A 52,302-nucleotide genomic window follows, 5' to 3' on the forward strand; every position below is an offset into this window, starting at 1 on the left:
CCCGTCGCGTACGACGTGCCGTCCGCCGACGACCGTGTGCCGTACGTCGGCCGCGGTCGCGGCGAATACGGCCGTCTCGGCGCCGAGCCGGGGCAGCGGTCCCGCCGTTCTGACCGAGTCCAGCGCGATCGTCGTGAGGTCGGCGAGCGCGCCGCTCTCGATGCTGCCCGCCTCCGTCCAGCCGAGGGCGGCGTGGCCGTCGGCGGTGGCGGCCCGCAGCAGGGCGGCGGCGGTCCAGTGGCCGCGGGTGCGGGTGCGCAGGCGCTCGTTCAGTTCCATCGCGCGGGCCTCTTCGAGCAGGTCGACGACGGCATGGCTGTCGGAGCCGAGCGACAGCGGGGACCCGGCCCGCTGGAGGGCGGCGGCGGGTCCGATGCCGTCGGCGAGGTCGCGTTCGGTGGTGGGGCACATGCAGGTGCCGGTGCCGCTGCCGCCGATCAGCGCGATGTCCTCGTCGGTGAGGTGCGTGTTGTGGACGCCGGTGGTGCGGGCGCCGAGCACGCCGTGGTCGGCGAGGAGCTGGCTCGGGGTGCGGCCGTGGGCCGCCCGGCAGGCGTCGTTCTCGGCGGTCTGCTCGGACAGGTGCACGTGCAGCGGGGCCCGCCGCTCCTCGGCCCACCGGGCCACGGTCGCCAGCTGACCGGCGGGCACGGCCCGTACGGAGTGGATCGCCGCGCCGATCCTCGCGTGATCTTGTTCCTTGAGAAGTGAACAGCGTTCTGCCCAGGCGTCCGCCGTGCCGTCGGAGAAGCGCGTCTGGTGGGTGTTCGGCGGCTCGCCGAAGCCGGAGGACAGGTAGCAGGTGTCGAGGAGGGTGATGCGGATGCCGGCCTCGGCGGCTGCCGCGACGAGCGCCTCGCCCATGGCGTTCGGGTCGGCATAAGGGGTGCCGCCCGGGGCGTGGTGGACGTAGTGGAACTCGCCGACGGCGGTGATGCCGGCCAGGGCCATCTCGGCGTAGGCGGCGCGGGCCAGCGCGTGGTAGGTGTCCGGGGTCAGCCGGTCGGCGACGGAGTACATGACCTCGCGCCAGGTCCAGAAGGTCCCGGAGCCCACCTGGACGGTGCCGCGCAGGGCGCGGTGGAAGGCGTGGCTGTGGGCGTTGGCGAGGCCGGGCAGGGTGAGTCCGCGCAGGATCTCGGCGCCGGGCGGCGGGGCCGGGGTGCCGGTGCGGACGGCGGCGATGCGGCCGTCCCGGACGTCGACGGCCACCCCCGGCTCGACGTTGCCGCCGAGCCAGGCGTGTTCGAGCCAGTAGGTCGTCGGGGATGTCACCTGCAGGCCAGCCCTTCCAGTACGTCGGCGAGTGCGAGCACCCCGGCCACGCAGTCGTCCTCGGCGGCGGACTCGGCCGGGGAGTGCGAGACGCCCGTGGGGTTGCGCACGAACAGCATGGCGGTCGGGACGCGCCCGGACAGGATCCCGGCGTCGTGTCCCGCGCCCGTGCCGAGGACGGGCACCTTGAGGTCGGTGTCCGTGCCGAGGATGCGGGTGAGTTCGTCGCGCAGGGCATGGTCGAACTCGACGACGGGCGTGAACGACTCCCGGACGACGTCGAGGTCGACGCCGTGCGCGGCGGCGTACTCGCGGGCGGCCTTCTCGACGCCGCCGACCACGGTGTCGAGGGCGGCCTGGTCGGCGGCGCGGGAGTCGAGCCAGCCGCGCACCAGGGAGGGGATCGCGTTGACGCCGTTGGGCTCCACGGCGATCTTCCCGAAGGTGGCGACGGCACCGGCGAGTTCGGCCTCGCGCCGGGCGGCGAGCACGGTTTCGGCGTACGACAGCATGGGGTCGCGCCGGTCGGCGAGGCGGGTGGTGCCGGCGTGGTTGGCCTCGCCGCGGAAGTCGAACCGCCAGCGTCCGTGCGGCCAGATGGCGCTCGCGACGCCGACCGGGTCGCCGGACAGGTCGAGGGCGCGGCCCTGTTCGACGTGCAGTTCCACGAAGGCGCCGATGCGGTCCAGCCGCTCCGGGTCGGGCCCGATGGCGTCGGGGTCGTATCCGGCGGCCTCCATGGCGCGCGGCAGGGTGACGCCGTCGCCGTCGGTCAGCCGGTGGGCCTGCTCGACGGTGAGCTGCCCCGCGGTGAGCCGGGACCCGACGCAGGCGAGGCCGAAGCGGGCGCCCTCCTCGTCACCGAAGTTGACGATGCCGAGCGGCTTGGTGAACCGCGCTCCCCTGCCGCGCAGTTCGTCCAGCGCGGCGAAGGAGGACACCACCCCGAGGGGCCCGTCGAAGGCTCCGCCGTCGGGTACGGAGTCGAGGTGCGAGCCCGTGACCACGGCGTCCCCGTCGGCGGGGTCCCCGGCCCAGGCCCACTGGTTCCCGTTCCGGTCGACCTCGTAGGCCAGCCCGCGGGCCTCGGCCTGCGCCCGGAACCAGGCACGGCAGTCGGCGTCGGCCCCGGTCCAGGCGAAGCGCCGGTACCCCTGCGACGCGGAGTGCCGCCCGAGGGGAAGCAGCTCGCGCCACATCTGGTGGAAGGAGGAGCCGCCACCGGAGACGGCCGGGCTGCCACCGGAGACGGCCGGGGTCCCGCCGGAGACGGCCGCCGTGTCGCCGGGTCCGGCCGGGGTGTCGTCGTGCTTCACGCGTCGTCACCCTCGCGCATGGGCACCCGCACGCCCCGCTCCGCCGCGACGGTGTCCGCGATGTCGTACCCGGCGTCCACGTGCCGGATGACGCCCATCCCGGGGTCGTTCGTCAGCACGCGCCGGATCTTCTCGCCCGCCAGCGCCGTGCCGTCGGCCACCGTGACCTGCCCGGCGTGGATCGAGCGCCCCATGCCGACGCCACCGCCGTGGTGCAGCGACACCCAGGACGCGCCCGAGGCGACGTTCACCATGGCGTTCAGCAGCGGCCAGTCCGCGATCGCGTCGGACCCGTCGAGCATGGCCTCGGTCTCCCGGTACGGGGAGGCGACGGAACCGCAGTCGAGGTGGTCGCGGCCGATGACGACCGGTGCCTTCAGCGTGCCGTCGGCGACCATCTCGTTGAACCGCTCGCCGGCCTTGTCCCGCTCGCCGTAGCCGAGCCAGCAGATCCGGGCGGGCAGTCCCTGGAAGTGGACGCGCTCGCCGGCCATCTTGATCCAGCGGGCCAGCGACTCGTTCTCCGGGAAGAGGTCGAGGATCGCCTTGTCCGTGCGGGCGATGTCACCCGGGTCGCCGGACAGGGCGGCCCAGCGGAACGGGCCCTTGCCCTCGCAGAACAGCGGACGGATGTAGGCGGGGACGAAGCCGGGGAAGGCGAACGCCCGGTCGTACCCGGCGAGTTTGGCCTCGCCGCGGATGGAGTTGCCGTAGTCGAAGACCTCGGCGCCGGCGTCCATGAAGCCGACCATGGCCTCGACGTGCCGGGCCATCGACTCGCGGGCCCGGGTGGTGAAGCCGGCCGGGTCCTTCGCCGCGTAGGAGGCCATGTCGTCGAAGTCGACGCCGACCGGCAGGTAGGACAGCGGGTCGTGCGCGGAGGTCTGGTCGGTGACGATGTCGATGGGGGCGCCCATGGCGAGCAGCTGGGGGACGAGCTCGGCGGCGTTGCCGAGGACGCCGATGGACAGCGGCCGGCGCTGGTCGCGGGCCTCGGTGGCGAGCCGGAGCGCGTGGTCGAGGGAGTCCGCCCTGACGTCGAGGTAGCGGTGCTCGATGCGGCGGTCGATGGCGCGGGGGTCGCAGTCGACGCAGATCGCCACACCGTCGTTCATGGTCACGGCGAGGGGCTGGGCGCCGCCCATGCCGCCGAGGCCGGCGGTGAGGGTGATGGTCCCGGCGAGGGTGCCGCCGAACTTCTTCGCGGCGACGGCGGCGAACGTCTCGTAGGTGCCCTGGAGGATGCCCTGGGTGCCGATGTAGATCCAGGAGCCGGCGGTCATCTGCCCGTACATGGTCAGGCCGAGCTGCTCCAGGCGGCGGAACTCCTCCCAGGTGGCCCAGTCGCCGACGAGGTTGGAGTTGGCGATGAGCACGCGCGGGGCCCACTCGTGGGTCTGCATGACGCCGACCGGGCGGCCCGACTGGACGAGCATCGTCTCGTCCTGCTTGAGGGTGCGCAGCGTGCGGACCATGGCGTCGAAGGAGCGCCAGTCGCGGGCGGCCTTGCCGGTGCCGCCGTAGACGACGAGCTTGTCCGGGTGCTCGGCGACCTCGGGGTCGAGGTTGTTCTGCAGCATCCGCAGGGCGGCTTCCTGCTGCCATCCCAGGGCGCTCTTCTCCGTGCCGCGCGGTGATCGGACGGGGCGGGGTCCTGACATGGTGTGCCTCCCAGCGGACGGTGCGTGCGGTCTGCGGCCGCACTGTGTTGCTACGGATATTCACATCCTGACTTGATGAATAGAACTAGTCAATACAGTCGTGCGCCAGCGGCGGCGCGTCGCGGATGTTTGGCTGGAGTCATGCGGTCGGGCAACGGCAGGACGGGGGGCGTCGTGGACGACGGAAACAGCGGGCGTACCGGGCACACGGACCGGGCGGCGCGGCGGGACGAGGCGGTGCGGGCCGCCGTGGAACAGGGCCTGCTGGGCCCGGAGCTCCCCATCGCGGCGCTCCTCGACGTGACCGGGATACGCGAGTCGGCGGCGGAGCTGCGGGCGGCGTTCGAAGCGGTGACGGCTCCGGGCACGCCCGTGCTGCACGCGTTCGCGGTGAAGGCGACCCCGCTGGTGCCGGTGCTGCGGCTGCTGCGCGAGGAGGGCCTGGGCGCGGAGGTGGCGAGCCCGGGCGAGCTGGCCCTGGCCCGGGCGGCGGGGCTGCCCCCGGACCGCACGGTGCTCGACTCGCCGGCCAAGACACCGGCGGAACTGCTGGAGGCACTGGCCCTCGGCATCGCCGTCAACGTGGACAACCCGCAGGAGCTAGACCGCGTGGACGCCCTCATGGCGTCGGCGACCAGCCGCTCCCCCGTCGGAATCCGGGTGAATCCGCAGGTCGGCGCGGGGTCCATCGAGGCGTTGTCCACAGCGACGGCGACCTCGAAGTTCGGGGTGGCGCTGCGGGACGACGGCGCCCGGGAGTGGGTCGTGCGGTCCTGTCTGGACCGGCCGTGGCTGACCCGGCTGCACGCCCACACCGGTTCCCAGGGCGTGCCGCTGTCCCTGATGGCCGAGGGCGTGGCCGAGACGTACGCGCTCGCGGAGGAGATCAACCGGCGCGCGGGCGAGCGGCGGATCGACACGATCGACATCGGCGGCGGACTGCCGGTGAACTTCACCTCCGACGAGGTGACACCGACGTACGCGCAGTACGCGCGGGTGCTGCGGGAGGCGGTGCCGGGGCTGCTCGACGGGCGGTACGGGCTGGTCACCGAGTTCGGGCGGTCACTGCTGGCCAAGCACGGGACGGTGGTGGCGCGGGTCGAGTACGCCAAGAGCGCGGGCGGGCGGCCGGTGGCGGTGACGCACGCGGGCGTGCAGGTCGCGACGCGGACGGTGTACGCGCCGGGGGCCTGGCCGCTGCGCATCGCCGCGTACGACGGCAAGGGACGGCCCAAGTCCGGGCCGGAGGTGGTGCAGGACGTCGCCGGGCCGGCCTGTTTCGCGGGCGACCTGCTCGCCACCGGGCGGGCGCTGCCGCTGCTGGAGCAGGGGGACTACGCGGCGGCGCTGGACACCGGCGCGTACTACTTCGCGCACCACTACGCGTACAACTCCCTGGCGCGGCCCGGCATTTACGGCTTCGCCCCGGACGGCGGCGGGGGCGTCGCGTTCGCGACGGTGCGGGAGCCGCAGACGGTGCGGGAGATCGTGGCGGAGTCCGGCGGGGCGCACGCCACGGCCCTCACCGCCCTCCGGAACACCCCGACCGACTGAGCCGCACACCCCGGCCGCCGCCCGCGCCACCACCCCGGCGGACGCGGGCCACCACCGACCGAACGCCCCCGTCACAGAACCCGGCGACCCCGCCGACCGATCCGCACACCCCACCCGCCGCCCACGCCACCACCCCGGCCGACGCGGGCCACCACCGACCGAACGCCCCCGACACAGAACCCGGCGGCCCGGCCGACCGAACGCTCCCGCTAAACCAACGCCGCCGTGCGTCGGCGGGCGCCTCCGGGGGCCGCGTCGCCCGCCGCGATGCCCGTGCCGCGGTAGCCCTTGACGGTCTTCCCGGCCGGACGGCCGCCCGCGGTGAGCCAGTCGACGCGCACCCACAGCAGCACCTCGTCGGCCCGCTCCAGCCGCCCGAACCACGCGGCCTTCAGCCACAGCCCGGCGCCCGTCCCGGCCAGCAGCATGCCGCCCGCCGCGGGCACGGCGAACGCGCTGCCCACCGCCGCCAGGAAGGCGAGCAGCAGCCACCAGCGGTGTCCCCGGCGCCAGTTGCGGGTGGTCACCGCCCGGTCCTGGAGCACGTCGTGCTTGCCCGCGCGGGCCGCCGAGCGGGCCCGCGCGCGGTACCGGCCACGCCGCGCGTACGCCACGACGGCCGCCGCGACCAGGAACAGCGCGGCCCCGGCCAGTACCCCGATCCGGCGTCCGGTCAGCCCCGGCACCGCCGTGCCGATGCCCGCCGCCAGTACGCCCAGCCACCACAGCGGCGCCGCCCCGGCCCGTAGAACGACGGCCACCCGAGCCAGCCCCTGTCCTCCGCGTGCCACGTCAGCCTCCCGTCTCACGTCTGTCGAAGTTCGCGCAGTGCGAAGTGTCCGAAGGATGTAACGGAGTTTTAGGACAGGCACGTTAGCGAGGCAAGGTGAGACGAATCTGAGAATCGGCGACCGGCGCCCCGGACCGGCCACGGCCGGCCACGGGGCTCACTCCACGAACAGGCCCCTGGCCGCCGCCCGCGCGTCGAACTCCTCCAGCCGCGCCTGCGCGTCCGGCAGGTCGTCGCACATGGCCTCCAGCAGCACCCGGCCCAGCAGCATCGGGCCGCAGGCCGTGTCGAAGGCGAGCGCGGTCCCGACGGCGGCGGGCAGCAGCAGGTCGGACACCTTGGCGACCGGCGCGAAGGCCGAGTCGGCCACGGTCACCACGGTCAGCCCCGCCTCCTTGGCGTGGGCGAGGGTGTCGACGACCTCGCGGGGATGCCGGGGCAGCGCGAAGCAGATGAGCGCCGTCGCACCGGCCCGGACGGCGGCGTCGATGCGGTCCTGCACCATCGTGCCGCCCTCGCCCAGCAGCCGTACGTCCGGATGGACCTTGGCGGCGAAGTAGGCGAAGCCGTACGCCTGTGCCGCCGCCGCGCGCAGTCCGAGGACGGGCAGCGGGCGGGAGGCGGCGAGCAGCCGTCCCGCCCTGCGCACGGGCCGGGGGTCGGCCAGCGCCTCCGACAGGTGCCTGAGGTTCTCGATCTCGGCCTCGACGGCCTGCTGGAACTCGTTGAACGAGCCCGTGTCCGCCGTCTGCTCCGGGGGCGCCACCTCGCGCAGGTGGCGGCGCAGGGCCGGGTAGCCGTCGAAGCCGAGGGCGACGGCGAAGCGGGTGACGGACGGCTGGCTGACCCCGGCGAGCTCGGCGAGCTCCACGCTGGACAGGAACGGCACGTCGGCGGCGCGGCGCACCATGCTGTGCGCGATGCGCCGCTGGGTCGGTGTCAGCCGGTGCCCCTCGAAAAGCGCCTGCAGGCGCGCGGCAGGGCTGTCGGTCACGCTCATGACGTGCTCCCCCTCCAGATGTCCGGTCGAGCCCGGACAGTACCGGGTGGCTCCATACTCTTCAGCCTTTGGAAATCTGCATACCACTATGCAGCGACGGGCGCGTTCCCCCGCTCCGACAGGGGGGTTAGCCCCAGTGCGGCGGCCGGTGCCGCTCCCTACCGTGATGAGCATGACCGGAATGGACGCGCGGGACACCGACCTCAAGAAGGAACTCGACGCCACCCTGCAGGCGCGCAGGGAGCTGGGCGAGGAGTACGAGTCCGCGCTGGTCGACTCGTTCCTGGAGAAGGTCGACCAGCGCATCGACGGCGCCGTGGAGCGGCGCGTGCGCCGGCAGTTCGCCGAGCAGCAGATGGTGACGGCCCGGGACGCGCGGTCGCCGAGGGCCACCGACATCTGGGGCGAGCGGTTCGGCTTCGGGATCGTCTCGCTGGTCCTCGCCGTCCCGCTGTCCGCGATCGGCGGCGGCGTCGCGGAACTGCCCGGTCTGCTGGTGGCGTGGGCGGGCATCGTCGGCGTCAACGTGGTGCAGGCGGCCCGCCTGAACCCGGGCCTGTTCGGCCTCGGCCGCCGCCGCGGGCGGGGCGGGGACGACGGGTGGCAGGACTGAGATTCCGGCGAACGTCCGGTGAACCACCGGCGCCGGCGTCGAACTTGCGGTGATCAACGACCTTCCCGGACTTCGCGGAAGTGGTACGAGCGCGTCACGTCCGCGCAGCACCTGCTTAACACGCGTCCGGCACAGTAGTGGTTGTCGGCAGGGCGGGAGCGGCTCCCCGCTCGGTCGGCACCGTACGGCGCCAAGGAACCTCCGGAGCGGCTCCCGGGCCTCCCTGGACGCCACGGACGCGCAAGCCCGGCCCTGACCCGGCCCGCGTCCCTCGCGGGGACCGCCGTCGTCCCGCCCCCCGTAACGGGGGTGCGGCGGTCCCCGCGCACAGCTTCTTCCCTCGCGTCACTTCCCGTTCTTGGCGAGGAAGGACAGCAGGTCCTGCCGGCTGACGACGCCGGTCGGCTTGCCCTCGACGAGGACGATCGCCGCGTCGGCCGAGCCCAGCACCGCCATCAGGTCCGCGACGGGTTCGCCGGAGCCGACCTGCGGCAGCGGTGCCGACATGTGCTTCTCCAGGGGGTCGTCCAGCGAGGCCCGCTTGTTGAACAGGGCGTCCAGCAGCTCCCGCTCCACGACCGAGCCGACGACCTCGGCGGCCATCACGTCCGGGTGACCGGCGCCGGGCTTGACGACCGGCATCTGCGAGACGCCGTACTCGCGCAGCACGTCGATGGCCTGGCCGACGGTCTCGTCGGGGTGCATGTGGACGAGGGAGGGGATGTGGCCGCCGGCCTTGTCCTCGATCACGTCGCCGACGCGCGCGCTGGGGCCCTCGTCCTCCAGGAAGCCGTAGTCGGCCATCCACTCGTCGTTGAAGATCTTGCTGAGGTAGCCGCGTCCGCTGTCCGGGAGCAGTACGACCACGACGTCGTCCTCGGTGAGCCGCTCGGCGACGCGCAGCGCGGCGACGACCGCCATGCCGCAGGAGCCGCCCACCAGCAGGCCCTCCTCCTTGGCGAGGCGGCGGGTCATCTGGAAGGAGTCCTTGTCGGACACCGGCACGATCTCGTCGGCGACGGTCCGGTCGTACGCGGTCGGCCAGAAGTCCTCGCCGACGCCCTCGACCAGGTACGGCCGGCCGGAGCCGCCCGAGTAGACGGAGCCCTCGGGGTCGGCGCCGATGACCTTCACCTTGCCGTCACTGGCGTCCTTCAGGTACCGGCCGGTGCCGGAGATGGTGCCGCCGGTGCCGACGCCCGCGACGAAGTGGGTGATCTTCCCCTCCGTCTGCTCCCACAGCTCCGGGCCCGTGGAGTGGTAGTGGGAGAGCGGGTTGTTCGGGTTGGAGTACTGGTCGGGCTTCCAGGCGCCCGGCGTCTCGCGGACCAGCCGGTCGGAGACGTTGTAGTACGAGTCGGGGTGCTCGGGGTCGACGGCGGTGGGGCACACGACCACCTCGGCGCCGTACGCGCGCAGCACGTTGATCTTGTCCGTGGAGACCTTGTCCGGGCAGACGAAGATGCACTTGTAGCCCTTCTGCTGGGCCACGATCGCCAGGCCGACGCCGGTGTTGCCGCTGGTCGGCTCGACGATGGTGCCGCCGGGCTGCAGTTCGCCGCTCTGTTCGGCGGCCTCGATCATGCGCAGGGCGATGCGGTCCTTCACCGAACCGCCGGGGTTGAAGTACTCCACCTTGGCCAGGACGGTCGCCCTGATGCCCTTGGTCACGCTGTTGAGCCTCACCAGCGGGGTGTTGCCGACGAGGCTGATCATCGAGTCGTGGAATCGCACCGTTGTCTCCGGATGCTGCAAATGGCAAATGGTGTGGTCGTGATGCACCGCCAGCCTATGGCCTCGCACAGCCCGGAAGTGCTGTTCACTGGCTGTTGAGATTGGACGACGGTTCGTACGGGGCAAGCAGGAGGTAGGGCTTCGAGGAGGTGGCGGCGACGCATGACGAGCATGTCGAGGGCGAGGGCGGCCCGGCGGATCGCGGCCGGGGCGGCGTACGGCGGAGGCGGGATCGGTCTGGCGGGCGCGGCCACGGTCGGGCTGCTGGTGGCCGAGATGCAGCTGGCCCGGCGCCGGGTCGGCAACGGCACGCCGCCCCGGGTGCCGAACGCGGAAGGGCTGTACGGCGGATCGCTGCCCGCCTCCGGTGAGCCGCCGCTGCGGCTGACGATGCTGGGCGACTCCACGGCCGCCGGGCAGGGGGTGCACCGGGCGGGGCAGACGCCGGGCGCGCTGCTGGCGGCGGGCCTCTCGGCGGTCGCGGAGCGCCCGGTGGTGCTGCGCTCGGCCGCCGTTCCCGGGGCCCGGTCGGACGATCTGGAGCGCCAGGTGTCGCAGGTGCTCGCGGACACGGGCGGGCTGCCGGACGTCTGCGTGATCATGATCGGCGCGAACGACGTGACCAACCGGATGCCGGCCACCCGCTCGGTGCGCTGCCTGTCGGCGGCGGTCCGGCGGCTGCGGACGGCCGGCGCGGAGGTGGTGGTCGGCACCTGTCCCGACCTGGGCACGATCGAGCCGGTGCGGCAGCCGTTGCGCTGGCTGGCCCGGCGGGCGTCCCGGCAGCTGGCCGCCGCGCAGACGATCGGCGCCGTCCAGCAGGGCGGGCGCACGGTGTCGCTGGGCGACCTGCTGGGCCCGGAGTTCGCCGCCAACCCGCGCGAGCTGTTCGGCCCGGACAACTACCACCCGTCGGCCGAGGGGTACGCGACGGCGGCGATGGCGGTCCTGCCGACGGTGTGCGCGGCGCTGGGCCTGTGGCCGGAGGAGGAGCATCCGGACGTCTCCCGCCGCGAGGGCTTCCTGCCGGTGGCGCGGGCGGCGGCGGAGGCGGCCTCGGAGGCCGGTACGGAGGTCGCGGCGGCGATGCCGAGCGGTCCCCGGGGTCCGTGGGCGCTGCTCAAGCGGCGGCGCCGGCGCCGGGTGCCGGAGGCGGAGCCGACTCCTTCGGGGCAGGCCTCGTGACGGTGTGGAGCGGGCCGGTCACCCAGGCGGGAAAAGCAAGCGCTTAGAAAACTGCGGCGCGGGTCACACCGCCTGACCCGTGACCTGGGCCATACGTACGGGTAACTTCCCAGACAACCCAACCGGTCCCGTACGCCCGCCCGTCTCCCGACCACCGCCCCCGAACGAGGCGCTGCGCGCCACCCCTTCCTCCATGGAGCCGTGATGCCCGAAGCCGTGATCGTCTCAGCCACCCGCTCCCCCATCGGCCGCGCCTTCAAGGGCTCCCTCAAGGACCTGCGCCCCGACGACCTCACCGCCACGATCATCCAGGCCGCCCTCGCCAAGGTCCCCGAGCTCGACCCGAAGGACATCGACGACCTGATGCTGGGCTGCGGCCTGCCCGGCGGCGAGCAGGGCAACAACCTCGGCCGCATCGTCGCCGTGCAGATGGGCATGGACCACCTGCCGGGCTGCACCGTCACGCGGTACTGCTCCTCGTCCCTGCAGACCTCCCGCATGGCCCTGCACGCCATCAAGGCCGGCGAGGGCGACGTCTTCATCTCGGCCGGCGTCGAGACGGTCTCCCGCTTCGCCAAGGGCAACTCGGACAGCCTCCCGGACACGCGCAACCCGCTGTTCGCCGAGGCCGAGGCGCGCACCGCCGAGGTCGCCCAGCAGGAGGGCACCACCTGGCACGACCCGCGCGAGGACGGCCTGATGCCCGACCCGTACATCGCGATGGGCCAGACCGCCGAGAACCTCGCCCGCTGGAAGGGCGTCACCCGCCAGGACATGGACGAGTTCGGCGTCCGCTCGCAGAACCTCGCCGAGGAGGCCATCAAGAACGGCTTCTGGGAGCGGGAGATCACGCCGGTCACGCTGCCCGACGGCACGGTGGTCGCCAAGGACGACGGCCCCCGCCCCGGCGTCACCCTGGAGGGCGTCCAGGGCCTCAAGCCGGTCTTCCGCCCCGACGGCCTGGTCACCGCCGGCAACTGCTGTCCGCTGAACGACGGCGCCGCCGCGCTCGTCATCATGAGCGACACCAAGGCCCGCGAGCTCGGCCTCACCCCGCTCGCCCGGATCGTCTCCACCGGCGTCTCCGGCCTGTCCCCGGAGATCATGGGCCTCGGCCCGGTCGAGGCCTCGCAGCAGGCGCTGCGCCGGGCCGGCCTGACCATCGACGACATCGACCTGGTCGAGATCAACGAGGCGTTCGCCGCCCAGGTGATCCCCTCCTACCGCGACCTCGGCATCCCGCTGGAGAAGCTGAACGTCAACGGCGGCGCCATCGCCGTCGGCCACCCCTTCGGCATGACCGGCGCGCGGATCACCGGCACGCTGATCAACTCCCTCCAGTGGCACGACAAGCAGTTCGGCCTGGAGACGATGTGCGTCGGCGGAGGCCAGGGCATGGCGATGGTCATCGAGCGCCTGAGCTGAACCGGACGGCCGTCCCTGACCACCTGATCCCGTTCGTGTGACGGGAGTTGAACCGAGCGTCACCGAATCGGCCCGGAACCCCGGAACCACCGGGGTTCCGGGCCGTTTTGTGATCCAATCTCCCTCAGGATGTGACCTATCTCCCTCTGCAGGGAGATTCCCGCAGGTCAGAGCCGATGTCATGGTAAGCGCGAGACCAAAGCCCTGTCCGTTTCGTGACGTTACGCACTGACAGGAGGTTAGTCCGCCCTTCAAGCTGATGTAGGAAGTCGGGGGTCGACTTTGAACCGGGAGTACGTCAGTGAGCGCCATGCCGATCGCCCTGCTGATCACCACGGCCGCCACGGGCGCCGTGGGCGTCGCCGTCCTGCGCACCCTCGTGGTGCTGCGTCGCCAGGTCGCGGCCCTGCACACCGAGCTGGCCGAGAGCCGTGCCACGCGCGCGGCCGTCCCCGCCGCCCGCACCGCCGCCGAGGCCGATGAGATACGCGCGGCCGTGGCCGAGGCGCTGGCCGAGGAGCGGGAGCGCGAGCTCGCCGAGGCGCGCGCCTTCTGGGCCGCGCAGGAGGCCCGTGACGCCGCCGACGCGCCGACGCTGCTGGGCCTGCCCGACAGTGAGCTGTTCCTGCCCCGGCAGGCCGACTTCGCGGGCCTGGAGCCCTTGGAGCCGGTGACCGAGCCGGGCGGGGAGACCGACGAGTCCGCCGGGGAGTCCCCGGAGCTGGCCGCGGCCCGCCGCCGGCACCCCTCGCACCCGGACTTCGTCCCGTCGCCCTCACCCATGGTGAACGACCACGAGCGCACGGTCGCCACCCTTGAGGAACTCGCCACGTCCCGCGTCGAACTGACCGACGTCCGCCCGGGCCCGCTGGGCACCCTGGACGTCTACGTCTTCGCCGACGGAACGACCCTGTGCATGACGCCGGGCCACCGCGAGACCGCGGACCGGCTGGCGGCCGCCCTGCGCGCGGGCGACACCCCGTACCTGCTCGGCGGCTCCGGGATCTCCGGCGCCTACACGCTGACGTTCTCCTGCGGCGAGGAGAACGTCTACATCCTGGCCGACCGGGTCATCGCGTCGCTGTAGCTCACACCCCGGCCCGCTGCTGGGCCTCGCCCACCAGCCGCACCGCCTCCTCGACGTCGCCCTCGCTCGTCAACGTCAGGGCCAAGTCGTGCCCCGCGACGGTGATTTGGTCGGCGGCGGCGAACATGCCCGCGTCCGGCATCTCTCTCGGCTCCACGCCGGGGAACTCCCGCAACTGCGCCCGCCGGGCCAACTCCCGGGCCAGCGCCAGCGCCTCGGCGGCGGCCCCCCGCTGCAGCCGGCTCTGCGGCGCGGCCCGCAGACGGTCGGCGAAGTGATCCACGGCACGGGTCAGGGGCGTCGTATCAACCACGCCGCGAGCGTACGCGTCCCTGCGGCACTGTTGCCAACGGGCGAACGCTCAGGCACGGTGACCTGAAGGACCGGCTTACATCCCATACGTCCGGAGGCGCCGATGTCCCAAGTCTTCTCCGAGGAGACCCATCGCAACCTGCTCGCCCGTATTCCGCACTGCACCGGTCGTGAGATCTCCGACTGGCTCCGCACCGTCGAAGAAGGTCCCGCTCTCTTCCGCTTCGAAGAGAAGGTCAGCTGGCTCCGCGCCGAACACAACCTCGCGTACGGCCACGCGAAGGCGATCATCCACGAGTACGACCTGAGGAGGGCCGCGCGCAAACTGCTCTAGGCGCGCACACGGTCTCGACGACGAGACGAGACGACGAAGGGCCCCGGACGGGATCCGGGGCCCTTTCGCACACCCGCGGGCAGGCCGCGGGGTGTGCCGCTAGTCGTTGCTGCTGAGGATCGAGATGAGCCGCAGGAACTCGAGGTAGATCCACACCAGCGTCAGCGTGAGGCCGAAGGCCGCGAGCCACGCCTCCTCGCGCGGGGCGCCGTACGCCAGACCGTCCTCGACCTGCTTGAAGTCCAGGGCGAGGAAGCAGGCGCCGAGCAGGATGCCGATGACGCCGAAGACGACGCCGAGGGGACCGCTGCGGAACCCGAGGCCGTCACCGCCGCCGAACACCGCGAACAGCAGGTTCACGGCCATCAGCAGGATGAAGCCGAGGGCGGCCGCCATCACGAAGCCGTAGAAGCGGCGGTTGACGCGGATCCAGCCCGCCTTGTAGGCGATCAGCACACCGACGAAGACGGCCATCGTGCCGAGCACCGCCTGCATGGCCGCACCGCTCGCGATGCGGTTGTCGACGATGCTGGAGATCACGCCGAGGAAGACACCCTCGAACGCGGCGTACGTCAGGATCAGCGCCGGGGACGCCTTGCGCTTGAAGGACTGCACGAACGCCAGGACCATGCCGATCAGCGCGGCACCGATACCGATGCCGTAGCTGCGGTTGATGTTGGCGTCGTCGACCGGCAGCAGCGCCCAGGAGAGCGCGGCCGTGACGATGAGCACGCCGAGCGTGGTCGCCGTGCGCATGACGACGTCGTCCATCGTCATGCGGTCGGTGGTGACCGGCGCCTGCGGCGGCGCACCGTACGGCGCCTGCTGCGCGTACGGGTTCTGCGCGTACGGGTTGGCGGTCTGCTGGGCGTACGGGTTGCCCTGCGTGGCGACGGCGGGTCCCCCGGCCTGCGGCGCGGTGTTGAAGCCCGCGTAGCCGTTGTCGCGGCTGAACCCCCGTCGCGAGAAGACCGGGTTTCTGCTCCTCATTGCACTCCTCCATGGCCACACTGCGTGGCCTTGGCTCAAGGGTAATAGGTAGGCAAAGGATTGACCCTAGTGCTTGGGGAGGATCTTTCCCTCTTGGTGCTGCGCAACACGCTACGCGGCTCCGTGATTCCCGACACCCGAGGGTGCCGGTTCATGACGGACCTGCGACAAGACGGCGACGCTCACGCCAGGGGGAAGCCCGTGTAGCCCTCGGCCAGGTCGGTCTCGGCGGCGCGGGAGGAGGCGATGCGGTCCAGACGGGCGACCTGGAGGCGGTCCTCGAAGGGAGTGGCGTCGGGCGCGCGGTGCAGGAGCGTCGTCATGTCGTAGGAGAACCGCTCGGCCTGCCACACGCGGCGCAGGCAGGTCTCCGAGTAGGCGTCCAGCAGCGCCGCGGAGCCGGTCTCCCGCCGGTGGGTGAGCGCCCGGGCGAAGGTGACGACGTCGCCGACGGCGAGGTTGAGTCCCTTGGCCCCGGTCGGCGGCACGATGTGGGCGGCGTCCCCGGCCAGGAAGAGACGGCCGTGCCGCATCGGCTCGTGGACGAAGGAACGCATGGGGGTGACGGACTTCTGGGTGATGGGGCCCCGGGCGAGGCTCCAGTCGTCGGCGGTCTCGAAGCGGCGCTCCAGCTCGTCCCATATCCCGTCGTCGCTCCACGCCGCGGGGTCCGTGCCGTCCGGCACCTGGAGGTAGAGGCGCGAGACGGACGGGGAGCGCATGGACAGCAGGGCGAAGCCGCGGTCGTGGCGGGCGTAGACCAGCTCGTCGTGGGAGGGCGGCACGTCGGCGAGGATGCCGAGCCAGCCGAAGGGGTACGTCCGCTCGAAGACGCGGGACGACTCGGCGGGTACCGCCTTGCGGGCCACGCCCCAGAAGCCGTCGCAGCCGACGACGTAGTCGCACTCCAGGACGTCCTCGGCGCCCTGGTGCCGGAAGCGGACGCGCGGGTGGTCGGTGCCGGCGTCCTCGACGGCCAGGGCCTCCGCCTCGAACAGCAGCGGGCCGCCCTCCTTGAGCTGGAGGGCGATGAGGTCCTTGCAGACCTCGGTCTGGGCGTAGACCATCACGGACCGGCCGCCGGTCAGGGCGGGGAAGTCGACGCGGTGCCGTCTGCGGTCGAAGCGCAGTTCGATGCCGTCGTGCCGCAGCCCCTCGCGGTCCATGCGCTCCCCGGCGCCGACCGCGCGCAGCACGTCGACGGTGCCCTGTTCGAGGATTCCGGCGCGCTGGCGCCGTTCGACGTAGGCGCGGTCGCGGCTCTCCAGGACGACCGAGTCGATGCCGGCGTTGTGGAGCAGCCGGGCGAGCAGGAGGCCGGCCGGTCCGGCTCCGATGATGCCGACGGTGGTGCGCATCGGTCGTTCCTCTCTGGTTCGCTCTTGTTCGCATGGTGAAATTTCCTTCACCATTGCCGGACGTCAGTTTCCGATCGCACAAGGGCGGCTGTCAACGGTCGCGTCGTGAAGTCCTCGATGGGGCGTGCACGAAAAAAAGGGCCGCGAATGCGGCCCGGCGTGCGTCGGAAGTGCCCGGAGCCGGACTTGAACCGGCACGCCCGCGAAGGGGCAGCGAGGTTTAAGCTCGCCGTGTCTGCATTCCACCATCCGGGCAGGCCATGGGCTCCGCAAGAGATTCCGAGCCTATCGGGGCGCCTCCCTCCCGCCACTGACGCTCGGAACTGATGTTGTCTTATTTTATTGATGCCTGAGGGTGCATCAGACACCGGGGCAGGCCATCCGCACTTGCCAACAGCCTTGCGTGTGACGTGCGGTGGCGCATGCGGAATGACGGAATTTCACCGCCCGAACGAGGGAGCTCCACCTGTTCTCGACCGAACCTCGACTCAGGGCCGCCCGTCATCCCCAGGTATGACACGACCGCACCTGGTCCGACCCCAGTCGCCCCCCGGAACGGGAACAGCGGCTGACTACACGGCGCCTCGCGGACAGGACGATGGATCAGGCGCCGGGGACACGTCCCGACGCCGCCCGGCGCCATGCGCGTCGCCGTCCTCGCCGACTCCCGGCACCATGCGCGTCGCCGTCCTCGTCGACGTCCCGGTCCCGGTCCCAGTCCTCACCCTCGTCCCACAGGAGTGTCTTCCCGTGACCACCACCGCACCCGTCGCCGGACGGTCCACCGCCGTGGCCGCACGCGCCACGGATCTGTCGAAGATCTACGGACAGGGCGAGACCCAGGTGGTCGCCCTGGACCGGGTCTCCGTCGACTTCCGGCAGGCCGAGTTCACCGCGATCATGGGCCCTTCCGGTTCCGGCAAGTCCACGCTGATGCACTGCGTCGCCGGCCTCGACACCTTCTCCTCCGGTTCGGTGCGCATCGGCGAGACCGAGCTCGGCTCCCTGAAGGACAAACAGCTCACGAAGCTGCGCCGGGACAAGATCGGCTTCATCTTCCAGGCGTTCAACCTGCTGCCCACCCTGACCGCCCTGGAGAACATCACCCTCCCCATGGACATCGCCGGCCGCAAGCCGGACAAGGCGTGGCTGGACGACGTGATCCGGATGACCGGCCTCGCGGACCGGCTCGGCCACCGGCCGTCGCAGCTGTCCGGCGGCCAGCAGCAGCGCGTCGCCGTCGCGCGGGCCCTCGCCGCCCGGCCCGAGATCATCTTCGGCGACGAGCCCACCGGAAACCTCGACTCGCGCTCCGGCGCGGAGGTGCTCGGCTTCCTGCGCAACTCGGTGCGGGAGCTCGGGCAGACGGTCGTGATGGTGACCCACGACCCGGTGGCGGCGGCCTACGCGGACCGCGTCGTCTTCCTGGCGGACGGACGGATCGTCGACGAGATGTACGGGCCGACGGCCGACTCGGTGCTCGACCGCATGAAGGCGTTCGACGCCAAGGGCCGCACCAGCTGAAGCCCCCGCCGACCCCCGTCCGCCCCTCTCACCGAGAAGAACCCCCCATGTTCCGTACCGCCCTGCGCAACGTACTCGCGCACAAGGCCCGGCTCCTGATGACCGTGCTCGCCGTCATGCTCGGCGTGGCGTTCGTGTCGGGGACGCTGGTCTTCACCAACACCATCTCCGAGGCGTACCAGAAGAGTTCCGCCAAGGGCTTCGACCAGGTCGACGTCGCCGTCCGGCCCGAGTACCAGGACGCCGAGGGGGACAAGGTCGGCAAGGCGCCCGAGCTGACACAGGCGCTGCTCGACCGCAGCGCGCGGGTGCCGGGCGCCGCCTCCGCCATCGGCGTCGTCGGCGGCTTCACCGCCATGGCCGACAAGGACGGCAAGCTGATCGGCGACGGCTTCCAGTCCCGGGGCGGCAACTACTGGGGCGCGAAGGACCCCCGGTATCCGCTGGTCGCCGGACACGCCCCGAAGGGCAGCGGCCAGATCCTCGTCGACGCCGAGACCGCCGAGCGCGCCGGCTACGAGGTCGGCGACACCGTACGGCTGTCGGTCGACGGGCCCGTGCTGACGCCGGTGATCACCGGCATCTTCACCACCGACGACGGCAACGTCGCCGCCGGCGGCAGCCTCGCCCTGTTCGACACGGCGACCGCCCAGCGGTTGTTCGGCAAGGCGGGCACGTACGACGAGATCGCCGTCGAGGCGAAGGCGGGCGTCACGCAGGCCGCGCTCAAGGCCGAGCTGGACCGGGCCCTGCCCAAGGACGTCACCGAGACCACCACCGGCAAGCGGCTCGCCGACGACCAGGCCGAGGTGATCGCCTCGTCGATGAGCGGGATGAAGCAGGGCCTGCTGGTGTTCGCGGGCATCGCCCTGTTCGTCGGCACCTTCATCATCGCCAACACCTTCACCATGCTGGTCGCCCAGCGCACCCGGGAACTGGCGCTGCTGCGCGCCGTGGGCGCCTCCCGCGGGCAGGTCACGCGGTCGGTGCTGGTCGAGGCGTTCGTCGTCGGCACGGTCGCCGCCGTGACCGGTCTGCTCGCCGGCGTCGGCATCGGCGCCGGGCTGCGGTCCCTGATGGGCTCGCTCGGCGCGACCGTGCCCGACGGGCCGCTGATCGTCACGCCCGGCATGGTCGGTGCCGCCCTCGCGGTCGGCGTCCTCGTGACCATGCTCGCCGCGTGGCTGCCCGGCCGGCGCGCCGCGAAGATCCCGCCGGTGGCCGCGATGAGCAGCGTGCACGCCAAGGCGACCACCAAGTCGCTGGTGCTGCGCAACACGCTGGGCGCGCTGTTCTCGGCGGCGGGCGTCGCCGTCGTGCTGGCCGCGACCACGATGAACGGCACGGACGGGCAGGCCCCGATGGGCCTCGGCGCGGTCCTGCTGATCATCGGCGTGTTCATCCTGACGCCGCTGCTGTCCCGGCCGCTGATCGCCGCCGCCTCGCCCGTGCTGCGCGCGTTCGGCGTCTCCGGCAAGCTCGCCCGGCAGAACTCGGTGCGCAACCCGCGCCGCACGGCCGCCACCGCCTCCGCGCTGATGATCGGCCTGACCCTCATCACCGGCATGACCGTGATGGCGGGCAGCCTGCAGAAGTCCATCGACAAGATGGCGTCGGCGGCGATCCGCGCCGACTACGTGGTGTCCATGGCGAACGGCAACACGCTCTCCCCCGACGTGGCGAAGAAGCTCGGCGAGACCGACGGCGTCACCGCCACCAGCCCGCTGCGCAACGCGCCGTCCCGCATCGACGGCGAGACCGAGTACCTGACCGGCGTCGACGGCTCCACGATCGGTGAGCTGACCGACCTGGACATGAAGGCCGGCGCCTTCGAGGTGGGCGGCAGCCGGGTCGTCGTCGACGACGACACCGCGACGTCGCACGGCTGGCGGCCCGGGTCCGCCTTCACCGTCTCCTACGAGGACGGCGACAAGCAGCGGCTGACGGTCGCCGGAGTCTACGTCGGCAACGAGATGATCCGCGGCATCATGCTCGACACCGCGACCCTCACCCCGCACCAGAGCGACCCGACCGACATGCAGGTCATGGTGAAGACGTCCGACGGCACGTCCGGCGCGGTCAAGGACAGGCTGGAGAAGGCGCTGGGCGACAACCCGGCGATCGCCGTCCAGGACAAGGAGGACATCTCCGAGGACATCGCGCAGATGTTCACGCTGATGCTGAACATGGTCTACGGCCTGCTGGCGATGGCCGTGATCGTCGCGGTCCTCGGCGTCGTCAACACCCTGGCCATGTCGGTGTTCGAGCGCTCCCAGGAGATCGGCATGCTGCGCGCCATCGGCCTGGACCGCCGGGGCGTCAAGCGGATGGTCCGCCTGGAGTCCCTGGTGATCTCCCTGTTCGGCGGGGTGCTGGGCATCGGCCTTGGCGTGTTCTTCGGCTGGGCGGCCGGTGAACTGCTCGGCACGTCGATGGCGACGTACGAACTGGTCCTGCCCTGGGGCCGGATGGCTGTCTTCCTGCTGCTGGCGGCGACGGTCGGCGTCCTGGCCGCGCTGTGGCCGGCGCGGCGGGCGGGCCGCCTGAACACGCTCCAGGCGATCAAGGCCGAGTACGGCCACGCGCACCGGGGCCCCGTTCCTCCGCGAGCCGGGAGGGACGGGGCCCCGGTGCGGCCGGTTCCGGGGCGGGCCCGGTGCGGCCGGTTCCGAGTGCCGTCAGTTCCAGGTGCGCGAGCGCAGCGGCAGGCCCGAGACGCCGGACTCCGGGGTCTTCACGGCCAGGACCTGGTTGACACCGATGCGGTTGTGCTCGAAGGCCAGCGCCGACGCCGCCATGTACAGCCGCCAGACGCGGGCCCGGCCGGGGCCGGCGAGCTGCATGGCGCGCCGCCAGTCGGCCTCCAGGTTGGCGACCCAGCGGCGCAGCGTCAGCGCGTAGTGCTCGCGGATCGACTCCACGTCGCGCACCTCGAACCCGGCGCGCTCCAGCTGGGTGACGGTGGTGCCGAGCGGGGCGAGCTCCCCGTCCGGGAAGACGTAGGCGTCGATGAACCCGTTGACGTTGTAGGCCGATTCGTCGCGCCGCGGGCGGCGGGCGATCTGGTGGTTGAGGAGCCGCCCGCCGGGCCTGAGCAGCCCGTGCAGTTCCCGGGCGTACTCCAGGTAGCGGTCGGCGCCGACGTGTTCGGCCATGCCGATGGAGGAGATCGCGTCGTAGGGGCCGTCGCGGACGTCCCGGTAGTCCTGGACGCGGATCTCGACCCGGTCGGTGAGTCCCTCGTCGGCGACGCGCTTGCGGGCGTAGGCGGCCTGCTCCTGGGACAGGGTGATGCCGACGACGCTCACGCCGTGCTCGCGGGCGGCCTGGACGGCCATGGAGCCCCAGCCGCAGCCGACGTCCAGGAGCCGCTGACCGGGCGTCAGGGCGAGCTTGCGGCAGACGAGTTCGAGCTTGTCGCGCTGGGCGTCCTGCAGGGTGCCGCCCTCGGACTCGGGGGCCTGCCAGTAGGCGCAGGAGTACACCATGGACGGGCCGAGGACGATCTCGTAGAAGTCGTTGCCGACGTCGTAGTGGTGGCTGATCGCGCGTCTGTCGGTGCGCCTGGTGTGCAGGTGGCCGCGGCGCCCGCGGACCTCCTCGCGGGGCGGGGCGGGCGGCAGCGGCGGCACGGCGAGCTTCACCAGCCCGCGCACCGCGGACCGCACCCCGGGGTCGCGCAGGGCCTCCGCGAGGGTGCGGGCGTCCTCGTCGCGCTCCCAGAGGAAACCGGCGAGCAGGTCGAGCGCACTGTAGAGGTCGCCTTCGACGTCCAGGTCGCCGGCCACCCAGGCGCGGGCCAGGCCGAGTTCACCCGGCTTCCACAGCAGACGGCGCAGCGCGCGGCGGTTGCGGACGATCAGGGTGGGCGCGCCCGGCGGACCCGCCGTCGATCCGTCCCAGGCGCGGATGCGCACCGGGAGTGGCACTCCCAGCAACTGTTCGAAGAGGCCGTTCAGCCGCAGCGCGGCGTCTGTCATGACGCACACCTCCGTGAGGACGATCCCGGGTGACCCCTTTCTACGTAAACACCAGGACGCCCGCCGTACAGTCCCGCATTGGGGTTATGTCCGAGCAAAATACCTGCACACGGCATGCAGTTGGGTGCCGGGGAAGCGCCCGTCCGGGTTGCCCGGGAACGCCGAAGGGGCCGCCCGCACCACGGATGGCGGGCGGCCCCTTCGGGGCGGACGGTGACCGGAGGGTCAGGAGGCCTTGGCCTTCTCCTCGGCCTTCTCGGCCTTCGGCGCGGCGACCGGCGCCGGCTTGGCGGCCTCGTAGAACTCCTCGCGCGGCGTCTCGATCGCGCCGAGCGAGACGACCTCGCGCTTGAGGAACACGGCGAGCGTCCAGTCGGCGAAGACCCGGATCTTGCGGTTCCAGGTCGGCATCGCCAGACCGTGGTAGCCACGGTGCATGTACCAGGCGAGGCGGCCCTTGAGCTTGATCTTCATCTTGCCGAAGACGATCATCGCGACGCCCTTGTGCAGGCCGAGGCCGGCGACGGCGCCCTTGTTGGCGTGGCTGTACTCCTTCTGCGGGAAGCCCCGCATGCCGGAGATCACGTTGTCGCCGAGGACCTTGGCCTGCCGCAGCGCGTGCTGCGCGTTCGGCGGGCACCAGGCGTTCTCGTTGCCGGCCTTGCGGCCGACCAGGTCCGGGACCTGGGCGTTGTCGCCCGCGGCCCAGATGTAGTCGGTGCCCTTGGCCTGGAGCGTCGCCTCGCAGTCGACGTGACCGCGCGGGCCGAGCGGCAGACCGAAGCGGGACAGGGCCGGGTTCGGCTTGACGCCGGCGGTCCAGACGATCGTGTTGGAGTCGACCTCGAGGCCGTTCTTCAGCACCACGTGGCCGTCGACGCAGGACTCCATGGAGGTGGACAGGTAGACCTCGACGCCGCGGCCCTCGAGGTGCTCCTTGCCGTACTTGCCGAGCTTGGGACCGACCTCGGGGAGGATCTTGTCCGCCGCGTCGACGAGGATGAAGCGCATGTCCTCGCGGGACACGTTCTTGTAGTACTTCGCGGCGTCCCGGGCCATGTCCTCGACCTCGCCGATGGTCTCCGCACCGGCGAAACCGCCGCCCACGAAGACGAAGGTGAGCGCCTTGCGGCGGATCTCCTCGTCGGTGGTGGAGTCGGCCTTGTCGAGCTGCTCGAGAACGTGGTTGCGCAGGCCGATGGCCTCCTCGATGCCCTTCATGCCGATGCCCTGCTCGGCGAGGCCGGGGATCGGGAAGGTGCGGGAGACCGCGCCCATCGCGACGACGAGGTAGTCGAAGGGCAGCTCATACGCCTCGCCGACGAGCGGGGCGATGGTTGCGACCTTGCGGTCCTGGTCGATGGTGGTGACCCGGCCGGTGAGGATCTCCGCCTTGGGGAGCACGCGTCGCAGCGGGACGACGACGTGACGCGGGGAGATGCTGCCGGCGGCGGCTTCGGGGAGGAAGGGCTGGTAGGTCATGTACGAGCGGGGGTCGACGACCGTGACGGTCGCCTCGCCGTAGCGCATCTTCTTCAGAATGCGACGAGCTGCGTACAGGCCTACGTACCCACCGCCTACTACGAGGATCCTGGGACGCTCCGTGGTGCTCATGCCATCGAGTATCCACCCGCTTGAGGGGGGTGGCTCGTGCGCCCCTTCACAAGCTCCGACAGGGGTTGTGCTAAACTCCGCGGCCCTCGTGACCGAGGTCATGGCGGCGAGGGGGAACCCGTCCACCGGCCGGCCCGTTGTCAATGCCGCGTGAGCTGCCTCTCTGGCCGATCGGGCGTTCTGTGAGGGCTCCGCGGGCCGCCTCCGGGAGACGGCTGCCGGACCGCTCGATTCCGGCCTTCTGAACGTGTTCAAGCGGTTGTTGAGGCCCCGGAAGGGTCAAGAGCGTCCGTTCGGGGCCACGAGCGGACCGAATTCCTTGTGAAGAACTTCACGAACTTTCTCGCGGACACCGTCCCGAGGGGCCCGTTCGGACCCCTCGGGGACGCTCACACGCTACCCGACCTGCTCACCAGAGAGCTACCCGCCAGTAATATATGGCGGTGTCCGGCCCCTCGGAGCCGGGGTCAGACCAGCCGGATGCGGAAGAGAGCGACGCGCGCGTCATGGCCGTCGACGCGCATGTCCACCGTGCGCGTGCCCAGCAGTTCGAGCCGGACCCGGCCGTCGCCGGGCATCCAGTTGATCCGGTCGATCCCCCGGAAGAACACCTGCCGCTCGGCCTTCCAGCCGGTGGCCCTGGCGTAGTCGGGGTTGTTGGTGTCCGCCGTCCAGATGACCGCGCGGCCCGCCCGGTGGTGGGCCAGCACGCGGTCCTTGTGCTTCTGCTTGTGCAGGTCCCACTCGTCGCGCAGGTCCGGGTTCCGGGAGCCGTTGTGGGCGTTGGCGATGTAGTGCGTGTTGATCAGCGCGAACTCCAGGGCCGGGTGGCGGGAGTGCCGCACCACGGCCTCGTTGATCCAGCGCGGCGGGGTGACGCCCGAGATGCCGCCGTGGACGAAGGTGCTGCCCCGGCTCACGACCGTCCAGGGCGCCGGGACGGACAGCGGAACCCGGTAGGCCGTGTCGTGCCACAGGAACGGGTTGGCGTAGGCGTCGCCGAAGTACCGGGTGATGTACGACCGTTCGCGGCTGTCCCCGTCGCCCTCCCGGATCTCCTGCCACCCCACCAGGGGGCGGTGACCGGTGTCGCAGTACCGCACGTCCCGGATCGCGGCCTCGCGCGCGCCCAGGTTCGTACGGCCGATGTTCGCGGTGACGACGGGCAGCCGGATCCAGTCGGTCGACGCGGACGCGGGGGACGCGCCCGCCACCACGGCGCCGCCCGCCAGAGCGCCGCCGAGAGCGAGCAGCCCGCGCCTGCTGATCTTTCCGCTGCCGTGACGTCCAGAGCTTTGGGACATGGGGTGCCCTTTCATGACGGGGAGAAGAAGGAGGCGATCCGGGGCACGCCGGCGGACGTCCAGCCGAGCCGGCCGGCGTACAGCCGCCGTACGGAGGAGTCGCGCACGCCGTCGCGGTCGGCGTCCCGGTAGGCGTGCAGGAAGAAGTCGACGTTGCCGTCCTGCCAGGTGGTGACCAGTCCGCCCGGTCCGCACAATCCGTCCCGCGACGCGATCAGCGTCCCGCCCCGGGACGTCGTCGTGCCGGGGAACCCGTCGGGATAGGACCAGCCCGCGCGCGGCCACGCGTTCTTCAGCCACACGGTCCGGTAACTGCAGTCGGCCCAGTTGTTCCACGAGGCGAACAGGTAGTACGCGCCGTCGCGCACCACCATGTGCGGGTTCTCGATCTGTCCGCGGGCCCGGGACAGCAGGACGTCGCTGGAGCCCACCGGAGCGGTCCAGTCGGCGTTCAGCTCCAGGCTCCACAGCTTGGTGCCGGGGTTGGGTTTCTGGCTCTTGAACAGCAGGACGTGGCGGCCGTCCCGGGCCGTGAACACCGACGGGTCGATGAAACCCACGCCGCCGGTCACGGGCGCGGACGCCCCCGGGTGGTCCGAGCCCGGCGGGCACACCAGCGGTCTGCGGTCGACCGGCGTGTAACGGCCGGCCGCGCCGCCGGTCGACACCGCGACGCCGATGCAGCGCTGGTTGCCGTCGACGAGCCCGGTCACCTTGGCCGCGTAGAACATCACCCACGTGTCGCCCCGCACGTGCTGGATCTCCGGGGCCCAGATGCCGCCGCCGCTGGACCAGGTGGGCAGCCTGGTCAGTGCCGCGTGCCGGTACGTCCACGGCCCGCGCGCGGTCGGCGCGGTGAGCAGCGGTCCCAGCGCGCCGGTGGCCACCGCGACGTACTGGCTGCCCGACCGCGCGACCGCGGGGTCGGGGAAGTTGCCGCCGTACACCGGCCGCGGCTCCGCGAGCGCCGTCCCGGTGCCGCTCGCGGCCGGGGCGGACGACGGCACCTCGGCAAAGGCCGATGCGGACGACGGCACCTCGGCAAAGGCCGATGCGGCCGCCGTCTCCGGTGGCCCGGTGACCAGGGCCGCGGTCAGCGCCGCCGCCAGGGCCGTCACCGCGACCGTTCGCCGTATCCTCATCGTCTTCGCGATCCTCTCGATCGGTCCGACGTCCCCGCCCGTCCGCAGCGTCCGGTCGGGCAGCCCTCGGCGAGCCGGTTGCCCGGGACGTCGGTGTCCCGGCGATTGAAGAGGGCGGGGATACAAAGCGGATACATCCCTGCGAGCCGGGCGGACCGCCGGGCCGGGCGGACCGCCGGGCCGGGGCCCGGCGGTCCGTCAGCGGGCCTGTGCCGCCGCGGCGAAAGCGATGCCGTCCAGGATGTCGTGCTCGCTCACCACGACCTCCTCGGCGCCCGTCCGCTCCATGATCGTGAGGAGGATGAGGGCGCCCGCCGCGATCACGTCGACGCGGCCAGGGTGCATGGACGGGATCCCGGCGCGCTCGGCGTGCGTGGAGCGCAGCAGCCGGTCCGTGATCTGCCGGACGCGCTCGCGCGAGACGCGGGAGTGGTGGATCGCCGTCGAGTCGTACTCGGGCAGGTCCTGAGCGATCGCGGAGACCGTCGTGACCGAGCCGGCCAGCCCGACCAGCGTGCGCGCCTCGCGCAGCGGGACCGTCTCCTCGGCCAGGTCGAGGGCCGCCACGATGTCGGCCCGCATCGCCGCGATCTGCTCCTCGGCCGGCGGGTCGGCCACCACCCCGTCCGTCACCAGGTGCCGCTCGGTCATCCGGACGCAGCCGATGTCGACGGAGCGGGCCGCGCGCACGTGGTCGTCGCCGACGACGAACTCGGTCGAGCCGCCGCCGATGTCCACGACCAGGAGCGGCCGGTGCAGGTCCTGCCGCCCCGCCAGTTCCTTGGTGGCGCCCGTGAAGGAGAACTCGGCCTCCTGGTCGCCGGTGACGACCTCGGGCTCGACGCCGAGGATGTCCAGCACGCCGCGCACGAAGTCGTCGCGGTTCTCGGCGTCGCGGGAGGCGGAGGTGGCGACGAAGCGCAGCCGCTCGGCGCCGTGCTCCTTGATGATCTCGGCGTACTCGCGGCAGGCCGCGAAGGTCCGTTCCAGCGCCTCGGGGTCGAGCCGGCCGGTGCGGTCGACACCCTGACCGAGACGGACGACGGTCATCCGGCGGTCGAGGTCGACGAGCTCACCGGTGGCGGGGTCGCAGTCCGCGACGAGCAGCCGGATGGAGTTCGTACCGCAGTCGATGGCGGCGACCCGGGTCACTGGGCGTCCCCTTCCGTGATCACGCAGGTGCCCTTGCGCCACCACTCCGGCAGCATCGCGAGGGCCTCGTCGCCCAGCGGGTTCACACCGGGGCCGGCCGCGAGGGAGTGGGCGACCAGGACGTGCAGGCACTTCACGCGGTCCGGCATGCCGCCGGCGCTGGGGAAGTTCCTCAGCTCCTCGATCTCGTCGCGGCGCCGGACGTAGTCCTCGTGCGCGGCCCGGTAGGCGGCGGCCAGCTCCGGGTCGGCGGCCAGCCGCTCCGTCATCTCCTTCATCACGCCGTTCGCCTCCAGCGTGCCGATCGCCGAGTTCGCCTTCGGGCACGTCAGGTAGTACAGCGTCGGGAAGGGCGTGCCGTCGGGCAGGCGGGGCGCCGTCTCCACGACGTCCGGCTGCCCGCAGGGGCAGCGGTGCGCGATGGCCCGCAGGCCGCGCGGCGGCCGCCCGAGCTGCTGCTTGAAGGCCTCGACGTCCGCGTCGGTGGGCTCGGTGCGCGGGGTGGGCGGCGGGGGCGTTTCCATACCTGTCTTTCTCGACCTGGCCTTCTCGGCCTGTTCCGTTCCGGCCTGTCTGTTTCGCTGGGTCACTCGGCGGCGTCGGACTTGTCGACGCCGTCCCAGATGTTCGCGTACCAGGGGCGGTCGGCCCGTCCCCGGTCGGCGCGGGACTGCTGGACGGCGTCCGGGTCGACCACGACGTACCCGGTCTCCCCGGGCATCACGTAGTGCAGCCGCTGCCGGATCTGCTGCTCGGCGTACGCGTCGTCCTGCCAGCGCGCCTTGAGGTCGCGCAGCCGTTCGACGCGCTCCTTCGCCTGCTGCTTCTGCCGCTCCAGGTCGGCGATCTCGGCGCGCTGGGAGACGTACTGCCGCATCGGGTAGGCCAGGGCCACGACGAGCGAGCAGACCACCAGGGCGAGCAGCGCGGCCCGGCCGGTCAGCCGGGAGCGGCGGGCCTGGCGCCGGGTCTGCGAGCGGTAGACCCGGGCCGCGGTCTGTTCGCCGAGCAGCTTGAGCCTGGTCGTGGTGGAGAACCGGTCCCGGTCCTTCACGGCCATGTCTCCCCGCCTCCCGTTCACACGCGCGTACGTCCCCGCACACGGTACGGGACCGAGTACGGGGACGTACGTACGACGCTTCCTACGAAGCCGCGGGCTCAGCCCTTGAAGCGCGGGAAGGCGCTGCGGCCGGCGTATACCGCGGCGTCGTCGAGGATCTCCTCGATGCGCAGCAGCTGGTTGTACTTGGCGACGCGCTCGGAGCGGGCCGGGGCGCCGGTCTTGATCTGGCCGCAGTTGGTGGCGACGGCCAGGTCGGCGATCGTGACGTCCTCGGTCTCGCCGGAGCGGTGGGACATCATGCACTTGAAGCCGTTGCGCTGGGCCAGCTCGACGGCGTCCAGGGTCTCGGTCAGCGAACCGATCTGGTTGACCTTGACGAGCAGCGCGTTGGCGGCGCCCTCCTCGATGCCGCGGGCCAGGCGCTCGGGGTTGGTGACGAACAGGTCGTCGCCGACGAGCTGGACCTTGTCGCCGAGCTTCTCGGTGATGGTCTGCCAGCCGGCCCAGTCGTCCTCGAACAGCGGGTCCTCGATGGAGACGAGCGGGTACGCCTCGACGAGCTCGGCGTAGTACTCGGTCATCTCGGCGGCGGAGCGCTCCTTGCCCTCGAAGACGTAGGAGCCGTCCTTGTAGAACTCGGACGCGGCGACGTCGAGCGCCAGGGCGATCTGGGAGCCGGGGGTGTAGCCGGCCTCCTTGATCGCTTCGAGGATGAGGTCGAGGGCCTCGCGGTTGGAGCCGAGGTTCGGGGCGAAGCCGCCCTCGTCGCCGAGGCCGGTGGCCAGGCCCTTGCTCTTCAGCACCTTCTTGAGCGTGTGGTAGACCTCGGTGCCCCAGCGCAGCGCCTCGGAGAAGGACTCCGCGCCGATCGGGGCGATCATGAACTCCTGGATGTCCACGTTGGAGTCGGCGTGCGAGCCGCCGTTCAGGATGTTCATCATCGGCACCGGCAGCAGGTGCGCGTTCGGGCCGCCGAGGTAGCGGAACAGCGGCAGGTCGCTGGCCTCGGAGGCGGCGTGCGCGACGGCGAGCGAGACGCCGAGGATGGCGTTGGCGCCGAGGGAGCCCTTGTTGTCGGTGGCGTCCAGGTCGAACATCGCCTGGTCGATCAGGCGCTGCTCGGTGGCGTCGTAGCCGACCAGCTCCGGGCCGATCTGCTCGATGACGGCCAGGACGGCCTTCTCGACGCCCTTGCCCTGGTAGCGGTTCGGGTCGCCGTCGCGGAGCTCGATGGCCTCGAAGGCGCCGGTGGAGGCGCCGGACGGGACGGCGGCACGACCCGTGCTGCCGTCGTCGAGGCCGACCTCGACCTCGACCGTGGGGTTGCCTCGGGAGTCCAGGATTTCCCGGGCTACGACGACGTCGATGGACGGCACGAGCATCTCCTTCTTGGGATGTGACGCTGGAAGTGCGGGGCACGTGGGCCTTGGCGGCCCTGGTGTGCCTTGCGACTAGAGCCTAACCGTCCCGGGGCCGTCGGCCAGCCGACCGACCGTCCCGTGGACAGACAGACGGTACCCATTGTTCACCGCCGGAACAAAGGGGGTGGCGGATGAAGAGTGGGGAAAGAGGCGGGGACGCGCGGCCTCCGGGACGCAATGACCCCGCCCCGGTGCGCACGGGGGATGACGCACCGGGGCGGGGAGCCCGTGGGGACGGGGGCGGCCTCACGCGGCCTTCACCGAAGGACACGTGCGTGAGGGCGCCGGGGTTCAGCGGGAACCGCGGCTCACTTCAGGTGCAGCTGCTGACCCGGGTAGATGAGGTCGGCTTCCTCGACGATGTCCTTGTTCAGCTCGAACAGCTTCGCCCAGCCGCCCTTGACGTCGTGCTCCTCGGCGATGGAGCTGAGGGTGTCGCCCTTGACGACCTTGTACTCGCCGTCGCCCTTCTTGACCTTCTTGCCGGTCGGCGTGGTGACGGTCTTCTTCGCGGCCGGACGCTCCTGCGAGCGGGACGCGGACTGCTGCTCGGCGGAGCGGTCGGTGGTGGCGGTGTCGCCGCCCGCGCTCTGGCCGGAGCCGGAGTCCGACGCGGAGCCGCCGTCGTACGCGGCGTTCGACAGGCCGGTGCCGCAGACCGGCCAGGCGCCCTTGCCCTGGCCCGCGAGCACCTTCTCGGCGATCTCGATCTGCTGCGCCTTGGTGGCCTGGTCGGCGGTGGAGGCGTACTGCGTGCCGCCGTAGCCGGCCCAGGTGGAGGCGGAGAACTGCAGGCCGCCGTAGTAACCGTTGCCGGTGTTGATGGACCAGTTGCCGCCGGACTCGCACTGGGCGACGGCGTCCCACTCGGAGGCGGTGGCGGCGGAGGCGGTGCCGGACGCCATCAGCGGGGCGGCGACGGCGGCGCCGGTGACACCGGCGATGGCGATGGCGCGAGTGGCCTTGGACGGGCGACGGTGCTTGCCCTTGCCGGAAAACAGCATGGTTGGATCCCCTCACCGACGCCTGCGAGGTGAGCTGTCGGGTTCGGGCCGGTTGAGTTGCCCGGCCGCACGGCACCTCGCGGTGCGTACGGCTTCACCCCAAGCCGGTTCCAGCTCAACTGCTGGGCCCGGCACTTACCTTGGTTCCCCCGCTCCTGCCTACGGCGCTTGACGCGACGGTTGTTCCCGGGCCGCCACTGGCAGGATTCGGCGTTGCGGCGGCCGGGGCCCGCGATGGCGAGCGGTCCTGACCGTAGACACGCGCTCCACCGAATTTCAAAGACGATCAGGGCTTCTGAGACCTATCTCTCACCGCTTTGAAATCGGACATTCCACGGCGAACCATGACGTGAACTCCCGCTACTTTTCGACCGATTCGCCCTGCACCGCAAGCTTCTGACCGGGCAGGATCAGGTCCGGGTCGCCGCCGATCGCTTCCTCGTTCGCGGCGTAGAGCTCGCGCCACCCGCCGCGCAGGTCGAGGGAGTCGGCGATGGCCCACAGGCTGTCTCCGGCGCGGACGGTGTAGGTGCCGTCGCCGGCGTCACGGGCTGCCGCCGAGTCGCGCGAGGCGTGGCGGCCGGAGGAGCCGTCCTCGCGGCCGTCTCCGGCACCCTCCGGGGCGCTGGGGCCGCGGTGGCGGCCGGTGCCGGTCCCGCCGGTCTCCGCGCCCCCCGAAAGGCCGTCGCCCTGCCCGGACTTGTCCGGTTCGTCCTGCTGGGTGGAGCCGGCGGATTCACTGGGAGCGGGGCTCGCGTCGGAGTCGCCGGACGCGCCGGAATCGCCGGATTCATCCGTGGAGTCCGAAGAGTCGGTGGCCGTCTCGTCGGGCGAGGACGAGGGGGGCGGCGAGGACGCTTCCGGCGTGCTCGACTCGCCGGACCCGTCCAAGGAGCCGGACAAACCGGAGGAATCCGAGGTGTCGGGCGACTCGGACACGCCCGTGTCCACTCCGGCGTCACCGGAGTCGTCGTCGAGACCGGCGAGCAGTCCGCAGGTCGGCCAGGCGCTCGCACCCTTCTCGGCGAGGATGCGCTCGGCGACGGCTATCTGCTGCGAGCGGCTCGCCCGGTCGGCGCTGGACGCGAAGTCGAGACCGCCGTAGGCCTCCCAGTCCTCCTGGGTCAACTGCAGCCCGCCGTAGTAGCCGTTGCCGGTGTTCTGGCTCCAGGAGCCCCCGGTCTCGCACTCGGCGACCTGGTCCCATGCGGTGCCGTCGGCCGCGCCGGCACTGGTGGCGCCCAGCAGCGGGATGGCGATGGCGGAGCCGGTCACTCCGGCCGCGACAAGGAGTGCCGGAGCCTGGCGGGGGCGACGGTGACGACCGTTCCCGGAGAGCATGCGGGGGCCTTTCGCGAGACAGCAGTGAACGGCGCGGCGAGTGGGACTCGGCGCCACGCTGATCCGTGAACGTATAGGCATACGATCAGCTGTCACAAGTTTATGCCGCGCGGATCACGTGAAGATCACAGACCTGATGGTGTGTCAGCTTTACTCTGCGCAGTGAACTCGACCGGGAGCGTGCGCAGTCCGCGCATGATGAGACCGCCCCGCCACCTCAACTCCGCCGGATCCGCGGCCAGTCGGAGGTCGGGCAGCCGGGTGAGGAGCGTGGCCAGCGCGGTCTGCCCCTCCAGACGGGCGAGCGGGGCGCCGAGGCAGTAGTGGATGCCGTGCCCGTATCCGAGGTGCTGGTTGTCCTTGCGGCCGAGGTCGAGGACGTCCGGGTCGGCGAACCGCTCCGGGTCCCGGTCCGCGGCGGCCAGCACGACGAGGACGGGGTCGCCGGGCGCGATGTCCCGGCCGCCGATGGTGAGCGGCTCGGTGGCGAACCGCCAGGTCGCCAGCTCCACCGGGCCGTCGAAGCGCAGGAGTTCCTCCACGCCGGTGGCGAGCAGGTCGCGTTCGCCCGCGGCCAGGGAGTCCTGCAGCCGGGCGCGCTGCTCGGGGTGGGTCAGCAGGGCGTAGGTGCCGTTGCCGATGAGGTTGACGGTGGTCTCGAAACCGGCGAACAGCAGGATGAACGCCATCGCCGCGGCCTCGTTCTCGGTGAGGTGCTCGCCGTGGTCGGAGGCGCGGATCAGGCCGGAGATGAGGTCCTCGCCGGGGGCCGGTTCGGCGGGCAGGGCGGCGCGCTTGCGGTGGATGAGGTCGGCGAGATAGCCGCGCATCTTCTTCACCGACCGGGCGACCCCGCCGCGCGGCCCGCCCCCGTGCCGGATCATCATGCCCGCCCAGTCGCGGAAGTCGTCCTGGTCCTCGCGCGGGACGCCGAGCAGGTCGCAGATGGCGTAGATGGGGAGCGGGAAGGCGAACTCGTGGATGAGGTCGGCCGAGCCCTCGCGGGCGAAGCGGTCGATGAGCCGGTCGGTGAGCTCCTGCACGCGGGGGGCGAACTCGGCGACCCGGCGGGGCGTGAACGCCTTGCTGACCAGCCGGCGCAGCCTGGTGTGGTCCGGCGGGTCGATGTTGAGCAGATGGGTCATCAGCTCGGCCTTGCGCTCCCCGGGGATGCCGGTCTTGCCCCTGGCGTGCGCGGGTTCGTCGTGGTGCGCCGGGTTCTTGGACAGGCGCTGGTCGGCGAGGGCCGCCTTGGCGTCGGCGTAGCGGGTGACCAGCCAGGCCTCCACGCCGCTCGGCAGCCGGGTGCGGTGCACGGGGGCGTGCTCGCGCAGCCAGGCGTAGGCGGGGTAGGGGTCGGTGGCGAACTCCCAGGTGAAGAGTTCGGGGCCGGTGGGGCGGGGGTCAGGCTGATTGGTCACGTGCTCGACCGTATCCGGGCGCGCGTCAGGACGTTTCCGTCTCCCGGATCGCGTCCCGGTAGGCCCGCGCCGCCGCTCTCAGGGCGGCCTCCGGGTCCACGCCCCGGGACTCGGCCTCGACGGCCATGGCGAGCAGGTCGTAGCCGATGCCGTCCCCTCGGGGCAGCTCCACGTCCAGTCCCGCCGTGCGGACCCGGGAGGCGAGCTTGGCCGCCAGGGCCAGGCCCGGCTGGCCGAGGGGGACGCCGTCGGTGACCGAGGCGCGCCGCTTCTCCACCGCCTTGGTGCGCAGCCAGTGCTCCTTGACCTCCTCGGGCGTGGTCGCCGTCGCGTCGCCGAAGACATGCGGGTGGCGGTGGACGAGCTTGGCGACGATCGTGCCCGCGACGTCGTCGATGGAGAACGGCGCGTCCTGGTCCTCCTCGGCGATGCGGGCGTGGAAGACGACCTGGAGCAGGACGTCGCCCAGTTCCTCGCGCAGTTCGTCGCGGTCGCCGTCCTCGATCGCCTCGACCAGCTCGTACGCCTCCTCGATGCCGTACTTCGCCAGGCCCTTGTGGGTCTGCCGGGAGGACCAGGGGCACTCGGCGCGGATGCGGTCCATGACCTGGACGAGGTCGAGCAGGCGGGCGCCGGGCAGGTCGTAGGAGGCGGGCAGCAGCTCCAGCTCCGGCATCCGCACCCGGCCCGAGCCCGCGAGGCGCGCCAGACCGTCCGTGAGGGCCGGCTCGCCCTCGCCGGTCGCCACGACGACCACCGTGCGCCCGCCGGCGCAGGCGTCGACCAGCTCCTCGGCGGTAGGGGACGCCGCCTCGACCGCTGTGCCCGCCTCCCGCAGATACGGCAGCTGCGGATGCGCGCCGTCCGCGCACAGCACGCGGTCGGCGTCGCGCAGCGCCTGCCAGGCGGGCCAGGACAGCAGGCCGGGGGCGACGCGGTGGCTGGTGGTGAGCAGGACGACACGGCCGGGGGCGGCCTCGGGGCTGGTTGCGTTCACCATCCGAAACTAACCCACGGCGCCGACGGCACCGTGAGTTGTCCACAGGCCGCCGGAGCCGGGGACCGCGTCACGTCGTCTGCTGCTGCGAACCCGTCGTCACGTCCCGCACCCACGGCGTCTTCGCGTCGACGCGGCCGCTCTTGTCGACGTCCCAGGTGCCGTAGCGCGGGTTGAGGTCGATGTTGAGCTTCTCGGAGGCCGCGGACAGGGCCTTCCAGAACTCGGGGCGCGTGGTGTCCGTGCCGAGCTGCCGGGCGAGCTTCTGGGCCTCCAGCTGGAGCCGCAGGTTCTCGTCGAGCCGCTCGGGGGCGATGCCGTACTGCTGCAGCCAGGCCGTCTCCAGCCCCTTCGCGCCGCCGGCCTGCTGCTCCAGGCCGGCCCGCATCTGCTGGATCTCCTTGCGGGTGACGGTCACGCCCGCGTCCCGCGCGGCGCGGTGCAGCACCCGGTCCAGGACCATGTTGTGCAGGGTGTCGCGGGTGAGGGCGCCGGTGCGGGAGACGGCCTGCTCGTACTGCGCCTCGTCCTGTACGGCGGCCCGCTGCGCCGCGCGCACCTCGTTGACCCGGTTCTCCAGCTGCGCGACGGTGATCCGCTGGCCGCCGACCACGGCCGCCGCGCCAGGGTGCGCGTCGTTGCCGCAGGCGGTGATCAACGGGGCCGCGGCGATCGCGGCGGTGAGGAGGAGCGCGGAGCGACGGCGGCGGTGCAAGGAAACCTCCCGAGGAGATTGTGCGACGGTGCACAAAGTCTTGCGGTGATCGATGTTAGGCAGTGGCCCAGCTTTGGCCAACCCATTCGACCAACGATTCGCTGCCAGTTCCGGCACCGCCGCCCGGCGCGTGTCAGCCGTGCACCTGTCCCAGCCACTGAAGCGTCCGCCGGACCTCCACCGCGACGGGGTGCGCGGGGCCCTGGGCGCGCTCCACGTCGTGCAGCAGCCGGGCCAGCGTGTCGTGGGCGGCGGCGCGGTCGCCGAGCGCGAGGAGCAGCAGGCCGATGCGGCGGCGGACGTCGTGGGCGAGGGCGGGATCGCCGGCGGCGACGTACTGGTTCTCGTAGTACGGCAGCAGCGACCGGTACTCGGCGAGGGCCGCCGCCGGTTCACCGAGCGCCTCAAGGCACTGGGCGCAGTCGTAGCGGAACCGCAGGGACTGCGGGTCGGCGTGACCCGCCTCGGCGGCCCGCTCGTCGGCGAGGCGGCGCAGCTCGGGCAGGGCGCGCCGGTACTGGCCGTCGTCCATGAGGGTGGCCGCGTACTGCTTGCGCAGGGTACGGACGACCGGGGAGTGCTCGCCGTGCTGCTGGGCGGCGGCCGGCAGGATCGCGCCGAGGATGTCGACGGCCTGCGTGATGCGGCCCTCGCCGAGCAGCTGCTTGACCTCGTCCACGGCGGCGGCGACGTCGGCCCGGCCGGCGGCGGGCGCGGCCGGGGCGGGCTGCGGCGCGGGCGTGCGGGCCCGGTCCGGCCAGGGGGCGTGCGGGCGCAGGAACGGGCGTGTGGGGTCGAGGGGTGCCCCGCTGGGGGTGCCGCGCGCGGGCAGCAGCGGGACCAGGGCCTCGTAGACCTCCTGCGCGGACGCGGGGCGGTGCTGCGGGTCCTTGGCGAGCAGGCGCAGGACGAGCGCTTCGAGTGCCTCGGGCACCTCGGGGCGCAGGCGGCGCACCGGCAGCGGCGGCTCGTACAGGTGCCGGTGCAGGACGCCGAGCGCCGTCGAGCCGGCGAACGGCACGTCCCCGCTGAGCAGTTCGTGCAGTACCACGCCGAGCGCGTACAGGTCCGTGTAGGGGCCGACCGCGCCGCCCATCGCCTGCTCCGGGGACATGTAGGCGGGCGAGCCGATGGGGGTGCCGGTGTGGGTGAGGCGGGTGGTGTCGGTGTCCATGACGGAGGCGACGCCGAGGTCGAGGACGGTGACCGTGCCGTCCTGCTTCACCATCACGTTCCGCGGTTTGAGGTCGCGGTGGACGATCGGCACGGCGTGCACGGCGCTCAGTACGGCGCACAGCTGCGCGGCGACCGCGACCGCCCACTGCCAGGGGTACGGGCCGTGTTCGGCGAGGTGGTCGGAGAGGTCGGCGCCGTCGACGTACTGCATGACGAGGAACAGCTCCTCGCCGTGGCTGCCCGCGTCGTGCACCGTGACCAGGCCCGGGTGGTCGACCTGCGCGGTGACCCGGCACTCGCGCAGGAAGCGGCGGCGCAGTTCGCCGGCCTCCTGCCCGGCGACCTTGTCGGGGCGCAGCAGCTTCACCGCGACGCGCCGGTCGAGGCGCTGGTCGTAGGCCGTCCAGACCTGGCCCATGCCGCCCTGGCCGATGAGCGCGGACAGTTCGTAGCGGTCGGCGACGACGCGTCCCGCCGCCCCGGTCACCTGCCGTCCTGCTGGGTGCCGTCCTGCCGGCGCAGGTAGTCGCTGAGTTCGTCGAGTTCGGCGCGGACCTGGTCGATGCGGGCGGGCCCCGGCGGCGGCCCGGCCGGCGGCGGTACGGGCGGCGCGTGCGACGCGGGCGGCCGCGCCGGAGGCATCGGCGCCGGGGTGGCCGGGGAGTGCGGGGAGTGCGGCACGGGCGTCGGCGCGTACGGCGGGACGGCCTGCTGGTAGCCGTACCCGGAGTGCACGGTCGGCGCCCGGGACGGCAGGTAACCGGCGCCGCGCCGCAGCTCGTTGTGGAAGCGGATGTCGACGGTGAGGAACCAGGCGCTGCTCGCGGCGCCGATGAGCAGGACCGCGGCCAGGGCGACGTCCGCGCGGCGGTCGCCCTCCGGCAGGGCGCCGACCACCATGAAGCAGGCGATGCACACGGGCAGGCTCAGCCACGCCGCCGCCCAGTGGAACCAGCGCCCGCGCAGCAGCGCGACCCGGAACAGCGGCACGCACGCGAACACCCCGCAGGTGAGGACACCGGCGGCGGCGAACAGCACGCGCAGGGTGATGACCGTTGCCGCGCTGCGGGTGGGCGGCGCCGCGCCATGGCCGTACATGATGCTCCTGGACCGGGGTGAGAGCCGTCGGGGACGAACGCGAGTTGACCGTGCTCGGTCGGATGTCCGAGCGTATAGCCCGACGAGCGTGGCCGGTCCCGGGTTGTACCGAACCGTTGCACTGCTGGTCACTTCACCGCGCCCGGTCCTGCACCGTGCGCCCCGGTGGCCGGGAATCGCCTACAGCGGGTGCCGCATCCACACGTTGGGCTCGACGTACACCGCGTAGCCGCGTTCCGGTTCGCAGCGCACCGGCACCAGGGCGCCGGGCACCTCGATGTCGCCCGCGGTGTCGAAGGGCAGGCCGGTCCAGCGGCGCCAGTCCGCCAGGGAGGCCGCGACCGTCATGGACGCCGGGGCCACGGAGTCGAGGGTGGCGCCGGCCCGGGCGTGGACGCGCAGCCACGGGTCCTGCGGCAGGCCGTCGGGGCGCACCCGGCGGGCGTACTCCTCGACGGGCGTGTGCGGTTCGAGGTGCTTGGCGCTGGGCCGCACCGGCGCGACGACCTCACCGAAGCCGAGCGCGCGGGCGTTGTCGCGCATCGCCCGGATCATCAGGGCGGACAGTCCCTTGCCCTGGGCGTCCGGCGTCACGGACACGGAGACGGCGCTGACGGTGTCCGGACGCACGCCGCGCCGCAGGTCGGAGAACGCCCACAGCAGCATCTCGTCCCAGCCGCGGGCGGGCAGTTCGCCGCGTCCCTCGCGGGCGAGGCTGAACGGCACGGAGAACGCGTTGGCGACGACCCGGCCGTGCTCGTCCTCGGCGAACAGCACGTACTCGGGGAGTTCGGCCGCGATGCGCAGGAAGTGGTAGGTGCCCACCAGGTCCTCGATCACGAACCGCGGCCAGCTGTCCGCCATCCCGAGGACCTTGTCCCGCATGTCCGGCCGGTCGGCGAGGCGCGCCGTCTTCACTTCCACACCCGTGTCCATGCGCGTCACGGTAGGCGCGGGGCAGCGGCCCGCAAACCGGTTTTCGGCGCGGCGGCGCCCGCTCCCGCCCGCCCGGCGCCGCCGTGTCAGTCGGCGCGGAAGCGCGGCGGCGCCTTGGTCGGGTTGCCGCCCGACGGCAGCCGCTGCTCGGGGCAGCGGGACAGCACCCGCTTCATCGCGGCCTTCTCGGCAGCGGTCACCCACAGCCCGTACTTCTTCTTCACGGCGACCTGGGCGGCCACGTAGGTGCACCGGTAGGCCTTGTTGGGCGGCAGCCAGGACGCGGTGTCGCCGTCGCCCTTGGAGCGGTTGGTGCCCGCGTCGACGGCGAGGAGGTTGAGCGGGTCGTTCGCGAAGGCGATGCGCTTGCCGTCGTCCCATCCCCGGGCGCCCTTCTGCCAGGCGTCCGACAGGGCCACGATGTGGTCGACGTCCACCTGGCTGCGTCCCCGCGCGAACGTGACGTCCCGGCCGGTGTACGGGTCCGGGTCCAGCGTGCCGGCCGTCACCTTGCAGCGGCCGTCGCCGAACCGCACGTCCTCCAGGTCGCGTCTGAGTATGTCGTCGCGGGTGCCGCAGTCGTTGGAGTCGGTGTCGGCCCACGGGGAACCGAACCGGTCCCGGTCGTAACCGGTCCTGAGCGCCCGCCCCTTCACGGTCAGCGACTCGGCGGCGGCGAGGGCCGGGCCGCCGCGGCCCGCCGTGTCCTGCGGCCCCGACGCTCCCGTGGTCCCGTCCGTGCAGCCCGCCACGGCGAACACCGTCACGACGGCGACGACCGCCCTCCCACCCCGCAGACGCATCCGGCGCGCCCCTCCCTGTGCCGTCCGGAACCGCCCGGGTACGGACGGTCGTGCCCCACCGTAGCGAGCGAGAGGTCCAGACCACACCCCCACTAAATGGGCATGCGTGACAACCCGGGCGTATCGTCGGAAGCAAGTCGCCTCCGGGAGGAGTTCTGGATGGGTATCTTCGACCGCTTCAAGAGTCAGGCGCAGGACAAGGCCAAGAAGCAGTCCGACGCCGCGGAACAGAAGACGAACGAGAGGACCGGCGGGAAGTACGAGCAGCAGCTGGACGACGCCCAGCAGCGGCTGGAGGACAGGGGCGGGATGCGCCGCGAACGACCGCCCGAGGAGCCGTAGCACGCGCCGGACACCACTGAACCTTTCCGCCACACCGCCGTCCGCGGGTGCTGACGCCCCGCGGACGGCTTCGTGCGCCAGGCCGCGGGACCTGCCGCTGCCCAGCGGCCTGGCGCGCCGTCCCGGGGCTACGACCCCAGCACGGACGTGAGGAACTCGCCCGTCCAGGCCAGCAGGTCGCGGCCGACGAGCGGCTTGCCGCCGACCTTCGCGGTCTTCGGGCGCGGCACCAGCACCTGGCGCACCGACGGCTTGATCACCGTGCCCGGGTACAGCCGCTTGAGGCGCAGTTCCTGCGACTCGCGCAACTCCACCGGCGCGAACCGGATGTTGGTGCCCTGCAGGACGATCTCGCCGACGCCGCACGCGCGGGCCAGCATGCGCAGCCCCGCCACCAGCAGCAGGTTCTCCACCGGCTCCGGCAACTTGCCGTAGCGGTCGACGAGTTCCTCCCGTACCGCCTTGATGTCCTCCTCCTTGTTGGCGGAGGCGATGGCACGGTAGGCCTGCAGGCGCAGCCGCTCGCCCGGCGCGTAGTCGTGCGGGACGTGCGCGTCGACCGGCAGCTCGATCTTGACCTCCAGCGGCGGCTCCTCCTGGATCTCGCCGGTCTCCAGCTGCCGCCGGTAGTCCGCGACGGCCTCGCCGACCATGCGGACGTACAGGTCGAAGCCGACGCCCGCGATGTGGCCGGACTGCTCGCCGCCGAGGAGGTTTCCGGCGCCCCGGATCTCCAGGTCCTTCATCGCCACGTACATGCCGGCGCCCATCTCCGTGTGCTGGGCGATGGTCGCCAGCCGCTCGTGGGCCGTCTCCGTCAGCGGCTTCTCCGGCGGGTACAGGAAGTACGCGTAACCGCGCTCGCGGCCACGTCCGACACGGCCGCGCAGCTGGTGCAACTGGGACAGGCCGAAGGTGTCGCCGCGCTCCACGATCAGCGTGTTCGCGTTGGAGATGTCGATGCCGGACTCCACGATCGTCGTGGAGACCAGCACGTCGAACTTCTTCTCCCAGAAGTCCACGACGACCTGCTCCAGCGCCGACTCCGACATCTGGCCGTGGGCGGTGGCGATGCGCGCCTCGGGCACGATGTCCCGCAGCCGGGCCGCCGCGCGGTCGATCGACTCGACACGGTTGTGGATGTAGAAGACCTGGCCCTCGCGCAGCAGCTCACGGCGGATGGCCGCGCCGATCTGCCGCTCCTCGTACGGGCCGACGAAGGTGAGCACCGGGTGCCGCTCCTCCGGCGGAGTCGTGATCGTCGACATCTCCCGGATGCCGGTCACGGCCATCTCCAGGGTGCGCGGGATGGGCGTCGCCGACATGGTCAGCACGTCGACGTTGGCGCGGAGCTTCTTCAGCTGCTCCTTGTGCTCGACGCCGAAGCGCTGCTCCTCGTCGACGACGACCAGGCCGAGGTCCTTGAACTTGGTCTCCGAGGAGAACAGCCGGTGCGTGCCGATGACGACGTCCACCGAGCCCTCCCGCAGGCCCTCCAGGACCGCCTTGGCCTCGGTGTCCGTCTGGAAGCGGGACAGCGCCTTCACCGTCACGGGGAACTGCGCGTACCGCTCGCTGAACGTCCCGAAGTGCTGCTGCACCAGCAGCGTGGTCGGCACCAGCACCGCCACCTGCTTGCCGTCCTGGACGGCCTTGAAGGCGGCCCGGACCGCGATCTCCGTCTTGCCGTAGCCGACGTCGCCGCAGATCAGGCGGTCCATGGGGACGGACTTCTCCATGTCCTCCTTGACCTCGGCGATGGTGGTCAGCTGGTCCGGCGTCTCCGCGTACGGGAAGGCGTCCTCCAGCTCGCGCTGCCAGGGGGTGTCCGGCGCGAAGGTGTGGCCGGGGGCGGCCATGCGGGCGCTGTAGAGCTTGATGAGATCGGCGGCGATCTCCTTGACTGCCTTCTTCGCGCGGGCCTTCGTCTTCGTCCAGTCGGCGCCGCCCAGCCGGTGCAGCGTGGGGGCCTCGCCGCCGACGTACTTGGTGATCTGCTCCAGCTGGTCGGTGGGGATGTAGAGCCGGTCGCCGGGCTGGCCCCGCTTGGCGGGCGCGTACTCCACGACCAGGTACTCGCGCGTGGCGCCCTGCACGGTGCGCTGCACCATCTCGATGTAGCGGCCCACGCCGTGCTGCTCGTGGACGATGTGGTCGCCGGGCTCCAGGGTGAGCGGGTCGATCGTCTTGCGGCGCCGCGCGGGCATGCGGGCGCCGTCCCGCCCGGCGGCCTTCTGGCCGGACAGGTCGGTCTCGGTCAGGACGGCGAGCTTCAGCGCCGGATCGACGAAGCCGTAGTCGATGGAGCCGCAGGCCACGTGCACGACGGACGGCGTCAGGGTCGTCAGGTCGGCGGCCTGACGGGCCGCGATGCCCTCGCCGCCGAGCACCTCGACCGTGCGGGCGGCCGGGCCGTGCGCCTCGGTGACGTAGACCGTGCGCCAGCCGTCGGCCAGCCAGCCCTTGGTGTCGGCGAGCGCCTTCGCCGTGTCGCCCCGGTAGGTGTCCGGCGCGCGCATGCCCAGCTTCAGCGTGTCGGCCTCTTCGAGGGCGTCGTCCGCGGCGAACGGCGACACCGACCACCACATCATGTCCAGCTCGCGGGCCCGGTCGCGGACGTCCGCCAGGGACCACAGGGAGGCCGCGCCGACGTCGATGGGCGCCTCACCGCCGCCTGCCGTCGCGGCCCAGGACGCCTGGAGGAACTCCTGGCTGGTGGCGACCAGGTCCGAAGCCCGCGTGCGCACCCGCTCCGGATCGCACACGACGGCCATGGCGCCCTTGGGCAGCACGTCGAGCAGCAGCTCCATGTCGTCCACGAGGACCGGGGCGAGGGACTCCATGCCCTCGACGGCGATGCCCTCGGCGATCTTGCCGAGCAGCTCGCCCAGCTCGGGGTGGGCCTCGGCGAGGGCACGCGCACGCGTACGGACGTCCTCGGTGAGCAGCAGCTCGCGGCACGGCGGCGCCCACAGGCCGTGCTCGGCGACCTCCAGGGAGCGCTGGTCGGCGACCTTGAAGTAGCGGATCTCCTCCACGTCGTCGCCCCAGAACTCGACGCGCAGGGGGTGCTCCTCGGTGGGCGGGAACACGTCCAGGATGCCGCCGCGTACGGCGAACTCGCCGCGCTTCTCCACGAGCTCCACGCGCGCGTACGCGGCGGCCGCGAGGGCCTCCACCACGGCGTTCAGGTCGGCGGTCCGGCCCTGGCGCAGGGCGACCGGAACGAGGTCGCCGAGGCCCTTGACCTGCGGCTGCAGCACGGAACGGACAGGCGCGACGACCACGGAGACGGGGCCGGTGCCGGGGTCGGCGGGGTCGGGGTGGGCGAGGCGCCTGAGGACGGCGAGGCGGCGGCCGACGGTGTCGCTGCGCGGGCTGAGGCGCTCGTGCGGGAGCGTCTCCCAGGAGGGGTACTCGACGACGCCCTCGGACGGCAGCAGGGAGCGCAGCGCCGCGGCCAGGTCCTCGGCCTCGCGGCCGGTGGCCGTCACGGCGAGCACGGGTCGGCCGGACTCGCGGGCCAGGGCGGCCACGGCGAAGGGGCGGGCCGCCGGGGGGCCGACCAGGTCGACGTGTGTACGGGTGCCGTCGGAGGCCGCGCCGATCGCTTCCGCGAGGGCGGGGTCCTTGACGACTGCGTCGAGCAGACCGTGCAGGCTCATTGAAGGGGGCTTTCCGTCCGGGTCGGCAACACGAAGAGCCCGACGCGCGCTGCGGGCCGGGGGTCTCCAGCGTACGACGCCGGCGCGGCGGGCGCCGGGGGTGTGGACATCGCCGGGGGCGGCGACCGTGACCGGCGTCGCGGTGACCGCGGGGTGGGTCGCGCGGCCCGGCGCCACCGGCTCGCCGCCCGGCTGCACCGCCGCTCAGCTGTCCGGCGTTGCCCGGTCGCCCGGCGTTGCGCTGACCGCACGGGGTCGCGCAGCCCGGCACCATCGGGTTGCCGCCCGCGCCCACCCGTGCCGCCCCAGCGGCACGACTGCCCGCGGCTAGCGGCGTGCCGCCACCGCAGCCGCCCGCGCGGGATGGGCGGGACGGGATGGGATGGGCCACCGGGCCGCAGTCGCGTACGGCGGGAAGGGGACGTGTCGGGGGGTGTCCGCCCGCAGCGGTTGGCGCGTCAACACCCCGCACTTCGCAAGCAACCGATTCCGCTCCGTTCCGAGGACGGACACCCCCGGGCGCGGCCCCGACCCACCCACCGAACCGACAGCGCAACGCACGCCACCCACCCCCCCCCCCCACGCCCCCGCCGGCCACCCCCCCCACCCCCCCCGGCACGGCGCGGCGCCGGGAGTCCCCGCGGACCCCCGGCGCCGTTTCCCCCGCAACCCCCGTGTGCGGTGGTCTGCGCAACCCGCGGAGCTACTCCGTCGCGATGGCGTTCAGGACGTTCATCCGCCCCGCTCTGAACGCCGGCACCAGCGCCGCGAACAGCCCCACGAGCGCCGAGGCCAGGAAGACGCCGATGATCGTCGGCCACGGGATCTCCAGCACCGTCAGCCCTTCGAGGGCGAGCAGCTGCTGGGCCGTCGCACCCCAGCCCATGCCCAGCCCCAGGCCGAGCAGCGCGCCGAAGAGGGCGATGACCACGGACTCCATGCGGATCATCCGGCGCAGCTGGCGCCGCGACAGACCGATCGCCCGCATCAGTCCGATCTCCCGGGTGCGCTCCACCACCGACAGCGCGAGGGTGTTCACGACTCCGAGGATCGCGACGATGATCGCCAGGGCCAGCAGACCGTAGATCATGTTCAGCAGCTGGCCGATCTGGTCCTTCAGGGCTTCCTTGTAGTCGGTCTGGTCACGGACGGTGTACTGCGGATAGTCGTGCAGGGCCGACTTCAGCGACTTGTAGGCCGCCGCCTCCTGGCCGTCCTTCGCCGAGGCGAACAGCAGCATGTCGAGCGGCATCTTCTCCGCCGGCACGTACTTGGCCAGCGTGTCGATGGACGTGTACATCGCGCCCGCGTCGATGACGACGTCGCTGCTGGTGATCGCCCGGACCGTCAGACGCCCGGTGGAGCCGTCCCGGAACGCGACCTCGACCGTCGAGCCGAGCCGGATCCCGTGGTCCTCGGCGAACTTCTCGTGGACGGACATCGAGTCGGGCCGGTAGGCGTCCGTGAGCTTGCCGGCGACGGTCCCGGTGCGCACGTCGGTGGCGTAGGACGGGTCGGCCGCCGTGATCGCGGTGTCCTTGAGCGTCTTGCCGTCGGGCGTGGTGAAGTCGGCCTCGGTCCACTTGTACTCGGTGATCCGCTCAAGCCCGGGCGCCGCCTTCGCGGCCCGTACCGCCTCCGGCGTGAGCAGCTGCCCGGTGTCGGACTGGACGATGAAGTCCGTGCCGACGGTCTTGTCGAGCTGGTCGGTCGCCGAGGCCACCATGGAGGAGCCGACGACGGACAGGCAGGCGACCAGCGCGAGGCCGATCATCAGGGCCGCGCCGGTGGCGCCGGTGCGCCGCGGGTTGCGCAGGGCGTTGCGCTCGGCCATGCGGCCGACGGGGCCGAAGGCCCGCAGCAGGACCGCGCCGAGGACGCGGACCACGCCGCCCGCGAGGAGCGGCCCGATGACGACGAAGCCGATCAGGGTCAGCACGATGCCGAGGCCGAGCCACATCGACCCCTCGGAGGCCTTGTCGGCCCGCGCGGTCAGGTAGAGCGCGCCGGCGCCGCCGGCGGTGAGGACGGTGCCGATCACACCCCGCACCCAGCCGGCCCGGGCGTCCGCGGGGGCGCCCGCGTCGCGCAGCGCCGCCATCGGCGAGATCCGCCCGGCGCGCCGCGCGGGCAGGTACGCGGCGAGGACGGTGACGACCACGCCGAGGACGAGGCCGACGACGGGGGTGGTCCAGGCGATGGTCAGATCGTCGGTGGACAGTTCCATGCCCATCCCGCCCATGAGCTTCATCAGCCCGATCGCGAGCCCGACGCCCGCGCCGACGCCGAGCAGCGAGCCGACCAGGCCGAGCAGCAGCGCCTCGGCCAGCACCGACCGGTTGACCTGCTTGCGGCTGGAGCCGATGGCGCGCATCAGGCCGATCTCGCGGGTGCGCTGGGCGACCAGCATCGAGAAGGTGTTGATGATCAGGAAGATGCCGACGAGGAAGGCGATCCCGGCGAAGCCGAGCATCGCGTACTTCATGACGCTCATGAAGCCCTCGACGTCCTTCTGGTTGGCGTCCGCGGTCTCCTTCGCGGTCTGCACCTTGTACTCGCCGCCGAGCGCGGCCGTCACGTTCTCCTTCAGCCGCGCGTCGCTGACTCCGGCCGCGGCGGTGACGTTGACGTTGGTGTAGACGTCCGATTGGCCGACGAGGGCCTGCTGGGCGGTCGCGGTGTCGAGGTAGAAGATCGCGGCGCCGGGGTTGGTGACGGTGAAGTCGGCGAGGCCGGAGATCTTCGCGGTGTGTGTGCCGACGGCGGTGATCACGCCGATCTCGTCGCCGAGCCTCAGGTCGTGCTTGTCGGCGGTGTCGGCGTCGACCATCACCTGGTCGGGTCCCTTGGGCGCCGCTCCGGACGTGATGTCCATGGTGCGGGCCTCGTTGCTGTTCCAGCTGCCGACGATGGTGGGCGCGCCGCCGGTGGGCGACAGGCTGTCCTTGTCGGCGTCGACGACGGTCACCGAGGTCGAGAAGACGGTTCCCTCGGCCGACTTGACGCCGTCGGCGGTGCGCACCTTGTCGAGGACGGCGGCCGGCATCACGGGCGGCCGGCCGTTGTCGGAGGTGGTCTCGCCGGTGTCGGAGGAGCCCTTGGCGCTCACCGTCACGTCGGAGGAGGTGGCGGCGAAGAGTTTGTCGAAGGTGGTGGACATCGTGTCCGTGAAGACGAGGGTCCCGCTGACGAAGGCCACCGACAGCAGCACGGCGATCGCCGACAGCGCCATCCGGCCCTTGTGCGCGAGGAAGTTGCGCATGGAGGTCTTCAGCACGGTCATGACGTGCGCCCCCGGGCGTCGAAGTCCTTCATGCGGTCCAGGACCTGCTCGGCGGTCGGCCGGTTCATCTCGTCGACGATGCGGCCGTCGGCGAGGTACAGCACACGGTCGGCGTACGAGGCGGCGACCGGGTCGTGGGTGACCATGACGATGGTCTGGCCCAGGTCGTCCACGGAGCGGCGCAGGAAGCCCAGCACCTCGGCGCCGGCGCGGGAGTCGAGGTTGCCGGTCGGCTCGTCGCCGAAGATGATCTCCGGCCGGGCGGCCAGGGCCCGCGCGACCGCGACCCGCTGCTGCTGGCCGCCGGACAGCTGGGTGGGCCGGTGCCTGAGCCGGTCGGCGAGGCCGACGGTCTGCACGACGCGGTCCAGCCACTCCTTGTCGGGCTTGCGGCCGGCGATGTCCATGGGCAGCGTGATGTTCTCGATCGCGTTGAGCGTCGGCAGCAGGTTGAACGCCTGGAAGATGAACCCGACGCGGTCGCGGCGCAGTTGGGTGAGCTTCTTGTCCTTCAGGCCGGTGATCTCGGTCTCGTCCAGGTAGATGTGCCCGGACGTCACGGTGTCGAGCCCGGCGAGGCAGTGCATCAGCGTGGACTTGCCGGAGCCCGACGGGCCCATGATCGCGGTGAACTGCCCGCGGGCGATGTCCACGTCGACGTGGTCGAGGGCGACGACCCGGGTCTCCCCGGCCCCGTACGCCTTGACGACCTGCCGCGCTCGCGCGGCAACGGCCGTACGCCCTCCAGTACCCCCGTGCCTGGGAATGGTTACAGCCGATGTCACGGTAAGTCTCCTATGTCGGTCATTGATTGCGTCGCGTGTGCTGCCCCGACATCACGTCGGTCGGTCGGTGGTGCGGGTGCTGACGTGGTCGAGTCTGGCCCGCCGGGGGCCCGCGGCGCGCTGGTGCCCGGCCCCGTTCCGTGCGGGGGAAAACCCCACCCCCGAAGGTGCGGTCCGTACGACCGGCCCCCCGCTCCCAGGCGGTGTAAAGCCAGGTTAAGGACGGCCGGTGTGCCGTCTCGTCCTCCAGCGGTACGAACCCTCCCCGAGCCGTAGTACGGAGGTACCCCTAGGGGCTGTCCCCCGGCGGGTGGAGCCGGTCTCGGGGTCGGTCCGCCCTCCGGTGCAGTCACTGTCCGCCCTGCCGTCGCGTGAGGATCAAGTGGGAAGCTGTCACGGAGCAGTTGGGTGCAAGGGGCAGGCACACGGTCGGCAGACCGTGGACGGGCCGCGGCGGCGGGCCCGGAGAGGGAGGGGACTCGGGTGGGCGGCACCAGACCCGCGACACAGGGCACCGCACGCGGCACCGGACCTGACCGGCGGGGCGCGGTCGTCGCGGCCCTGATGCTCGCGATGGCGCTGGCGGCGCTGGACTCCACGATCGTGTCCACGGCCGTCCCGCAGATCGTCGGTGACCTCGGCGGGTTCTCGGTGTTCTCGTGGCTGTTCTCCGGCTATCTGCTGGCGGTGACGGTCACGCTGCCCGTGTACGGCAAGCTGTCCGACACCTTCGGCCGCAAGCCGGTGCTCGTGGCCGGCGCGGTCCTGTTCCTGCTGGGTTCGCTGCTGTGCGCGCTCGCCTGGAACATGTGGGCGCTGATCGCGTTCCGCGTCGTGCAGGGCCTGGGCGGCGGTGCGCTGCAGGGCACGGTGCAGACCCTGGCCGCCGACCTGTATCCCCTCAAGGACCGCCCGAAGATCCAGGCGAAGCTGTCCACGGTGTGGGCGGTGTCCGCGGTGGCGGGCCCGGGAGTCGGCGGGGTCCTCGCGGCGTACGCGGACTGGCGGTGGATCTTCCTCGTCAACCTGCCGATCGGCGCCGCCGCCCTGTGGCTGATCGTCCGTCACCTCCACGAACCGGCGCGGGACGCCCCGGCCGTCCGTCCCCGCGTCGACTGGGCGGGCGCGCTGGCGGTGTTCGCGTGCGGAGGGGTGCTGCTCACGGCGCTGGTGCAGGGCGGGGTGGCCTGGCCGTGGCTGTCGACGCCGTCCCTCTCCCTGCTGGGGGCGGGAGTCGCGCTGCTGGTGGCGGTGGTGCTGATCGAACGGCGCGCGGCGGAGCCGATCATCCCGGGCTGGGTGTGGCGGCGGCGCACCATCGCCGCCGTCAACCTGGCGCTGGGCGCGCTCGGTCTGCTGATGGTGGCGCCGACCGTGTTCCTGCCCACCTACGCCCAGTCGGTCCTCGGCCTGGCGCCCGTGGCCGCCGGATTCGTGCTGTCCGTATGGACGTTGAGCTGGCCGGTGGCGGCGGCCCTGAGCCAGCACGTGTACCGCAGGATCGGCTTCCGCAACACGGCGATGCTCGGCATCGGTACGGCCACGCTGGTCCTGGCCGCGTTCCCGCTGCTCCCCTACCCGGGCCGGCCCTGGCAGCCGGCGGCGCTGATGCTGCTGCTGGGCGCGGCGCTCGGACTGTTCCAACTCCCGCTGATCGTGGGCGTGCAGTCGACGGTGGGCTGGGCGGAGCGGGGCACGGCGACCGCGTCGGTGCTGTTCTGCCGGCAGACCGGCCAGACCGTCGGCGCCGTCGTCTTCGGCGCGATAGCCAACGGTGTGCTCGCGGCCCGGCTCGGCGGCGCGGGCGACCTCGAATCGGTCACCCGCGCCCTGGACGCCGGCACCGCGCCGGAGGCCACCCGGCACGCCATCGCCGACGCGGTGCACGCCGTGTACCTGGGGGCGGCAGGGGCCGCGGCCTTGGCGTTCCTCGTGCTGGTGCTGCTGGCGCCGCGGGAATTCCCGGTGCTGAAGGACTGAAGGTCCGTACGCTGCGGCTCATGGTGACCCTGCGACGGCTGCACGCCGACCACGCCGAGGCCGTGCTGGCCTTCGAACGGGACAACCGGGCGTACTTCGCGCGCACGGTGCCGGACCGCGGTGACGCCTACTTCACGGCGGAGGGCTTCGCCGCCCGGCACGCGGCGCTGCTGGCCGAACAGGCGGCGGGCACCTGCCACTTCCACGTCGTGCTGGACGCGGCGGGCGAGCTGATCGGCCGCGTGAACCTGGTGGACGTGGCGGACGGATCGGCCGAACTCGGCTACCGCGTGGGGCAGCGGGCGGCCGGGCGCGGGGTGGCGACGGCGGCGGTCGCCGAGATGTGCCGGACGGCGGCGGCGTCGTACGGCCTCGTCGCGCTCACCGCCGTCACCACGCTGGACAATCCGGCGTCCAGGGCGGTCCTCGCCCGCAACGGCTTCACGGCCGTCGAGCACCTCACCGTCGGCGGCCGCCCCGGCGTGCGCTACCGGCGCGAACGCCTCACCGCCTGACGGCACCGCCCGCGAGAGAGGCCCGGGGCCGCCTGGTGGCGTGAAAGCACGGCCCGACCGACCGGTGCCCATGCGGGGCGCGTCGACCGCGCCGCGTCCCTCATGAACGCCGAGCACCACCGATGACGACCCATCAACGCGCCCCGCGCCCCGCATGGACGCCGGAGCACCACCGATGACGCCCCATCGGCCGCACCGCACGCCGCGTGGACGCCGGAGCACCACCGATGACGCCCCATCGGCCGCACCGCACGCCGCGTGGACGCCGGAGCACCACCGATGACGACCCGTCGGCCGCACCGCACGCCGCGTGGGCGCCGTGGCGGCGGCCGGTGTCGGCCCGTCACTCCGGCGCCGTCTGCCCCGTCAGCGCGGCCAGGCTGCTGTGCACGCGGTCCAGCTCGGCCCGTACCCGGTCCCAGCGCTCCCCGTGCTCGCGCAGCATCCGTTCCGTCTCCCGCGCGATGTGCTCCTGGCGGGCCCGCGCCCCGGCGAGGATCTCCTCGGCCCGCTCCCGCGCCGCCTCCTGGGCGCGGGCCGCGGAGGCCTCCTCGTCGGCGAGGGCCTGCCGCGCCTCGGCCAGCGTCCGCTCGGCACGGGCCAGCGACTGCGCGCCGAGCGTCTCGAACGCGTCCAGCCGCTCGGCCTCCTCCCGCTCGGCCTCCGCCCCCATCTCCCTGGCGAGCACGGTCAGCCGGGCGGCCCGCTCCCACGCCGCGTCCCGCTCGTGGGAGAGGACCGCGGCGTACGCGTCGACCTGCGCGGGACGGTAACCGCGGCGCCGCACGGTCAGGAAGCCGTACGAGGACACCGGTGCGCTGCTCATCCTGGCACTCCTGGAGCGAGCCCGAAAAGGAGACGATTTCGCGCATATCCTGATGGATCAGGCCGAGCAACCCATGACACGACACTCCGCGCAGGAGCCGCCCGCGAAAGAACCGGGCCCGTCCCCGTCATCGGGAACGGACCCGGTACACCCCACCCGGCCGGCGGACGCGGCAGCGTCAGACGCGGGACACGGCAGCCCGGTCAGCGGGCCAGCGGGCCAGCGGGCCAGCGGGCCAACCGGTCAGCGGACCAGCGATATCACCGCAGCCCGCCCCGCCCGGCCGGTCAGCGGACCAGCCGGTCCGCCGGTCCGCCGGTCACAGCAACCCGTCCCACATCTGCTCCAGCAGCACCGACCACCAGCTCTCCGGCGACCCCAGCGCCGCCGGGTCCAGCGCGGCCAGCTGGGCCTGGAAGTCGACGGTCCAGCGGCCCGCCTGCTCCTGGTTCAGACCGAACCGCAGCCGCCACATCCGGCCCAGCAGCGCCAGGCACCGCGCCAGCTCCGGCAGACCGGTGTTCACGAACTGCGGCGGCACCGGCGCACCGCCCGGCCCGGCCTCCACCGGCACCGCGACGATGTTCGCCGTGCCGTACTGCACACACAGCGCCCTGCCGAAGTCGCTGCCCACCACCAGGTACGAGCCCGCGTCCGGGGCCGGCTGCACACCGCGCTCCGCCGCCAGCTCCGCCAGCGTCGGCACCGGTCGACCCGGCTGGGCCTGCGCCCAGAAGAACGGGCCCAGGTCCATCGGCAGGCCCGCCACCACCAGGGTCTGCGCCACCACCGGCGGCACGCCCTGCCGGGACACCGCGGCCTGCTCGAACCGGAACACACCCGGCCCGAACGCCGCCGCCAGCTCCTGCGCGATCGCCTCCGGCGGAACGGGCGGCGCCGGCTGCACCGGCGGCAGCGGGACACGCACCGGCGCCGGACGTGCCGGACCGTCCGCGACCTGGTGCAACTCGCCCTGGTGGGCGAGGAGTTGCCGCATGCCCTGCTGCCGGCTCGCGTGATCCGTGCCGTACGGCGCGATCGACGTGATGCGGGCCTGCGGCCACTGCTCCCGGATCATCCGCGCGCAGTACGCGCCCGGCAGCTCGCAGGACTCCAGCTCCGTGTGCAGTTCCAGCACCTGGTCCGGCGGCACGTTCATGGCGCGCAGCTCGTGGAAGATCTGCCACTCCGGGTGCGGCGTGCCCGGCGCAGAACGCCGGATCAGCTGCTGCTCGGACCCGTCCTGCGCGCGGTAGCGCAGCACGGCCTGGTAACCGGGCCCCACGAGGGGCTGGCCCTGCTGCGGATAGCCGTACGCCGGAGGCTGACCGGGAGGCGGCACCGCGCCGGGCGGCATCGGCGCGCCGCCGGGCATGCCGGGGACGCCGGGCGGCTGCGGCGGGCCGGGGACACCCGGTGCCGCGGGCGGCGGGGGCGGCATGCCGGGGCCGCCCACCGGCGGCGCGGCCAGCATCGTCTCGGCGTGGTGGACGGCACCGTGCGCGCCGCCCGCCGAGCCGTGCGCGCCCGGCGGGGACGGCGGCGGGGGCGTGTTGCCCGACCGCGCGCCCGGCGCACCCG

At 72.5% G+C, this 52,302-nt stretch carries 41 protein-coding genes, 1 tRNA gene, 1 pseudogene and 1 riboswitch (1 of these 44 running past the window's edge); of the genes and pseudogenes, 11 read left to right on the top strand and 32 right to left on the bottom strand.

Annotated elements, in window-relative coordinates; genetic code table 11:
- The 3 genes from QC282_RS21175 to hutU form a co-directional block, all read right to left on the bottom strand.
- Positions 1-1,275 carry the 5' portion of a formimidoylglutamate deiminase gene (locus tag QC282_RS21175; protein WP_279551098.1) on the bottom strand. It extends 66 nt beyond the left edge of the window, so only the first 1,275 of its 1,341 coding nucleotides appear in the window; the start codon lies at positions 1,273-1,275; the stop codon falls past the left edge of the window.
- Positions 1,272-2,474 carry an allantoate amidohydrolase gene (locus QC282_RS21180; protein WP_279551134.1) on the bottom strand — a complete coding sequence of 401 codons (1,203 nt, stop codon included), beginning with the start codon at positions 2,472-2,474 and terminating at the stop codon, positions 1,272-1,274. The genes QC282_RS21175 and QC282_RS21180 overlap by 4 nt, the downstream gene beginning before the upstream one ends.
- A gap of 113 nt (positions 2,475-2,587) precedes the next feature.
- Positions 2,588-4,252 (bottom strand): urocanate hydratase, encoded by a 1,665-nt coding sequence (gene hutU / locus QC282_RS21185; RefSeq protein ID WP_279551099.1) that lies wholly within the window; start codon positions 4,250-4,252, stop codon positions 2,588-2,590.
- A 141-nt stretch (positions 4,253-4,393) separates the two neighbouring features.
- Between hutU and QC282_RS21190 the strand changes: the two genes are divergently transcribed.
- A complete protein-coding gene (locus QC282_RS21190) occupies positions 4,394-5,806 on the top strand; it encodes a diaminopimelate decarboxylase (protein ID WP_279551100.1) in 1,413 nt (470 codons plus the stop codon).
- Between the two features lie 209 nt (positions 5,807-6,015).
- Here the strand turns inward: QC282_RS21190 and QC282_RS21195 are convergent, their stop codons facing one another.
- Entirely contained in the window at positions 6,016-6,597 is a 582-nt protein-coding gene (locus QC282_RS21195) for a hypothetical protein (RefSeq protein ID WP_279551101.1), read from the bottom strand.
- 156 nt (positions 6,598-6,753) lie between these two features.
- Positions 6,754-7,596 carry a MurR/RpiR family transcriptional regulator gene (locus tag QC282_RS21200; protein ID WP_279551102.1) on the bottom strand — a complete coding sequence of 281 codons (843 nt, stop codon included), beginning with the start codon at positions 7,594-7,596 and terminating at the stop codon, positions 6,754-6,756.
- Positions 7,597-7,777: 181 nt separating this feature from the next.
- Between QC282_RS21200 and QC282_RS21205 the strand changes: the two genes are divergently transcribed.
- Complete coding sequence (locus QC282_RS21205) at positions 7,778-8,209, top strand: hypothetical protein (protein WP_279551135.1); 432 nt, start codon at positions 7,778-7,780, stop codon at positions 8,207-8,209.
- A 345-nt stretch (positions 8,210-8,554) separates the two neighbouring features.
- On the opposite strand, the gene QC282_RS21210 is transcribed toward QC282_RS21205, so the two are convergent.
- Positions 8,555-9,943, bottom strand: coding sequence for a cystathionine beta-synthase (locus QC282_RS21210; protein ID WP_279551103.1), 1,389 nt, complete (start codon positions 9,941-9,943; stop codon positions 8,555-8,557).
- 162 nt (positions 9,944-10,105) lie between these two features.
- On the opposite strand from QC282_RS21210, the gene QC282_RS21215 reads away from it, so the two are divergent.
- The 3 genes from QC282_RS21215 (at position 10,106) to QC282_RS21225 (ending at position 13,640) form a co-directional block, all read left to right on the top strand.
- Positions 10,106-11,128: an SGNH/GDSL hydrolase family protein gene (locus QC282_RS21215; RefSeq protein ID WP_279551104.1), complete on the top strand. Its 1,023-nt coding sequence runs from the start codon at positions 10,106-10,108 to the stop codon at positions 11,126-11,128.
- Positions 11,129-11,332: 204 nt separating this feature from the next.
- Complete coding sequence (locus QC282_RS21220) at positions 11,333-12,553, top strand: acetyl-CoA C-acetyltransferase (RefSeq protein ID WP_279551105.1); 1,221 nt, start codon at positions 11,333-11,335, stop codon at positions 12,551-12,553.
- Positions 12,554-12,863: 310 nt separating this feature from the next.
- The gene (locus QC282_RS21225) at positions 12,864-13,640 is read left to right on the top strand and encodes a hypothetical protein (protein ID WP_279551136.1); all 777 of its coding nucleotides are present in this window, start codon (positions 12,864-12,866) and stop codon (positions 13,638-13,640) included.
- A gap of 1 nt (position 13,641) precedes the next feature.
- Here QC282_RS21225 and QC282_RS21230 read toward each other — a convergent pair whose 3' ends face one another.
- Positions 13,642-13,953: a hypothetical protein gene (locus tag QC282_RS21230; RefSeq protein ID WP_279551106.1), complete on the bottom strand. Its 312-nt coding sequence runs from the start codon at positions 13,951-13,953 to the stop codon at positions 13,642-13,644.
- 102 nt (positions 13,954-14,055) lie between these two features.
- Here QC282_RS21230 and QC282_RS21235 point away from each other — a divergent pair, with 102 nt between their 5' ends.
- The gene (locus QC282_RS21235; protein WP_028803887.1) at positions 14,056-14,286 is read left to right on the top strand and encodes a DUF4287 domain-containing protein; all 231 of its coding nucleotides are present in this window, start codon (positions 14,056-14,058) and stop codon (positions 14,284-14,286) included.
- A 99-nt stretch (positions 14,287-14,385) separates the two neighbouring features.
- On the opposite strand, the gene QC282_RS21240 is transcribed toward QC282_RS21235, so the two are convergent.
- From QC282_RS21240 to QC282_RS21250, 3 genes are all read right to left on the bottom strand, one after another.
- Positions 14,386-15,276, bottom strand: coding sequence for a Bax inhibitor-1/YccA family protein (locus QC282_RS21240; RefSeq protein WP_279551107.1), 891 nt, complete (start codon positions 15,274-15,276; stop codon positions 14,386-14,388).
- Positions 15,277-15,458: 182 nt separating this feature from the next.
- A complete protein-coding gene (locus QC282_RS21245) occupies positions 15,459-16,634 on the bottom strand; it encodes a 4-hydroxybenzoate 3-monooxygenase (protein WP_279551108.1) in 1,176 nt (391 codons plus the stop codon).
- Between the two features lie 171 nt (positions 16,635-16,805).
- A tRNA-Leu gene (locus tag QC282_RS21250) sits at positions 16,806-16,889 on the bottom strand.
- A 495-nt stretch (positions 16,890-17,384) separates the two neighbouring features.
- On the opposite strand from QC282_RS21250, the gene QC282_RS21255 reads away from it, so the two are divergent.
- Together QC282_RS21255 and QC282_RS21260 are read left to right on the top strand one after the other, a co-directional pair.
- Positions 17,385-18,158 (top strand): ABC transporter ATP-binding protein, encoded by a 774-nt coding sequence (locus tag QC282_RS21255; RefSeq protein ID WP_336621082.1) that lies wholly within the window; start codon positions 17,385-17,387, stop codon positions 18,156-18,158.
- Between the two features lie 47 nt (positions 18,159-18,205).
- Positions 18,206-20,731: pseudogene (locus QC282_RS21260) on the top strand (ABC transporter permease); the annotation flags it as partial.
- A gap of 105 nt (positions 20,732-20,836) precedes the next feature.
- Here QC282_RS21260 and QC282_RS21265 read toward each other — a convergent pair.
- The 17 genes from QC282_RS21265 to QC282_RS21345 form a co-directional block, all read right to left on the bottom strand.
- A complete protein-coding gene (locus tag QC282_RS21265; RefSeq protein WP_279551137.1) occupies positions 20,837-22,138 on the bottom strand; it encodes a cyclopropane-fatty-acyl-phospholipid synthase in 1,302 nt (433 codons plus the stop codon).
- 225 nt (positions 22,139-22,363) lie between these two features.
- A complete protein-coding gene (locus QC282_RS21270) occupies positions 22,364-23,752 on the bottom strand; it encodes an NAD(P)/FAD-dependent oxidoreductase (protein WP_279551110.1) in 1,389 nt (462 codons plus the stop codon).
- A 467-nt stretch (positions 23,753-24,219) separates the two neighbouring features.
- A complete protein-coding gene (locus tag QC282_RS21275) occupies positions 24,220-25,056 on the bottom strand; it encodes a hypothetical protein (RefSeq protein ID WP_279551111.1) in 837 nt (278 codons plus the stop codon).
- Between the two features lie 11 nt (positions 25,057-25,067).
- Positions 25,068-26,198 (bottom strand): family 43 glycosylhydrolase, encoded by a 1,131-nt coding sequence (locus QC282_RS21280; protein ID WP_279551112.1) that lies wholly within the window; start codon positions 26,196-26,198, stop codon positions 25,068-25,070.
- A gap of 198 nt (positions 26,199-26,396) precedes the next feature.
- On the bottom strand, positions 26,397-27,350 hold the full coding sequence (locus tag QC282_RS21285) for a Ppx/GppA phosphatase family protein (protein WP_279551113.1): 954 nt from the start codon (positions 27,348-27,350) through the stop codon (positions 26,397-26,399).
- Positions 27,347-27,874: a DUF501 domain-containing protein gene (locus tag QC282_RS21290; RefSeq protein WP_279551114.1), complete on the bottom strand. Its 528-nt coding sequence runs from the start codon at positions 27,872-27,874 to the stop codon at positions 27,347-27,349. The genes QC282_RS21285 and QC282_RS21290 overlap by 4 nt, the downstream gene beginning before the upstream one ends.
- 62 nt (positions 27,875-27,936) lie before the next feature.
- Positions 27,937-28,410 carry a septum formation initiator family protein gene (locus QC282_RS21295; RefSeq protein WP_279551115.1) on the bottom strand — a complete coding sequence of 158 codons (474 nt, stop codon included), beginning with the start codon at positions 28,408-28,410 and terminating at the stop codon, positions 27,937-27,939.
- A gap of 98 nt (positions 28,411-28,508) precedes the next feature.
- Positions 28,509-29,789, bottom strand: a complete 1,281-nt coding sequence (eno, locus tag QC282_RS21300) for a phosphopyruvate hydratase (protein WP_279551116.1) — start codon at positions 29,787-29,789, stop codon at positions 28,509-28,511.
- 353 nt (positions 29,790-30,142) lie between these two features.
- Complete coding sequence (locus QC282_RS21305) at positions 30,143-30,838, bottom strand: transglycosylase family protein (RefSeq protein WP_279551117.1); 696 nt, start codon at positions 30,836-30,838, stop codon at positions 30,143-30,145.
- Between the two features lie 4 nt (positions 30,839-30,842).
- Positions 30,843-31,015, bottom strand: a riboswitch (cyclic di-AMP (ydaO/yuaA leader).
- A gap of 183 nt (positions 31,016-31,198) precedes the next feature.
- Positions 31,199-32,179, bottom strand: a complete 981-nt coding sequence (locus QC282_RS21310) for a transglycosylase family protein (RefSeq protein WP_279551118.1) — start codon at positions 32,177-32,179, stop codon at positions 31,199-31,201.
- Between the two features lie 125 nt (positions 32,180-32,304).
- The gene (locus QC282_RS21315; RefSeq protein WP_279551119.1) at positions 32,305-33,600 is read right to left on the bottom strand and encodes a cytochrome P450; all 1,296 of its coding nucleotides are present in this window, start codon (positions 33,598-33,600) and stop codon (positions 32,305-32,307) included.
- A gap of 25 nt (positions 33,601-33,625) precedes the next feature.
- Entirely contained in the window at positions 33,626-34,597 is a 972-nt protein-coding gene (locus QC282_RS21320) for a nucleoside triphosphate pyrophosphohydrolase (RefSeq protein ID WP_279551120.1), read from the bottom strand.
- Positions 34,598-34,667: 70 nt separating this feature from the next.
- Complete coding sequence (locus tag QC282_RS21325) at positions 34,668-35,312, bottom strand: SurA N-terminal domain-containing protein (protein ID WP_279551121.1); 645 nt, start codon at positions 35,310-35,312, stop codon at positions 34,668-34,670.
- Positions 35,313-35,445: 133 nt separating this feature from the next.
- The gene (locus QC282_RS21330; RefSeq protein ID WP_279551138.1) at positions 35,446-36,933 is read right to left on the bottom strand and encodes a serine/threonine-protein kinase; all 1,488 of its coding nucleotides are present in this window, start codon (positions 36,931-36,933) and stop codon (positions 35,446-35,448) included.
- Between the two features lie 38 nt (positions 36,934-36,971).
- The gene (locus QC282_RS21335) at positions 36,972-37,586 is read right to left on the bottom strand and encodes a hypothetical protein (protein WP_279551122.1); all 615 of its coding nucleotides are present in this window, start codon (positions 37,584-37,586) and stop codon (positions 36,972-36,974) included.
- Between the two features lie 180 nt (positions 37,587-37,766).
- Positions 37,767-38,510, bottom strand: coding sequence for an N-acetyltransferase (locus QC282_RS21340; protein ID WP_279551139.1), 744 nt, complete (start codon positions 38,508-38,510; stop codon positions 37,767-37,769).
- A gap of 98 nt (positions 38,511-38,608) precedes the next feature.
- Positions 38,609-39,325 (bottom strand): HNH endonuclease family protein, encoded by a 717-nt coding sequence (locus QC282_RS21345; RefSeq protein WP_279551123.1) that lies wholly within the window; start codon positions 39,323-39,325, stop codon positions 38,609-38,611.
- 159 nt (positions 39,326-39,484) lie between these two features.
- On the opposite strand from QC282_RS21345, the gene QC282_RS21350 reads away from it, so the two are divergent.
- On the top strand, positions 39,485-39,667 hold the full coding sequence (locus QC282_RS21350) for an Rv0909 family putative TA system antitoxin (protein ID WP_279551124.1): 183 nt from the start codon (positions 39,485-39,487) through the stop codon (positions 39,665-39,667).
- Positions 39,668-39,795: 128 nt separating this feature from the next.
- Here the strand turns inward: QC282_RS21350 and mfd are convergent, their stop codons facing one another.
- From mfd to QC282_RS21365, 3 genes are all read right to left on the bottom strand, one after another.
- On the bottom strand, positions 39,796-43,332 hold the full coding sequence (mfd, locus tag QC282_RS21355) for a transcription-repair coupling factor (protein WP_279551125.1): 3,537 nt from the start codon (positions 43,330-43,332) through the stop codon (positions 39,796-39,798).
- Between the two features lie 703 nt (positions 43,333-44,035).
- Positions 44,036-46,615 (bottom strand): ABC transporter permease, encoded by a 2,580-nt coding sequence (locus QC282_RS21360; protein WP_279551126.1) that lies wholly within the window; start codon positions 46,613-46,615, stop codon positions 44,036-44,038.
- On the bottom strand, positions 46,612-47,400 hold the full coding sequence (locus QC282_RS21365; RefSeq protein WP_279551127.1) for an ABC transporter ATP-binding protein: 789 nt from the start codon (positions 47,398-47,400) through the stop codon (positions 46,612-46,614). Before QC282_RS21365 ends, QC282_RS21360 begins: the two co-directional genes overlap by 4 nt.
- A gap of 483 nt (positions 47,401-47,883) precedes the next feature.
- Between QC282_RS21365 and QC282_RS21370 the strand changes: the two genes are divergently transcribed.
- Positions 47,884-49,380, top strand: coding sequence for an MFS transporter (locus QC282_RS21370; RefSeq protein ID WP_279551128.1), 1,497 nt, complete (start codon positions 47,884-47,886; stop codon positions 49,378-49,380).
- A 20-nt stretch (positions 49,381-49,400) separates the two neighbouring features.
- Positions 49,401-49,895 (top strand): GNAT family N-acetyltransferase, encoded by a 495-nt coding sequence (locus QC282_RS21375; protein WP_279551129.1) that lies wholly within the window; start codon positions 49,401-49,403, stop codon positions 49,893-49,895.
- Positions 49,896-50,238: 343 nt separating this feature from the next.
- Here the strand turns inward: QC282_RS21375 and QC282_RS21380 are convergent, their stop codons facing one another.
- Both QC282_RS21380 and QC282_RS21385 read right to left on the bottom strand, forming a co-directional pair.
- Entirely contained in the window at positions 50,239-50,721 is a 483-nt protein-coding gene (locus QC282_RS21380) for a hypothetical protein (protein WP_279551130.1), read from the bottom strand.
- 319 nt (positions 50,722-51,040) lie between these two features.
- Positions 51,041-52,302: SUKH-4 family immunity protein (locus QC282_RS21385; RefSeq protein ID WP_279551131.1), on the bottom strand; the 1,262-nt coding region annotated here is incomplete at its 5' end.

Source organism: Streptomyces sp. DH24, from assembly GCF_029813775.1.
Lineage (GTDB): Bacteria > Actinomycetota > Actinomycetes > Streptomycetales > Streptomycetaceae > Streptomyces.

Excerpts from the sequence above, each read along its gene's own strand:
- QC282_RS21180 (WP_279551134.1), bottom strand. The coding sequence starts at position 2,474 with ATGTGGCGCGAGCTGCTTCCCCTCGGGCGGCACTCCGCGTCGCAGGGG.
- hutU (WP_279551099.1), bottom strand. The coding sequence starts at position 4,252 with ATGTCAGGACCCCGCCCCGTCCGATCACCGCGCGGCACGGAGAAGAGC.
- QC282_RS21190 (WP_279551100.1), top strand. The coding sequence starts at position 4,394 with ATGCGGTCGGGCAACGGCAGGACGGGGGGCGTCGTGGACGACGGAAAC.
- QC282_RS21200 (WP_279551102.1), bottom strand. The coding sequence starts at position 7,596 with ATGAGCGTGACCGACAGCCCTGCCGCGCGCCTGCAGGCGCTTTTCGAG.
- QC282_RS21205 (WP_279551135.1), top strand. The coding sequence starts at position 7,778 with ATGGACGCGCGGGACACCGACCTCAAGAAGGAACTCGACGCCACCCTG.
- QC282_RS21215 (WP_279551104.1), top strand. The coding sequence starts at position 10,106 with ATGACGAGCATGTCGAGGGCGAGGGCGGCCCGGCGGATCGCGGCCGGG.
- QC282_RS21220 (WP_279551105.1), top strand. The coding sequence starts at position 11,333 with ATGCCCGAAGCCGTGATCGTCTCAGCCACCCGCTCCCCCATCGGCCGC.
- QC282_RS21225 (WP_279551136.1), top strand. The coding sequence starts at position 12,864 with ATGCCGATCGCCCTGCTGATCACCACGGCCGCCACGGGCGCCGTGGGC.
- QC282_RS21235 (WP_028803887.1), top strand. The coding sequence starts at position 14,056 with ATGTCCCAAGTCTTCTCCGAGGAGACCCATCGCAACCTGCTCGCCCGT.
- QC282_RS21240 (WP_279551107.1), bottom strand. The coding sequence starts at position 15,276 with ATGAGGAGCAGAAACCCGGTCTTCTCGCGACGGGGGTTCAGCCGCGAC.
- QC282_RS21245 (WP_279551108.1), bottom strand. The coding sequence starts at position 16,634 with ATGCGCACCACCGTCGGCATCATCGGAGCCGGACCGGCCGGCCTCCTG.
- QC282_RS21265 (WP_279551137.1), bottom strand. The coding sequence starts at position 22,138 with ATGACAGACGCCGCGCTGCGGCTGAACGGCCTCTTCGAACAGTTGCTG.
- QC282_RS21270 (WP_279551110.1), bottom strand. The coding sequence starts at position 23,752 with ATGAGCACCACGGAGCGTCCCAGGATCCTCGTAGTAGGCGGTGGGTAC.
- QC282_RS21275 (WP_279551111.1), bottom strand. The coding sequence starts at position 25,056 with ATGTCCCAAAGCTCTGGACGTCACGGCAGCGGAAAGATCAGCAGGCGC.
- QC282_RS21280 (WP_279551112.1), bottom strand. The coding sequence starts at position 26,198 with ATGAGGATACGGCGAACGGTCGCGGTGACGGCCCTGGCGGCGGCGCTG.
- QC282_RS21290 (WP_279551114.1), bottom strand. The coding sequence starts at position 27,874 with ATGGAAACGCCCCCGCCGCCCACCCCGCGCACCGAGCCCACCGACGCG.
- QC282_RS21295 (WP_279551115.1), bottom strand. The coding sequence starts at position 28,410 with ATGGCCGTGAAGGACCGGGACCGGTTCTCCACCACGACCAGGCTCAAG.
- QC282_RS21305 (WP_279551117.1), bottom strand. The coding sequence starts at position 30,838 with ATGCTGTTTTCCGGCAAGGGCAAGCACCGTCGCCCGTCCAAGGCCACT.
- QC282_RS21310 (WP_279551118.1), bottom strand. The coding sequence starts at position 32,179 with ATGCTCTCCGGGAACGGTCGTCACCGTCGCCCCCGCCAGGCTCCGGCA.
- QC282_RS21335 (WP_279551122.1), bottom strand. The coding sequence starts at position 37,586 with ATGTACGGCCATGGCGCGGCGCCGCCCACCCGCAGCGCGGCAACGGTC.
- QC282_RS21345 (WP_279551123.1), bottom strand. The coding sequence starts at position 39,325 with ATGCGTCTGCGGGGTGGGAGGGCGGTCGTCGCCGTCGTGACGGTGTTC.
- QC282_RS21350 (WP_279551124.1), top strand. The coding sequence starts at position 39,485 with ATGGGTATCTTCGACCGCTTCAAGAGTCAGGCGCAGGACAAGGCCAAG.
- mfd (WP_279551125.1), bottom strand. The coding sequence starts at position 43,332 with ATGAGCCTGCACGGTCTGCTCGACGCAGTCGTCAAGGACCCCGCCCTC.
- QC282_RS21360 (WP_279551126.1), bottom strand. The coding sequence starts at position 46,615 with ATGACCGTGCTGAAGACCTCCATGCGCAACTTCCTCGCGCACAAGGGC.
- QC282_RS21375 (WP_279551129.1), top strand. The coding sequence starts at position 49,401 with ATGGTGACCCTGCGACGGCTGCACGCCGACCACGCCGAGGCCGTGCTG.
- QC282_RS21380 (WP_279551130.1), bottom strand. The coding sequence starts at position 50,721 with ATGAGCAGCGCACCGGTGTCCTCGTACGGCTTCCTGACCGTGCGGCGC.